Annotated in this window: 52 protein-coding genes (2 of these 52 cut by a window edge); 34 read left to right on the top strand and 18 right to left on the bottom strand. The window is 65.9% G+C overall.

Annotated features, from left to right (window positions below):
• The 3 genes from E3T35_RS10465 to glpK form a co-directional block, all read left to right on the top strand.
• Positions 1-1,013: the 3' portion of a glycerol-3-phosphate dehydrogenase/oxidase gene (locus E3T35_RS10465; protein WP_134378966.1), read on the top strand. Its footprint begins 730 nt before the window's first position; the window shows 1,013 of its 1,743 coding nt (coding positions 731-1,743); its start codon lies off the left edge, out of view; it ends in the stop codon at positions 1,011-1,013.
• A 189-nt stretch (positions 1,014-1,202) separates the two neighbouring features.
• Positions 1,203-1,937 carry an MIP/aquaporin family protein gene (locus E3T35_RS10460; protein ID WP_134346017.1) on the top strand — a complete coding sequence of 245 codons (735 nt, stop codon included), beginning with the start codon at positions 1,203-1,205 and terminating at the stop codon, positions 1,935-1,937.
• A gap of 71 nt (positions 1,938-2,008) precedes the next feature.
• Entirely contained in the window at positions 2,009-3,523 is a 1,515-nt protein-coding gene (gene glpK / locus E3T35_RS10455) for a glycerol kinase GlpK (protein WP_134378964.1), read from the top strand.
• A 158-nt stretch (positions 3,524-3,681) separates the two neighbouring features.
• Here the strand turns inward: glpK and E3T35_RS10450 are convergent, their stop codons facing one another.
• The 10 genes from E3T35_RS10450 to E3T35_RS10405 form a co-directional block, all read right to left on the bottom strand.
• Complete coding sequence (locus E3T35_RS10450; RefSeq protein ID WP_174776422.1) at positions 3,682-4,446, bottom strand: HAD family hydrolase; 765 nt, start codon at positions 4,444-4,446, stop codon at positions 3,682-3,684.
• Positions 4,446-5,051 (bottom strand): GNAT family N-acetyltransferase, encoded by a 606-nt coding sequence (locus E3T35_RS10445; RefSeq protein ID WP_134378962.1) that lies wholly within the window; start codon positions 5,049-5,051, stop codon positions 4,446-4,448. The genes E3T35_RS10450 and E3T35_RS10445 overlap by 1 nt, the downstream gene beginning before the upstream one ends.
• A complete protein-coding gene (gene trpS, locus E3T35_RS10440) occupies positions 5,051-6,055 on the bottom strand; it encodes a tryptophan--tRNA ligase (protein ID WP_134378960.1) in 1,005 nt (334 codons plus the stop codon). The genes E3T35_RS10445 and trpS overlap by 1 nt, the downstream gene beginning before the upstream one ends.
• Positions 6,052-6,909 carry an exodeoxyribonuclease III gene (locus tag E3T35_RS10435; RefSeq protein WP_134378958.1) on the bottom strand — a complete coding sequence of 286 codons (858 nt, stop codon included), beginning with the start codon at positions 6,907-6,909 and terminating at the stop codon, positions 6,052-6,054. Before E3T35_RS10435 ends, trpS begins: the two co-directional genes overlap by 4 nt.
• A 13-nt stretch (positions 6,910-6,922) precedes the next feature.
• Positions 6,923-7,993 carry a YihY/virulence factor BrkB family protein gene (locus tag E3T35_RS10430; protein WP_134378956.1) on the bottom strand — a complete coding sequence of 357 codons (1,071 nt, stop codon included), beginning with the start codon at positions 7,991-7,993 and terminating at the stop codon, positions 6,923-6,925.
• Between the two features lie 71 nt (positions 7,994-8,064).
• Positions 8,065-8,826, bottom strand: a complete 762-nt coding sequence (locus tag E3T35_RS10425) for a succinate dehydrogenase iron-sulfur subunit (RefSeq protein ID WP_134378954.1) — start codon at positions 8,824-8,826, stop codon at positions 8,065-8,067.
• A complete protein-coding gene (sdhA, locus tag E3T35_RS10420; protein ID WP_092339015.1) occupies positions 8,826-10,634 on the bottom strand; it encodes a succinate dehydrogenase flavoprotein subunit in 1,809 nt (602 codons plus the stop codon). Before sdhA ends, E3T35_RS10425 begins: the two co-directional genes overlap by 1 nt.
• Positions 10,635-10,651: 17 nt before the next feature.
• Positions 10,652-11,104 (bottom strand): succinate dehydrogenase hydrophobic membrane anchor subunit, encoded by a 453-nt coding sequence (locus tag E3T35_RS10415; RefSeq protein ID WP_092339013.1) that lies wholly within the window; start codon positions 11,102-11,104, stop codon positions 10,652-10,654.
• 11 nt (positions 11,105-11,115) lie between these two features.
• On the bottom strand, positions 11,116-11,529 hold the full coding sequence (gene sdhC / locus E3T35_RS10410; protein ID WP_092339487.1) for a succinate dehydrogenase, cytochrome b556 subunit: 414 nt from the start codon (positions 11,527-11,529) through the stop codon (positions 11,116-11,118).
• 110 nt (positions 11,530-11,639) lie between these two features.
• A complete protein-coding gene (locus E3T35_RS10405; protein ID WP_134345687.1) occupies positions 11,640-12,812 on the bottom strand; it encodes a glycosyltransferase family 1 protein in 1,173 nt (390 codons plus the stop codon).
• Positions 12,813-12,908: 96 nt separating this feature from the next.
• On the opposite strand from E3T35_RS10405, the gene E3T35_RS10400 reads away from it, so the two are divergent.
• The 11 genes from E3T35_RS10400 to E3T35_RS10350 all read left to right on the top strand — a co-directional run bounded on the left by E3T35_RS10400 (position 12,909) and on the right by E3T35_RS10350 (position 25,618).
• Positions 12,909-14,030 carry a mannose-1-phosphate guanylyltransferase gene (locus E3T35_RS10400; RefSeq protein ID WP_134345688.1) on the top strand — a complete coding sequence of 374 codons (1,122 nt, stop codon included), beginning with the start codon at positions 12,909-12,911 and terminating at the stop codon, positions 14,028-14,030.
• 43 nt (positions 14,031-14,073) lie between these two features.
• Complete coding sequence (locus tag E3T35_RS10395; protein WP_134378952.1) at positions 14,074-15,135, top strand: BMP family protein; 1,062 nt, start codon at positions 14,074-14,076, stop codon at positions 15,133-15,135.
• Between the two features lie 142 nt (positions 15,136-15,277).
• A complete protein-coding gene (locus E3T35_RS10390; RefSeq protein WP_134345690.1) occupies positions 15,278-16,384 on the top strand; it encodes a BMP family protein in 1,107 nt (368 codons plus the stop codon).
• Positions 16,385-16,478: 94 nt separating this feature from the next.
• Positions 16,479-17,999 (top strand): ABC transporter ATP-binding protein, encoded by a 1,521-nt coding sequence (locus E3T35_RS10385; protein ID WP_134345692.1) that lies wholly within the window; start codon positions 16,479-16,481, stop codon positions 17,997-17,999.
• Entirely contained in the window at positions 17,996-19,288 is a 1,293-nt protein-coding gene (locus E3T35_RS10380) for an ABC transporter permease (protein ID WP_370449324.1), read from the top strand. Before E3T35_RS10385 ends, E3T35_RS10380 begins: the two co-directional genes overlap by 4 nt.
• Before the next feature lie 5 nt (positions 19,289-19,293).
• Positions 19,294-20,574 (top strand): ABC transporter permease, encoded by a 1,281-nt coding sequence (locus E3T35_RS10375; RefSeq protein WP_370449171.1) that lies wholly within the window; start codon positions 19,294-19,296, stop codon positions 20,572-20,574.
• Entirely contained in the window at positions 20,571-20,996 is a 426-nt protein-coding gene (locus E3T35_RS10370) for a cytidine deaminase (protein WP_166789916.1), read from the top strand. The genes E3T35_RS10375 and E3T35_RS10370 overlap by 4 nt, the downstream gene beginning before the upstream one ends.
• Positions 20,993-22,297, top strand: a complete 1,305-nt coding sequence (locus E3T35_RS10365) for a thymidine phosphorylase (RefSeq protein WP_134345696.1) — start codon at positions 20,993-20,995, stop codon at positions 22,295-22,297. Before E3T35_RS10370 ends, E3T35_RS10365 begins: the two co-directional genes overlap by 4 nt.
• A 92-nt stretch (positions 22,298-22,389) precedes the next feature.
• Positions 22,390-23,301: a carbohydrate kinase family protein gene (locus E3T35_RS10360; protein ID WP_166789915.1), complete on the top strand. Its 912-nt coding sequence runs from the start codon at positions 22,390-22,392 to the stop codon at positions 23,299-23,301.
• Between the two features lie 65 nt (positions 23,302-23,366).
• Positions 23,367-24,353: an aldo/keto reductase gene (locus tag E3T35_RS10355; RefSeq protein WP_134378948.1), complete on the top strand. Its 987-nt coding sequence runs from the start codon at positions 23,367-23,369 to the stop codon at positions 24,351-24,353.
• The gene (locus E3T35_RS10350; protein ID WP_241988828.1) at positions 24,353-25,618 is read left to right on the top strand and encodes an MFS transporter; all 1,266 of its coding nucleotides are present in this window, start codon (positions 24,353-24,355) and stop codon (positions 25,616-25,618) included. Before E3T35_RS10355 ends, E3T35_RS10350 begins: the two co-directional genes overlap by 1 nt.
• A 3-nt stretch (positions 25,619-25,621) precedes the next feature.
• On the opposite strand, the gene E3T35_RS10345 is transcribed toward E3T35_RS10350, so the two are convergent.
• Together E3T35_RS10345 and E3T35_RS10340 are read right to left on the bottom strand one after the other, a co-directional pair.
• The gene (locus E3T35_RS10345; RefSeq protein ID WP_134378944.1) at positions 25,622-26,437 is read right to left on the bottom strand and encodes an aldo/keto reductase; all 816 of its coding nucleotides are present in this window, start codon (positions 26,435-26,437) and stop codon (positions 25,622-25,624) included.
• A 9-nt stretch (positions 26,438-26,446) separates the two neighbouring features.
• Complete coding sequence (locus E3T35_RS10340) at positions 26,447-27,655, bottom strand: MFS transporter (RefSeq protein WP_104089697.1); 1,209 nt, start codon at positions 27,653-27,655, stop codon at positions 26,447-26,449.
• A gap of 108 nt (positions 27,656-27,763) precedes the next feature.
• Between E3T35_RS10340 and E3T35_RS10335 the strand changes: the two genes are divergently transcribed.
• The 5 genes from E3T35_RS10335 to E3T35_RS10315 are packed head-to-tail and all read left to right on the top strand — an operon-like array spanning position 27,764 to position 32,757.
• Positions 27,764-28,741 carry a siderophore-interacting protein gene (locus E3T35_RS10335; protein WP_134378942.1) on the top strand — a complete coding sequence of 326 codons (978 nt, stop codon included), beginning with the start codon at positions 27,764-27,766 and terminating at the stop codon, positions 28,739-28,741.
• A 20-nt stretch (positions 28,742-28,761) separates the two neighbouring features.
• Complete coding sequence (locus tag E3T35_RS10330; protein ID WP_241988809.1) at positions 28,762-29,787, top strand: iron ABC transporter permease; 1,026 nt, start codon at positions 28,762-28,764, stop codon at positions 29,785-29,787.
• Complete coding sequence (locus tag E3T35_RS10325) at positions 29,787-30,836, top strand: iron chelate uptake ABC transporter family permease subunit (protein ID WP_134378938.1); 1,050 nt, start codon at positions 29,787-29,789, stop codon at positions 30,834-30,836. Before E3T35_RS10330 ends, E3T35_RS10325 begins: the two co-directional genes overlap by 1 nt.
• Positions 30,836-31,699 (top strand): ABC transporter ATP-binding protein, encoded by an 864-nt coding sequence (locus tag E3T35_RS10320; RefSeq protein WP_134345711.1) that lies wholly within the window; start codon positions 30,836-30,838, stop codon positions 31,697-31,699. The genes E3T35_RS10325 and E3T35_RS10320 overlap by 1 nt, the downstream gene beginning before the upstream one ends.
• A gap of 23 nt (positions 31,700-31,722) precedes the next feature.
• Positions 31,723-32,757, top strand: coding sequence for an iron-siderophore ABC transporter substrate-binding protein (locus E3T35_RS10315; protein ID WP_174777094.1), 1,035 nt, complete (start codon positions 31,723-31,725; stop codon positions 32,755-32,757).
• Positions 32,758-32,820: 63 nt separating this feature from the next.
• Here the strand turns inward: E3T35_RS10315 and E3T35_RS10310 are convergent, their stop codons facing one another.
• A complete protein-coding gene (locus tag E3T35_RS10310; protein WP_241988808.1) occupies positions 32,821-33,345 on the bottom strand; it encodes a GNAT family N-acetyltransferase in 525 nt (174 codons plus the stop codon).
• A gap of 165 nt (positions 33,346-33,510) precedes the next feature.
• Between E3T35_RS10310 and E3T35_RS10305 the strand changes: the two genes are divergently transcribed.
• Genes E3T35_RS10305 through E3T35_RS10295 form a run of 3 tightly spaced genes read left to right on the top strand, consistent with a single transcriptional unit; the run spans position 33,511 to position 36,240 of the window.
• On the top strand, positions 33,511-34,401 hold the full coding sequence (locus tag E3T35_RS10305) for an ABC transporter substrate-binding protein (protein WP_134345713.1): 891 nt from the start codon (positions 33,511-33,513) through the stop codon (positions 34,399-34,401).
• 19 nt (positions 34,402-34,420) lie between these two features.
• Complete coding sequence (locus tag E3T35_RS10300) at positions 34,421-35,449, top strand: amino acid ABC transporter permease (RefSeq protein ID WP_134345715.1); 1,029 nt, start codon at positions 34,421-34,423, stop codon at positions 35,447-35,449.
• A gap of 38 nt (positions 35,450-35,487) precedes the next feature.
• Entirely contained in the window at positions 35,488-36,240 is a 753-nt protein-coding gene (locus E3T35_RS10295; RefSeq protein WP_134346025.1) for an amino acid ABC transporter ATP-binding protein, read from the top strand.
• 82 nt (positions 36,241-36,322) lie between these two features.
• Here the strand turns inward: E3T35_RS10295 and hrpA are convergent, their stop codons facing one another.
• Positions 36,323-40,396 carry an ATP-dependent RNA helicase HrpA gene (gene hrpA, locus E3T35_RS10290; RefSeq protein WP_134378936.1) on the bottom strand — a complete coding sequence of 1,358 codons (4,074 nt, stop codon included), beginning with the start codon at positions 40,394-40,396 and terminating at the stop codon, positions 36,323-36,325.
• 103 nt (positions 40,397-40,499) lie between these two features.
• Here hrpA and E3T35_RS10285 point away from each other — a divergent pair, with 103 nt between their 5' ends.
• The 4 genes from E3T35_RS10285 to E3T35_RS10270 all read left to right on the top strand — a co-directional run bounded on the left by E3T35_RS10285 (position 40,500) and on the right by E3T35_RS10270 (position 46,251).
• Positions 40,500-41,333, top strand: coding sequence for an aldo/keto reductase (locus E3T35_RS10285; RefSeq protein WP_134345719.1), 834 nt, complete (start codon positions 40,500-40,502; stop codon positions 41,331-41,333).
• Positions 41,334-41,480: 147 nt separating this feature from the next.
• Positions 41,481-42,155: a nicotinamide riboside transporter PnuC gene (gene pnuC / locus E3T35_RS10280; RefSeq protein WP_104089706.1), complete on the top strand. Its 675-nt coding sequence runs from the start codon at positions 41,481-41,483 to the stop codon at positions 42,153-42,155.
• Positions 42,156-42,191: 36 nt separating this feature from the next.
• On the top strand, positions 42,192-44,171 hold the full coding sequence (locus tag E3T35_RS10275) for a thioredoxin domain-containing protein (RefSeq protein ID WP_134378934.1): 1,980 nt from the start codon (positions 42,192-42,194) through the stop codon (positions 44,169-44,171).
• 283 nt (positions 44,172-44,454) lie between these two features.
• Positions 44,455-46,251, top strand: a complete 1,797-nt coding sequence (locus E3T35_RS10270; RefSeq protein ID WP_134378932.1) for a stealth family protein — start codon at positions 44,455-44,457, stop codon at positions 46,249-46,251.
• Here the strand turns inward: E3T35_RS10270 and E3T35_RS10265 are convergent.
• A complete protein-coding gene (locus E3T35_RS10265; RefSeq protein WP_134345724.1) occupies positions 46,181-47,119 on the bottom strand; it encodes a phosphodiesterase in 939 nt (312 codons plus the stop codon). The genes E3T35_RS10270 and E3T35_RS10265 overlap by 71 nt on opposite strands.
• A gap of 247 nt (positions 47,120-47,366) precedes the next feature.
• Between E3T35_RS10265 and E3T35_RS10260 the strand changes: the two genes are divergently transcribed.
• The 6 genes from E3T35_RS10260 (at position 47,367) to E3T35_RS10230 (ending at position 53,272) form a co-directional block, all read left to right on the top strand.
• Positions 47,367-47,594, top strand: a complete 228-nt coding sequence (locus E3T35_RS10260; protein WP_134345725.1) for a zinc-binding dehydrogenase — start codon at positions 47,367-47,369, stop codon at positions 47,592-47,594.
• A gap of 112 nt (positions 47,595-47,706) precedes the next feature.
• Positions 47,707-48,612 carry a phosphatase PAP2 family protein gene (locus tag E3T35_RS10250; RefSeq protein WP_241988827.1) on the top strand — a complete coding sequence of 302 codons (906 nt, stop codon included), beginning with the start codon at positions 47,707-47,709 and terminating at the stop codon, positions 48,610-48,612.
• A 69-nt stretch (positions 48,613-48,681) separates the two neighbouring features.
• The gene (locus E3T35_RS10245) at positions 48,682-49,887 is read left to right on the top strand and encodes a type III polyketide synthase (protein WP_134345729.1); all 1,206 of its coding nucleotides are present in this window, start codon (positions 48,682-48,684) and stop codon (positions 49,885-49,887) included.
• Positions 49,888-50,586, top strand: a complete 699-nt coding sequence (locus tag E3T35_RS10240) for a class I SAM-dependent methyltransferase (RefSeq protein WP_134345731.1) — start codon at positions 49,888-49,890, stop codon at positions 50,584-50,586.
• Positions 50,586-51,710, top strand: a complete 1,125-nt coding sequence (locus E3T35_RS10235) for an NAD(P)/FAD-dependent oxidoreductase (RefSeq protein ID WP_134345733.1) — start codon at positions 50,586-50,588, stop codon at positions 51,708-51,710. Before E3T35_RS10240 ends, E3T35_RS10235 begins: the two co-directional genes overlap by 1 nt.
• A gap of 26 nt (positions 51,711-51,736) precedes the next feature.
• The gene (locus E3T35_RS10230; RefSeq protein WP_241988807.1) at positions 51,737-53,272 is read left to right on the top strand and encodes a methyltransferase; all 1,536 of its coding nucleotides are present in this window, start codon (positions 51,737-51,739) and stop codon (positions 53,270-53,272) included.
• Here the strand turns inward: E3T35_RS10230 and E3T35_RS10225 are convergent, their stop codons facing one another.
• Genes E3T35_RS10225 through E3T35_RS10215 form a run of 3 tightly spaced genes read right to left on the bottom strand, consistent with a single transcriptional unit; the run spans position 53,273 to position 55,349 of the window.
• Positions 53,273-54,055, bottom strand: a complete 783-nt coding sequence (locus tag E3T35_RS10225) for a hypothetical protein (protein WP_134378926.1) — start codon at positions 54,053-54,055, stop codon at positions 53,273-53,275.
• A complete protein-coding gene (locus tag E3T35_RS10220; protein ID WP_134378924.1) occupies positions 54,052-54,981 on the bottom strand; it encodes an ABC transporter ATP-binding protein in 930 nt (309 codons plus the stop codon). The genes E3T35_RS10225 and E3T35_RS10220 overlap by 4 nt, the downstream gene beginning before the upstream one ends.
• Positions 54,978-55,349: a GntR family transcriptional regulator gene (locus E3T35_RS10215; RefSeq protein ID WP_134378922.1), complete on the bottom strand. Its 372-nt coding sequence runs from the start codon at positions 55,347-55,349 to the stop codon at positions 54,978-54,980. Before E3T35_RS10215 ends, E3T35_RS10220 begins: the two co-directional genes overlap by 4 nt.
• A 145-nt stretch (positions 55,350-55,494) precedes the next feature.
• Here E3T35_RS10215 and E3T35_RS10210 point away from each other — a divergent pair, with 145 nt between their 5' ends.
• On the top strand, positions 55,495-56,292 hold the full coding sequence (locus E3T35_RS10210; protein WP_134378920.1) for an SDR family NAD(P)-dependent oxidoreductase: 798 nt from the start codon (positions 55,495-55,497) through the stop codon (positions 56,290-56,292).
• A 124-nt stretch (positions 56,293-56,416) separates the two neighbouring features.
• Positions 56,417-57,228, top strand: the 5' portion of a protein-coding gene (locus E3T35_RS10205) for an NAD(P)/FAD-dependent oxidoreductase (protein ID WP_134378918.1). The gene runs 598 nt beyond the window's last position; the window shows 812 of its 1,410 coding nt (coding positions 1-812); it begins with the start codon at positions 56,417-56,419; its stop codon lies off the right edge, out of view.

Below are 57,228 nucleotides of genomic sequence, written 5' to 3'. Positions count from 1 at the left end.
CCAGTGGCCCCTGGACCGACCTCATCAACTCTGCCCTCGGCCAGCCGAGCACCTTCATGGGCGGCACCAAAGGGTCCCACGTGGTGCTCGACAACCCGGAGCTGCTCGCGGCAACCGGTGGACGCGAGATCTTCTTCGAGCATGAAGACGGTCGCATCGTGTTGATCTACCCGCTCAAGGGCCGCGTTCTGGTCGGTACCACCGACCTCGAGCACGATATGACCAAGCCGGTTCGGTGCACCGAACCTGAGATCGACTACTTCTTCGACCTGGTCGCGCACGTTTTCCCAACGGTAAAGGTCGATCGTTCGCACATCGTGTTTCGCTTTGCCGGTGTGCGCCCGCTGCCCCGCCACGACGATGAGGCCCCCGGTTTCGTCTCCCGCGACTACCGCATCGAGTCGCGTCCGCTGCCCCGTGCCGGCGCCGCCGACGGCACCCTGCTCAGCCTGGTCGGAGGCAAGTGGACAACGTTTCGTGCCCTGGCCGAAAACCTGAGCACCGACATTCTGAAGCTGCTTGGCCTGCCGCGCACCGTCTCGACCGAGGGCTTGGCCATCGGTGGCGGGCGCAACTTCCCGGCAACGGATGCCGCCCACCAGGTTTGGGTCACCGCCCACGGCGACGAGGTCGGCACTGACCGCGCCGCAGCCCTGCTCGCCCGGTACGGAACGCGGGCCAGCGAGGTCATCGAGTTCTTGACCGACCCAAGCGGTCCGGCGGATGCCCCGCTCCAGCACAACGCGGCCTACAGCCGGCGTGAGATCGAGTTTCTGGCATCGACCGAGAGCGTCGTGCGCCTGATCGACGTGCTCCTGCGCCGCACCAGCATGGCCTTCGTTGGCGCGGTCACCACCCCGCTGATCAAAGAGCTCGCGCTCGTCGTCGCCCCCGTGCTCGGCTGGGACGCCGAACGCCGGGCCGAAGAAATCGAGCTGGCACGCGGCATCCTGATCGACGCGCACGGGGTCGACCTCGCTGCCGTCAGCGAGGCCGCCGTCTTCGGCGCCTGACCCCCCGTCCGGGGCTGACGATTGCCGACAATCTGCACGAATGTGCAGGCGAAACCGGCTCACTCCGCCTTGGGCGCCGATACGTTTTAGACACAACGCACGACAGCCGCACTCGACAACTAGGTCGAGCGCGGTGAACAGCAGCACCCCATCTGAAAGGTCAATGTGGACAATCTCGGTGTCGTCTTTATGTCAGAGGTCGTGGGAACGGCCATCCTCGTGCTACTCGGCTGTGGCGTGGTCGCCAACGTCGCCCTCGCCAAGAACAAGGGTTTCGGCGGCGGCTTTCTCATGGTCACCATCGGCTGGGGCCTCGCGGTCTACGCCGGTGTGATCGCCGCCTACAACTCCGGTGCCCACCTGAACCCGGCCGTCACCCTCGGTCTCGTCGCGAGTGGGGCCGACACCTTCGGTTCGGGCGTGCCGGTCAATGTCGTATCGACGCTGACCTATATCGGCGCCCAGATGATCGGTGCCTTCCTCGGCGCCGTCGTGGTGTGGCTCGCCTACAAGCAGCACTTCGACCAGGAGCCGGAAGCCGCCAACAAGCTCGGCGTCTTCTCCACCGGGCCAGCCATCCGCTCCTACGGCTGGAACCTCGTCACCGAGATCATCGGCACCTTCGTGCTCGTCTTCGTCGTCATCGGTTTCGGCCGCAACGGCGACGGCGGCGGCCTGGCAGCCCTCGGCGCCCTGCCGGTGGCCCTGCTCGTGATCGCGATCGGTGCCTCTCTCGGTGGGCCCACCGGTTACGCCATCAACCCCGCCCGTGACCTCGGACCCCGCATCGCGCACTTCCTGCTGCCGATCAAGGGCAAAGGGTCGAGCGACTGGTCCTATTCCTGGGTGCCGGTCGTGGGCCCCATCATCGGTGGCGTCCTTGCCGGCGCCTCGTCGGGAGTGCTGCTACCCATCCTGGGCTAAGCCATTCGACGTATTCTGCAGCATCCGCTTTAAACTTAGAAATTCCACCTGGAACAACAAAGGAGTTACACATGGCCAAGTACGTTCTCGCCATCGACCAGGGAACCACGAGCTCCCGCGCGATCGTGTTCGACAAGGCGGGGTCGATCATTTCGACCGGCCAGCTCGAGCACGAACAGATTCTGCCGCAGGCCGGCTGGGTCGAGCATGACCCGAAGGAAATCTGGGACAACAGCCGTGAGGCCATCGGCCAGGCGCTGTCAAAGGCGAACATCACGCGCCACGACATCGAAGCCATCGGCATCACCAACCAGCGCGAGACCGCTGTCGTCTGGGACAAGAACACCGGCGTGCCCGTCTACAACGCCATCGTCTGGCAGGACACGCGAACCCAGCCGATCGTCGATCGTCTCGCAGCGGATGGCGGTGTCGAGCGGTTCAAGGGCAAGGTCGGCCTGCCGCTGGCCACCTACTTCTCCGGCACCAAGATCGTCTGGATCCTCGAAAACGTCGAGGGTGCCCGCGCCAAAGCGGATGCCGGCGACCTCCTGTTCGGCACCACCGACTCCTGGGTCCTCTGGAACCTGACCGGTGGTATCGAGGGCGGCGTGCACGCGACCGACGTCACCAACGCGAGCCGCACCATGTTCATGGACCTCGAAACCCTTCAGTGGGACGACGAGATCCTCGCCATCTTCGACGTGCCGAAGTCGATGCTGCCCGAGATCAAGTCTTCCTCCGAGGTCTACGGCATCGCGAGCGGGCACAGCCTGCTGCGCGAGGTGCCGATCGCCGGCATCCTCGGCGACCAGCAGGCCGCAACCTTCGGCCAGGCCGCCTTCGACCAGGGCGAAGCAAAGAACACCTATGGCACCGGTAACTTTCTGATCTTCAACACCGGCACCGAGATCATCCACTCGAAGAACGGCCTGCTTACCACGGTCGGCTACAAGCTCGGCGACGCCCCCGTGCACTACGCGCTCGAAGGATCGATCGCCGTGACCGGGTCGCTCGTGCAGTGGATGCGCGACCAGCTCGGCATCATTAAGAACGCCTCTGAGATCGAAGACCTCGCCAAGACGGTCAAGGACAACGGCGGAGCCTACTTCGTACCGGCCTTCTCCGGCCTGTTCGCGCCGTACTGGCGGTCCGACGCCCGCGGTGCCCTGGTCGGCCTTACCCGCTACGTCAACAAGGGTCACATCGCGCGCGCAGCGCTCGAGGCCATTGCGTACCAGACCCGCGAGGTGCTCGACGCGGTCAACGCCGACTCCGGCGTGCCGCTGACTGAGCTCAAGGTCGACGGCGGCGCCACGGCGAACGACCTGCTCATGCAGTTCCAAGCCGACATCATCGGCGTGCCGGTCGTGCGCCCGGTCGTCGCCGAGACCACCGCCCTCGGTGCCGCGTATGCGGCCGGCCTAGCGGTCGGATTCTGGAGCGGCCTCGACGACCTCCGCGCCAACTGGCAGGAAGACTCCCGCTGGGAGCCCTCCATGGACAAGGACGAGGCCGACCGCCTCCTGCGCAACTGGAAGAAGGCCGTAACGAAGACCCTCGACTGGGTAGACGAAGACGTGCGCTAGCCTCCGCCCGTGTGACCCAAAGCCCGGCCCCGCCAACGCGGAGCCGGGCTTTCGGCATCTCGCCTCGACGAGCAGCTGGCCATCCGGCCTCCGCTCTGTCTCCCCTTTCCGCCTGGCCCAGCCGCATAACTCCTGCAATTTGCGGCCGCGAATTGGAGTTAGGCCGGGCGCCATTCCACTGACTGCCCGCTGAGCGCACTGGTGAGTTCGGCCAAGGTCTCGATCCGAAGAATACGAAGGCGCGCGGCGGCTATTTTGTCGGCAGGCGTCAGTGGGACAGCGGATGCGGTGGCGCGGTCGAGCCAGACCCCCGTCAGTCCCGCAGCAGCCGCGCCCAGAGCATCCGTGCGGAGCCGGTCCCCGACATACACCGCCTCTGACACGGGCACGCCGAACAGGGCGCAGGCGTGCTCGAAGATGCGCACGTCGGGCTTGGCGACGCCGAGTGCACCCGAGGTGACGACGTGCTCGAACCGGTCGTGCAATCCGACCCGCCAAATTTTCTCGCCCTGAAAGACCGGGTCGCCGTTCGTGATGAGGCCAAAACGCACTCCGGGCAGAAGCTCCACCAGCGCATCGAGGCAGGGGAGGGCGTCGTCGTGCAGCCGCCAACTGGCCCGGTACCTCAGGAAGTAGTCGTCGAACCAGGCGTCAGCCTCGGCGTCAGTCAACGAAACGCGGAATGACGCCGCGAAGTCCTGGGCGCGGGCGCGGCGTTGGCCGGCGAAATCCAGAGTGCCGGCGAGGTAGGAGTGGTAGTGCTCCTCCTCGAGTGCATCCCAGAGCGCGGTGGCCGCCGTCCGGTCGCCGGTAGCGAATTCGCCGCCGATCCGGTCGAGGTGCAGCAGAATGCCCGCTGCAACCGCTCCCCGGTGCTCGAAGAGGGTGTCGTCGAGGTCGAACAGCACAACCCTCGGCATCATCACGAGCCCAGGGCCTCTGCGGGCCAGCCGGGCTGTGGCCCACGGTCGTCTCCGGCGGCGAGGTGGCCCTGCCACGAGTCAGGGTAGCTTCCGTCCCGGTAGGCGGCGACGGATGGCCCCACCCCGGAATATCGAAACCCCGACTTCCACGCCGCTCGGGCTGACGCGACGTTTCCGAGCAGGCACTCCCAGTGCAGAACATCGATGAGTCTGGATGAGAACGCCCAATCGGCGACCAGTCGTTGCGCTTCGGGGATGAGCCCGCGGCCACGGTGCGGGGCGCCCAACCAGAAGCCGATGGACCCCACCCGGTGGACGGAAGCGTCGGCCGCGACGGATTCTCCGTTCAAGCGCAGCGCGATCACGCCCAGAAGCTCCGCCCCGGGCGTATCGCGCAGCGCCCAGGTATATTCCCGATCCGACATCCATCCGGCGGGAACATACTCGTTGAGGAATCCTTCGGCGTGCTCCCGGCAATACGGCCACGGAACGGTCAGAAAACGCTCGAAGATCGGGTCCTGGCAGTACTCGAAGACCCGATCGGCGTCGCCGGACACCGGCTCATCGAGCAATACCAGGGGCGACGACAAAGCGAACGGACGCATCAGCGGCGGGGGAGGAAGCCTACGCGGTCGTAGACGGTCGCGAGGGTCTCGTCCGCGACAGCGTCGGCCCGGGCGGCGTTCGACGCCAGCACCCGGTCGAGCTCGGCCGGATCGCCGAGCAGTTCGGCGACGCGCTCGCGAATCGGGTCGAAGGTGCCCAGAACAACCTCGACCAGCCCCTTCTTGAGATCGCCGTAGCCGCGCCCGGCATACTCGGTTTCGAGCGACTCGATCGTGCGCGAGGCCAGCACGGCGTAGATCGTGAGCAGGTTCGCCACACCCGGCTTGTTCTCGCGGTCGAACACCACGCCGCCATCGGCATCCGTCACCGCGCGCATGATCTTCTTGCGAGTCACACCGGGCTCGTCCAGCAACCAGATGACCCCGGCGTGCGATTCGGCCGACTTGCTCATCTTCGACACGGGGTTCTGCAGGTCGTAGATCTTCGCGGTTTCCTTCACGATCGCCACCTCGGGAATCGTGAAGGTGTCGCCGAAGCGCGAGTTGAAGCGCAGCGCGAGGTCTCGGGTGAGCTCGACGTGCTGTCGCTGGTCTTCCCCGACCGGCACCACCTCGGTCTGGTACAGCAGAATGTCCGCGGCCATCAGCGTCGGGTAGGCGAACAGGCCCACGGTGGTCGCGTCGGCTCCGTGCCGCGCGGACTTGTCCTTGAACTGCGTCATGCGGCTGGCCTCACCGAACCCGGTGATGGTGTTCAGAACCCAGGCCAGCTGGGCATGCGCGGCGACGTGCGACTGCACGTACAGCGTCGACGCCGACGGGTCGATGCCGGCCGCAATATATTGCGCCGCAGTGCCGCGGGTGTTCTCCCGCAGCTTTGAAGGCTCCTGCGCCACGGTGATGGCGTGCAGGTCGACGATGGAGAAGAACGCGTCGTGCGTCTGCTGCAGCGACTTCCAGTTAAGCAGCGCGCCAATGTAGTTGCCGATCTGCAGGGACTCGGCGGAGGGCTGCATGCCCGAATACAGGCGGGGTTTGGTCATGAGTTCAGCGCTCCAGAAAGGTCATAGTCAACAACGACGGGGGAGTGGTCGCTCCAGCGCTGGTCGTACGCCGCGGCCCGATCGACCGCGTAGGAACCAACGGATGCCGCCAACAGCGGGCTGGCCAGATGGTAGTCCAGCCGCCACCCGGTGTCATTGTCGAAAGCCTGGCCGCGCTGGGACCACCAGGTGTACGGTCCCTCGACCTCGCCGGCCCATTTGCGCCCGATATCGACCCAGCCGAGTCCGGCACCCGCGTTGTACAGGGGGTCGCCTTCCGCTCCGAGGATACGGTCGAAATACTCCCGCTCTTCCGGCAGGAAGCCGGCGTGCTTCTTGTTTCCGCGCCAGTTCTTGATATCCAGCGTGCGGTGCCCCACGTTCAGGTCGCCGAGTACGAGCGCGAGCGGGCTGTGCGCGGTGAGCTCAGGCAGCCGGGCGAGCATGGCGTCCAGAAACTTGTACTTCTCGACCTGCTTGGGGGTGTCGGTCTCGCCGGAGTGCACGTAGGTGCTCACGACGGTGATGACCTGCCCGTTGACCTCGTAGTCGGCTTCGAGCCAGCGGCCGGCGCTGTCGAATTCTTCGGTGCCGAGAGCTACCCGGTGAATGGATGCCCCGGCGCGGCTCGCCAAGGCGACCCCGGCCCGCCCCTTCGCGGTGGCGGCATCGTGCAGAATGTTCCAGTGCGGCCCGAGCAGTCCCTCGAGGTCCTCGGTGGAGGCACGCACTTCCTGAATCGCGAGAATGTCAACGTCTCGGGCATTCAGCCAGTCGCCCATCCCCTTGCGGTACGCGGCTCGTACCCCGTTCGTGTTGATGCTGGCAATACGAAGGGGTTTGGCAGAAGACATGGGTCAAGTCTAGTTAGGGCACCGGAGCCTCATCGGCCAGGGCGTATTCTGCTACCCGTGCCTCGGCGGCGGTGAGCCGACGCCGGGCGCTCCACCGGGCGTACCAGGGCGACGCATCGAGGTCTGCCCGCGCGGCGGTCAGCTCGAACTGCGCGGTCAGCCGCAGGGCGTCCTGCATCTGCTGCTGCTGGTTGTCGGCGGCCTCGTCAGCGTTGAGGGTGTGTGGGGGGATGCCGGCGTCAACCATGCCCACGGCGATCCACGCGGCGGCGATCAGGGTGACGGTACTCACCAGATTGAACCAGATGAGCAGACCGATGATCACGGCGAAGGTCGCGAGCAACGGATTGTTGCTGGCGCCCCCGAGCAGGGTGCCGCCGAGAATTTTCAGCGCGCCGAGGCCAGCGCCGCCGAGCAGGGCGCCGGCCAACAGTCGCCGAGGTGGAATGCGCACGCGGGACAGCACGCGGAACAGGCCGGCCAGGGTGATCGTGTCGATCACGAGCACGACGACCAATCCGATCACCCGCGCCGATGCCTCGTAGTAGAAGGAGTCCTGGGGAAGCTGGAACAGCGCGAACAGGCCGCCGAGCAGCGCCGTGCTGGCCAGGGAAACGGCCGCCGATACGACCAGGGCAAGCCCGAACAGCAGGCCAAGGCCAAGCTCGCGCAGCTTGACCAGCAGAAAGAACGTGGTCTGCGGCGGCATCCCGAACACGGTGCGCACGGCCTGGGCGGTAGTGGAGAGCCAGCTCAGTGCGGTGATCAGCAAGCCGCCGAGGGCGATCGCACCGGTCCAGGTGAAAACCTTTCCCGTGGCGAGCAGGCTCGGATCGATGACACCGTCGGTGCCGATCAGGCCGGGGACCGATTGGTTGATTAGCGCGTACACCGCATTCAACAGGCCCTGGTTTTCGGTGAGCACCAGACCGGCGATGGAGAACCCCACCCAGATCGCCGCGAAGATGGCGAAGATAGCCTGGTAGCTCATCCCGGCCGCGAGCACGCCTCCGCCCACCTGGGCGAAGTGTGCGTACACCCGCACGGGGCGCCAGGCCTGGATGCGCGCCAGAAGCTCTTTCACTGGTTCAGCCTAACCGGATGCACGAACACCCCCGTCGAATCGACGGGGGTGTTCTTCATGCAATCGGGCAGTTACGCCTTGCCTCGCATGATGGCCTGCTTGACCTCGGCGATGGCCTGGGTCACCTGGATGCCGCGGGGGCAGGCATCCGTGCAGTTGAAGGTCGTGCGGCAACGCCACACGCCCTCTTTGTCGTTGAGAATGTCGAGGCGCACTTGGGCGCCATCGTCGCGCGAATCGAAGATGAAACGGTGCGCGTTGACGATGGCGGCCGGGCCGAAGTACTGGCCGTCGGTCCAGAACACCGGGCAGCTCGACGTGCATGCCGCGCAGAGAATACATTTTGTGGTGTCGTCGAAGCGCGCGCGCTGGGCGACCGTCTGGATGCGCTCCTTGCCCTTTTCCGGCTTGACGCTGTTCATCATGAACGGCTGTATTGCCTTGAAGGAGGCGAAGAACGGCTCCATGTCAACGATGAGGTCCTTCTCCAGCGGCAAGCCCTTGATGGCCTCCACATAAATGGGCTTCGTAACGTCGAGGTCCTTCATGAGCGTCTTGCAGGCCAGACGGTTGCGGCCGTTGATGCGCATGGCATCCGAGCCGCAGATGCCGTGAGCGCAGGAGCGACGGAAGGTCAGCGAGCCGTCCTGCTCCCACTTGATCTTGTGCAGCGCGTCGAGCACGCGGTCGGTCGGGTAGAGCTGCACGTCGAAATCCTGCCAGTGCGGCTCGTCGTCGACCTCCGGGTTGAAGCGACGAATAATGAGCGTGACCGTGAAGGATTGGATCTCTTCGGGCACGACGGGCTTGTTATCGATTGTGGCGGTACTCACTAGTACTTCCTCTCCATCGGCTGGTAGCGGGTGATGACAACCGGTTTCCAGTCAAGCTTGATGTGGTCGGCGGCATCAGCCGACATGGCGTCACCCTTGAGGTACGCCATGGTGTGCTTGAGGTAGTTCTCGTCATCACGAACGAGGTAGTCCTCGCGCTGGTGGCCGCCGCGGCTTTCCTTGCGGTTGCGGGCGGAGTAGACGACGACCTCGGCGAGGTCGAGCAAAAAGCCCAGTTCGACGGCTTCGAGCAGGTCGGTGTTGAATCGACGACCCTTGTCCTGCACACCGATGTTCTTGTAGCGCTGACGCAGCAGGTGGATGGTCTCTGTGACCTCGGCGAGGGACTCATCGGTGCGGAACACCTGAGCCTTCTTGTCCATTTCTTCCTGCAGAATCTTGCGCAGCACGGCGATGCGTTCGGTTCCGGTCGACGAGCGGATGCCTTCCAGCAGCTCGCGCACCTCCTTGGCCGGGTCTTCCGGCAGCGGAACGAACTCGGCCGTCTTGACGTACTCAACGGCGTTGTTGCCGGCGCGCTTGCCGAACACGTTGATGTCGAGCAGCGAGTTGGTGCCGAGACGGTTCGAGCCGTGCACCGAGACGCAGGCGCACTCGCCGGCGGCGTACAGCCCGGGAACGACGACCTCATTGTTGCGCCAGACTTCGGCCTTCACGTTGGTCGGGATGCCGCCCATCGCGTAGTGCGCGGTCGGCATGACCGGAACCGGCTCGGTGACCGGGTCGACGCCGAGGTAGGTGCGCGCGAATTCGGTGATGTCGGGCAGCTTGGTCTCGAGCAGTTCCTTACCGAGGTGGGTGCAGTCCAGGTACAGGTAGTCCTTGTCGGGCCCGGCGCCGCGACCCTCCGCGACCTCCTTGAGCATGCAGCGCGAGACGATGTCACGCGGGGCGAGGTCCTTGATGGTCGGTGCGTAACGTTCCATGAAACGCTCACCTGAAGCGTTCCGAAGGATTGCTCCCTCGCCGCGAGCTCCCTCGGTCAAGAGGATGCCCAATCCGGCCAGCCCGGTCGGGTGGAACTGGAAGAACTCCATGTCCTCGAGCGGCAGACCCTTGCGCCAGACGATGCCGACGCCGTCACCCGTGAGGGTGTGGGCGTTGGAGGTGGTCTTGTAGATCTTGCCGAAACCACCGGTGGCGAAGATGAACGCCTTGCCCTGGAACACGTGCAGTTCGCCGCTCGACAGGTCGAGGGCCACCACGGCCGACGGCTGGTCGACACCGTCGACGTTGGTCATGACCAGGTCAAGTACGTAGTACTCGTTGAAGAAGTTGATGCCGCGCTTGACGCAGTTCTGATAGAGCGTCTGGAGGATCATGTGGCCGGTGCGGTCAGCGGCGTAGCAGGCGCGACGCACCGGGCTCTTACCGTGGTCGCGAGTGTGGCCACCGAAACGGCGCTGGTCGATCTTGCCCTCAGGCGTGCGGTTGAACGGCAGGCCCATGTTCTCAAGGTCGATGACCGCGTCGATGGCTTCCTTGGCCAGGATCTCGGCGGCGTCCTGGTCAACCAGGTAGTCGCCGCCCTTGATCGTGTCGAAGGTGTGCCATTCCCAGTTGTCTTCCTCGACGTTGGCGAGGGCCGCAGCCATCCCGCCCTGCGCCGCACCGGTGTGCGAACGCGTCGGGTAGAGCTTGGAAATGACCGCTGTGCTGGCGTGGGGGCCGGCTTCGATGGCGGCACGCATGCCGGCTCCACCCGCTCCCACAATGACGATGTCGTGCTGGTGGTAGTGCACGCCGTCTACGACGGTGGACTCCGGGGACGCTGTGGAAGAAGTCATATTTGTTAGTGCAGCTCCTAGAGGGACTTACAGAACGAGGCCACGAGGTCGGCGGGCGCACCGGCGGGGCAAGGATCGAAGGTGAACACCACGAGGGTGCCGAGCGTGATCAGCGCGACGACGCTGACCAGAATCGCGACCTTCAGGATGCCGCGGCTGATCCGCGAGGTGGCGTAGTCGTTGACCAGGGTGCGCATGCCGTTGCCGCCGTGAATCAAGGCGAGCCAGAGCATGATGACGTCCCAGACCATCCAGAACGGGTTGGTCAGCTTGCCGGCGACGAACGCGAAGTTCAGGGCGCTGACGCCCTCACCGATCATGAGGTTGACGAACAGGTGGCCGAAGATGAGCACAACCAGCACGACGCCGGAGACGCGCATGTAGATCCAGCCCCACTTTTCCCAGTTGACCCCGCTCTTCTTCGTGCTGCGGGTGTACGGGCTGCGGGGAGCTTCGATTGTTGAAGTCATATTGTCGCCCCCTAGTGGCTGAACACGTTGATGAGGTGGCGCGGCGCGAAGCCCAGCATGGTGACGACCCAGAGGCCGATGACGACGTAGAACAGCACCCGCTGGTACTTGGCGTTCCAGAAGTCGATCAGAATGATGCGCAGACCGTTGAAGGCGTGGAACACGATGGCGCCGACGAGTGCGACCTCACCGAGACCCATGATCGGTGTCTGGTACTGCCCGATAACCGCGTTGTACGCTTCGGGGCTGACCCGCACGAGCGCCGTATCGAGAATATGGACGAGCAGAAAGAAGAAAATTGCTACGCCGGTGATGCGGTGCAATACCCACGACCACATGCCCGTGTTACCCCGATACAGGGTGCCGGCGGGGCGACGTGACGTCGTCTTCTGCTGAGAATCTAGGGTTCCTGCCGTCTGTGGCATGAACAACCCTCCCTGGCTGAATTATGGCTCTTAAATGAGACCGAGAATGCGCTATTAGCACATGTGGTTAGTCTACAAGTGCTCCGCCTTCTCGTGTCAGTTAGGGTGCCCTAACGTTGCATCGAGGGTGGCACGTGAGTGTCGGCGCGCACGGCGAGGCGCTCGTCGATGGCCTGCTCGTAGTAGTCGACCAGCTCGGCGCAGACCGTGGGCCAGGAGCGCCCGAGCACTGCGCGACGCCCGGCTTCGCCCATGCGCGCACGCAGCATGGGGTCGAGTGCGAGCTGGCACACCCAGTGCTTGAGATCACGGTCGTCATTCGGTCGAAACAGATACCCGTTCTCGCCGTGCGCCACCAGATCGATCGGCCCTCCGGCGTGCGGGGCCACCACCGGCAGCCCGGCCGCGTGCGCCTCCTGCAGCGTCTGGCCGAACGTCTCCTCGGTACCGGCGTGCACGAACACGTCAAAGCTCGCGTAGGCGACGGCGAGTTCGCGGCCCGACAGCCGCCCCAGCCAGGTGACCGGCATGCCCGCGAGGGCCCGCCGTATAAAAGGTACGCTCGGTCCGTCTCCGACGAGAGCCAAACGGATGCCCGGCACCCCGCGCAGCGCACGAAGCCGCTCCACCTGCTTCTCCGGGGCCATGCGACCGACGTAGCCCACGATCACATCGCGTTGGCCATCCGTCTTGAGCGCGGGCGCAATCCGTTCCCGGAGCGCGGCGACCGCCGGATCGTTCTTCAGATTGGGGTGAAAACCGGTCAGGTCGACACCGCGGGTCCACATGGCCAGGCGGGGCACGCCGAGGCGCAGCAGGGCGGCCATCGACGACGACGATGGAACGAGGGTGCGGGTGGCACCGTCGTGTACCCACTTCACGAATCGCCAGGCCAGGGCCGTTGCGGGGCCGAGGTGGTTTCGGTGAGCGTAGCCGGCGACATCCGTTTGAAAGATCGCGACCGAGGGGATGTCGAGCCGGTTGGCGGCGCTGATGCCCTGGGCGCCGAGCAGGAACGGCGAGGCGGCGTGCAGCACGTCCGGGCGAAAGTCGGCGAGCAACTTCTGCACCTGCGGGCTGGGCATTCCCACCGGAAATTCGCGATAGTTGACGGCGGAGACGGTGTGCACCGGAAAACCCGCATACTCGGCTGGGGCACCGGAGGGGGCGATGACCATGGCCTCGTGTCCGTTGGCGGCCAGGTGTTCGAGCACCTTGCAGACACTCGTGGTCACCCCGCTCACGGTGGGGAGAAAACTTTCGCTGATGACTGCGATCCGCATGGTTCGAGGTTAAGTCGCGACGATTGCCGCCGGGTGACGGGCGCATGAACAGTGGTGTCAGGCGCTCGCATCGGGGCCGCCCGATAGTCTGATCCAATGATTACGTTCAGTGAGCCCATCGACCGCCTGTACAGCGTGATTCCCGCCGGCGGCATCGGCTCCCGGCTGTGGCCGCTGTCGCGAGCGGATGCCCCCAAATTTCTGCACGACCTCACCGGCTCTGGCCACACCCTGCTGCGCGATACCTGGGATCGCCTCGTTCCGCTCTCGACCGAGCAACGCATCATGGTCGTCACCGGGCGTGCCCACCGTGCCGCCGTCGAGCAGCAGCTGCCCGAACTGGCCGATCCGAACGTCGTTCTCGAAAGCGAACCGCGCGACTCGACCGCCGCGATCGGCCTCGCCGCGGCCATTCTGCAGCTGCGCGAACCCGGCGTGATCATCGGATCGTTCCCGGCCGACCAGGTCATCAAGGGCGACGCCCTCTTCCGCTCGGCGGTGACCGAGGCGGTTGCGGCAGCGGATGCCGGCTACATCGTCACGATCGGCATCCAGCCGACCGAGCCCGCGATCGGCTTTGGCTACATCAAGAGCGCGGCGTCCCTGCCCATCGACGGCGCCCCGACCGCCCTGGCCGTCGACTCCTTCGTCGAGAAGCCGAGCCCCGAGGTCGCTGAGCAATACCTCGCCGACGGCAACTACCTGTGGAACGCCGGCATCTTCATCGCGCGCGCTGACCGCTTGCTGGCCGAGATTGCCTCGGCCGAGCCCGAGCTGCACGCCGGACTGATGAAACTTGCCGAAGCCTGGGACACCCCGGCCCGCGGCGCTGTCGTCGACCAGGTCTGGCCGAGCCTGAAGAAGATCGCCATCGACTATTCGATCGCCGAGCCCGCCGCGGCTGCCGGAAAGCTCGTCGTGATTCCCGGCCAGTTCGACTGGGACGACGTGGGCGACTTCGCCTCGATCGCCAAGCTGCACTCCGGCGGCCGCAAATCCAACCTCGCCATCCTCGGCGAGGGCGCGCGAGTGCTCGCCGACTCGTCGAGCGGCATCGTGGTCAGCCACACCGGTCGCATGATCGCACTGATCGGGGTGGAGGACATCGTCGTGATCGACACTCCCGACGCCCTGCTGGTCACGACCAGCGCGAACGCCCAGAAGGTCAAGGCTGTCGTCGACGCGCTAAAGCTCTCCGGCTCCAGCGATGTGCTGTAGGCCATTCCTGACTAGAATTCCAATTCATGCTTAAGGAGTGTCCATGCGTCGTGTGATTGCTGTTTCTGCCCTCGCGGCATCCGCTCTGCTGCTGGCCGGGTGCGCGCAGGCACCGGCACCCACCACGACAGCGGATGCGACGGCGCCCGACTACTGCGCCCGCATGGTCACGAACTCGGGCGGCCTCGAAGACCGGTCCTTCAACCAGTCCAGCTGGGAAGGCCTGCAGGAAGCGGCGACGACCTACAACATCAATACCGACGCTATCGTTTCGACCTCGGAGACCGATCTGGCGCCCAATGTGAGCCAGGCCGTCGCCACCGGCTGTGATTTCATTCTCACCGTCGGCTACGAACTCGCCGACGCCACGCTGGCCGAAGCCACCGCGAACCCCGAGGTGCACTTTGCAATCGTCGACGAGGTCGTCGATGCCCCCAACGTGAAACCGATCGTCTTCGACACCGCCCAGGCGTCGTTTCTGGCCGGCTATCTGGCCGCTGGCGTGACCAAAACCGGCATTGTGGCAACTTTCGGCGGCGGCAACCAGCCGCCCGTCACCCTGTTCATGGACGGTTTCGTCGACGGCGTCGCCATGTACAACGACAAGCACAAGGCTGCCGTGCAGGTTCTCGGCTGGAACAAAGAGGCCCAGGACGGCAGTTTCACGGGCGACTTCGAAGACGTCAACAAGGGTAAGGCCCTCGCCCAGTCCTTCATCGACCAGGGCGCCGACATCATTCTGCCGGTGGCCGGCCAGGTCGGGCAGGGCGCGGCGGCCGCCGCGATCGAAACCCCGGGCGTCTCGATCATCTGGGTCGACAACGACGGCTATGTGACCCTGCCGGAGCAGTTTCAGTCGGTCGTGCTCACGAGCGTGCTGAAGAACACTTCGGACGCCGTGGTGGAGACCATCGGGGCTGACCTCGACGGCACCTTCGACAACACGGCTTTCGTGGGAACCCTCAAGAACGGGGGCGTCGAGATCTCCAACTTCCACGACCTGGCCGCGCTGGTGACGCCCGAGCTAAGCGACGAACTCGACCAGATCAGGGCCGCGATTATAGCCGGGATCATCAAGGTAGAGGGCCCCAGTTCACCCCAATAAGGGGAGAATCGTTTCGGTAATGTCGCGGCTTGGTAACGACTCGCCCGCGCACGCACAATGCTCATCTGCGCAGCGTCACATTCGGTAACGTGGATCGCACCACGCCCGAGCGATCTCGCTGGGCAGCATCCTGGAGGTCCTCTTGACAATTTCGACCCGTAAGACCGTACTCACCGGTCTTGCAATGTTCGGCTCAGTGGCGATGCTCGCGGCCTGTGCTCAGGCGCCCGCCACCACCGATAACACCAACTCCGCCGCCGCCAGCGACTTCGTTCCCTGCATGGTTTCTGACGCGGGTGGATTCGACGACAAGTCGTTCAACCAGCTCGGTTTCGAAGGACTCAACGAAGCGGCCAAGTCCTTGGGCGTCACGCCGATCACGGTCGAGTCTGCGACCGAGACTGACTACCAGTCGAACGTGCAGAACCTCGTCGACCAGGGCTGCTCTCTCATCGTCACCGTCGGCTTCAACCTCGCCGCCGCAACGGTCGAGTCGGCTCTGGCCAACCCCGAAGTCAACTACGCCATCATCGACGACACCGCCGACCTCGACTTCAACGGTGAGGTAGACGCGCCGAACATCAAGCCGATCGTGTTCGACACCGCCCCCGCCGGCTTCATGGCCGGCTACGCGGCAGCCGGCTACAGCAAGACCGGCGTCGTGGGAACCTATGGCGGACTTCAGATTCCCCCGGTCACCATCTTCATGGATGGTTTCGCTGACGGTGTCACCTACTTCAACGACCAGAACGGTACGTCCGTTAAGACCGTCGGCTGGGACGTCGCCTCGCAGACCGGCTCCTTCACCGGTGGCTTCGCTGCAGGCGTCGACTCGCTCGCCAAGGCCCAGGGCCTCATCGACCAGAACGCCGACGTGCTGCTTCCCGTTGGTGGACCGATCTTCCTGAGCGCGATTGAAGCGATCAAGAGCTCGGGCAAGGACATCGCCATGATCGGTGTCGACGCCGACCTATACGAGACCTACCCGGATGGCGCTGACCTGTTCCTGACCAGCATCCTCAAGGGCATCAAGGTCGGCGTGTCCGACGTCGTCACCGGTGCCGGCACCGGTGCCTTCGATGCCACCGCATTCGTCGGTACCCTGGCCAACGACGGCGTGGGAGTTGCGCCGTTCCACGACTTCGAATCCAAGGTCCCCGCGACCATGACCGACGAGCTGGACGCGATCAAGGCTGGTATCATCGACGGTTCGATCACGGTGGAATCGCCCGCTTCGCCCAAGCAGTAATACGCTGACAGCAATGGGGAGGCCGATTTTTCGGCCTCCCCATTTCATTACCCTCGTGCACTCCCGCCATGCTCGACTCAAGAATTCAGGATGAATGAAGCTCGAACTTCGCGGCATCACCAAGCGCTTTGGTGCGTTGGTCGCCAACAACAACATCTCCCTCACCGTCGAGTCGGGTGAAATTCACGCCCTCCTGGGTGAGAACGGCGCTGGCAAGTCCACCCTGATGAACGTGCTGTACGGCCTGTACATTGCCGAAGAGGGCGAGATTCTGCTCGACGACGTGGTGCAGAAATTCGCCGGTCCCGGCGACGCCATGAACGCGGGAATCGGCATGGTGCACCAGCACTTCATGCTCGTTCCGGTGTTCACCGTCGCCGAGAACGTCGTGCTCGGCCACGAACAGACCACCTTCGGCGGCCGGCTGGATCTCAGTGCGGCCCGCGCCAAGGTTCGCGAGATCTCCGACCGCTTCGGCTTCGATATCGATCCGGACGCCCTGATCGAAGACCTTCCGGTCGGTGTGCAGCAGCGGGTGGAAATCATCAAGGCGCTGTCCCAAGATGCGAAGGTGCTGGTGTTCGACGAACCCACCGCCGTGCTCACCCCGCAAGAGACCGACGAGCTCATGATCATCATGCGCCAGCTCGCCGAGTCCGGCACCTCAATCGTGTTCATCACGCACAAATTGCGGGAGGTGCGCGCCGTCGCCGACCGCATCACCGTCATCCGCTTGGGAACCGTTGTCGGTGAAGCCTCGCCGACCGCGACGAACGCCGAGCTGGCATCACTCATGGTGGGTCGTGCCGTCGAACTGACCGTGCACAAGAACGCGCCGGAGCTGCGCGGTACCGCACTGTCGATAAAGAATCTCACGGTCATCGACGCCCGCAACCAGATCGTCGTCAACAACGTGAGCTTCGACGTGCAGGCCGGTGAGGTGCTCGCCATTGCCGGGGTGCAGGGCAACGGCCAAACCGAACTGACCGAAGCCCTGATCGGGCTGCAGCACCACGTGACCGGGTCGATCGAACTCGACGGAAAACCATTGCGCGGCTACAGCGTGCGGCACATCCTCGATTCCGGCGTTGGGTTCGTTCCCGAGGACCGCACCGAAGACGGCCTCATCGCCGACTTCAGCATCGCCGAGAATCTCATGCTGGACCGCAGCTCCGGGGCGCCGTTCGTGAAGGGCGGAAACCTCCAGCTGGGATTTCGAGCCAAATTCGCCGCCGAGAAGATTCACGAGTTCGATATTCGTTCGCAGGGCAGTGCCATGGAGGCTGGCCGGCTCTCCGGTGGCAACCAACAGAAAGTGGTGCTCGCCCGTGAGCTGAGTCGGGAGCTGCGATTGTTCGTGGCAGCCCAGCCCACCCGCGGGCTCGATGTCGGTTCGATCGAGTTCGTGCACACCCGCATTATCGAAACGCGGGATTCGGGTATTCCCGTGATCGTGGTGTCCACCGAGCTCGACGAGGTCGTCGCGCTCGCAGACCGCATCGCGGTGATGTATCGAGGAGAAATCGTTGGAATCGTTCCTGGCAACACCCCCCGCGCCACGCTGGGCCTTATGATGGCCGGCGAACACGCCCCCGAAACCGAGGCTGCACTGTGAGTGACCTGACGGCACCGGCAGCGCCGGCTCCCGCCGCTCCGGCTGCCGGACCTGGCCGGAAGGACGGGTCTGAGCGCTGGACCCAAAGCCTGCGCGACATCACCGGCGGCAGCACCATGATCTCCATTCTCGCCGTCGTGTTCGCGCTCGTGGTCGGCGCCATTTTGATCGCATTCACCAACGAACGCGTGCAGGAGACGGCCGGGTACTTCTTCTCCCGTCCGGCCGACCTGCTGCAGGCCGTTTGGGACGCCGTCGCGGGCGCGTATTCCGCCCTGTTCCAGGGGTCGATCTATAACTTTCGGGCCCAGAACTTTCTCACCGCGATACGCCCGCTGACCGAAACCCTCACCTTCGCCACGCCGCTGATCGCGGCCGGCCTCGGCGTCGGGCTCGCCTTTCGGGTGGGGATGTTCAACATCGGTGGTCGTGGGCAGATGCTCATCGCCGCCGGGGCCGCTGGCTATGTCGCTTTTGCGGTCGAGCTGCCGGCTGGCATCCACTTGATTGTCGCTATTCTGGCCGGTCTGCTCGGCGGCGCTATCTGGGGCGGAATTGTGGGCCTGCTCAAGGCTCGCACCGGAGCCCACGAGGTGATCGTCACGATCATGCTCAACTTCGTGGCGCTCTACCTCATCCAGTTCTTGCTGCGCACGCCGGGTGCCCTCCAGGCTCCGGGCAGCAATAACCCGAAGACCCCGCCGATGTTGTCCACCGCGGTGTTCCCCGACCTGTTTGGACCCCGATACAACCTCCACGCCGGTTTTCTCACGGTCATCGCCGCCACAATCTTCGTCTGGTGGCTGCTCAGCCGCTCCAACCTCGGGTTTCAGTTTCGCGCCGTCGGTCAAAACCCCAGCGCGGCCCGGGTAGCAGGCATCAACGTGAAGAACGTCTACCTGTATGCCATGGCCATCTCGGGTGCGCTCGTGGGGCTGGCCGGTATCAACCAGGTGCTCGGTACGGTGACGACTGGTTTCGGCTCCGGTATCGACGCGGGTATCGGTTTCGACGCCATCACGGTGGCACTTTTGGGCCGGTCTAAGCCCTGGGGAATCTTCGCCGCCGGCATTCTCTTCGGTGCTTTCAAAGCCGGAGGGTTTTCCATGCAGGCGGCAGAGGGTGTGCCCATCGATATCGTCGTGGTCGTACAGGCTCTGATCGTGCTGTTCATCGCTGCCCCGCCGCTGGTGCGGGCCATGTTCCACCTTCCGACGCCAGGCACCACGAGAACACCCAAGATCAGCGCCGTCAAGGCAAGCAAGAGCAACGAGGTGGTGGCAAAGTGAGCACGATCGCAGAGAGCACAGCTCCCGTTTCCGCCCCGATCGCGACGACGGCACAAATTCGCAGCTGGAAGATTCCGATCACCTTCGGCGGCTTTGCCGTGCTGTCCCTGATCCTGTTCGTGGTGCTCGGACGAGGCCAGCGCGGCGAGCTCAGCACCTTCCGTCTGTCCGAAGCGCGCGACCTGATTCAGCTGCCCGAGATGGCGCTTCCGACTTTCGCCACCGGGGTGATCATCGCCATCGTGCTCGTGCTGCTGGCCGCGGCGTCTGTCTGGCTGGTCTACCGCCACCGCAAGATTCCGATCGTGCTGACCATTCTGTTCGCCCTGCTGTTTCTGGTCGGCTTTCTGGCCTGGGCTGCATCGGGATCGACCATTCCGGTGCCCGGACTGCTGATCGGAACGGTCACCCTGAGCGCCCCGCTCATCTTCGGTGCCCTCGGCGGTGTGCTGTCCGAGCGCGCCGGCGTCGTGAACGTTGCCATCGAGGCGCAGCTTCTGGCCGGTGCCTTCAGCTCAGCGGTCGTCGCCTCCGCCACGGGCAACCCCTACATCGGCTTGCTCGCCGCGATGGTCGCCGGAGCGCTCGTCTCCATGGTGCTGGCCGCATTCGCGCTCAAGTATCTCGTCGACCAGGTCATCGTCGGCGTCGTGCTCAACGTGCTTGTGATCGGGCTCACCAGCTTTCTCTACTCGCAGGTTCTCGCCCCGAGCGCCAACCTCAACTCACCGGATGTCTTTCCCCGACTCAACATTCCGCTGCTCAGCGAAATCCCCATTATCGGCCCGGTGCTTTTTCGCCAGACCATCATCGTCTACGTCATGTACGTAGCCGTTGCCGTGGTGTATTTTGGCCTGTTTCGCACCAAGTGGGGCCTGCGCGTGCGGGCCGTGGGTGAGCATCCGCAGGCCGCCGACACCGTCGGCATCAACGTCAACCGCACCCGTTTCGTTGCCGTCACCCTCGGCGGCGTCATCTCGGGCTTCGGCGGAGCGTACTTCACCCTCGGCGCTGTCGGCGCGTTCAACAAGGAGATGACAAACGGCATGGGCTTCATCGCCCTCGCCGCGGTGATCTTCGGCCAGTGGCATCCGATCAAGGCCACCCTCGCGGCGCTTCTGTTCGGCTTCGCCACCAACCTGCAAAACGTGCTGGGCATCATTGGCTCGCCGGTGCCGAGTGAATTCATGCTCATGCTGCCCTACGTCGTCACGATCTTCGCCGTGGCCGGGTTCGTCGGCCGCTCGCGGGCCCCCGCCGCCGACGGAAAGCCGTACATCAAGTGAGCACGGTGACCGTCGACTGGGCCGCGCTGCGGGAGGTCGCCCTCGCCGCCATGAAGACCGCCTACGTGCCGTACTCCAAGTTTCCGGTGGGCGTCGCGGCGTTGGTCGATGACGGACGAGTGATCAGCGGATGCAACGTGGAGAACGCCTCCTACGGCCTCACCCTCTGCGCCGAGTGCGGTCTGGTTTCCGCGCTGCACCGGAGCGGCGGCGGCCACCTCGTGGCCTTCACCTGCGTCGACGGCAACGGTGGCATTCTCATGCCGTGCGGTCGCTGCCGGCAGCTTCTGTATGAACACTCCGCGCCGGGCATGCTGCTCGAAACCGTCTCCGGCGTGAAGACCATCGACGAGGTGCTGCCGGATGCCTTCGGGCCACGCCAGCTCGCCGAGTATCACGCTGTAAAGGAACACACGGAATGACCACCATCGAAGCGTTTGACGCCGTCGACCTCATCCACACCAAGCGCGACCGCGGCGAACTCAGCGAAGCGCAGATCAACTGGCTGATCGACGCCTACACGCGTGGTTACGTCGGCGACGAGCAGATGGCCGCCATGACCATGGCCATATTTCTGAACGGCATGAGCCGTAACGAGATTCGGGCGCTGACCATGGCGATGCTCGCGAGCGGCGAACGCATGAGCTTCGACGGGCTCGGCAAGCCGACCACCGACAAGCACTCCACCGGCGGTGTCGGCGACAAGATCACCCTGCCGCTGATGCCGCTCGTCGCGGTGTTCGGCGCGGCCGTGCCGCAGCTCTCGGGTCGTGGCCTCGGCCACACCGGCGGCACCCTCGACAAACTCGAATCGATTCCGGGCTGGCGCGCCAACCTCAGCAACGCCGAGATGCTTAAACAGTTGCAGGAGATCGGCGGCGTGGTCTGCGCGGCCGGCAGCGGTCTGGCTCCGGCCGACGGCAAGCTCTACGCCCTGCGCGACATCACCGGAACGGTCGAGGCGATTCCGCTGATCGCGTCGTCGATCATGTCGAAGAAGATTGCCGAGGGCACTCAGGCCCTCGTGCTCGACGTGAAGTTCGGCTCCGGTGCTTTTCTGAAAGATATCGAGCGCTCACGCGAGCTCGCCCGCACTATGGTGGAACTCGGCGAGGATGCCGGGGTGGCGACATCCGCCCTGCTGACCAACATGAACGTGCCGCTCGGTTTTGCCATCGGCAATGCCAATGAGGTGCGCGAATCGGTCGAGGTGCTCGCCGGTGGCGGGCCGAAAGATGTGGTCGAACTCACCGTGGCCCTGGCCGAGGAGATGCTCTCGCTCGCTGGAATCACCGGCGTCGACGTGGGTGCCGCCCTGCACGATGGTCGGGCTATGGACAAATGGCGCGCCGTGATTCGCGCGCAGGGCGGCGACCCGGATGCCGCGTTGCCGGTCGCCCGCGAAACCCACGTCGTACTCGCTGAGCGGAGCGGCGTGCTGGTGGAACAGCAGGCGCTGCCGTTCGGGATCGGTGCCTGGCGGCTCGGCGCTGGCCGGGCACGCAAGCAGGATCCGGTGCAGCACGCCGCCGGAATCGACCTGCACGCCAAGCCCGGCGACACCGTGGTCAAGGGGCAGCCCCTGTTCACGCTCAGCGCCGACGAGCCAGCACGGTTCGCCCGTGCGCTCGAGGCCGTCGCGGGTGCCTGGCGCATCGGCGACCCGGGGGAGCCCGTGCAGGATGGCGGTCCGCTGATCGCGGAGCGCATCGGGGGCCACTAGGCTCAGAGAATGTTCGGTCATTCGGGGGTATGTGCGGCTTGGCCAGGCCGACCACTATGAATTCCGGTCGGCACTAATTCAAAGGGGATATCTTGAGCGATGGTGGACGCCCACGCGTTGTGGTGTTCGGCGACGTGATCGACGACATTGTCGTTCGACCGCATCGGGAGCCGCTTGTCGACACCGATACGCAGTCATCGATTCGTCAGGTTCCGGGCGGTGCGGCGGCCAACGTGTCGGCCTGGCTCGGAAGCACCGGGGTGGCTGTGGACTTCATCGGCCGGGTCGGTGCCATCGACTGTGACTACCATGCCGCCTTTCTCGCTGATTTTGGTGTGCGGGCTCACCTCACTCCCGACGCGACCCGTCCTACGGGCACGATCATCGTCATTGTCGATGAGAACGAGGGCCGCACCGTGCTGATCGAACGCGGGGCCAACCGGGTTCTGACTCCGAACGACGTGCCCGATTCCCTGCTCGACGGTGCTGCGGCGCTGTATTTCACCGGGTATACGGTGTTCTCCGGCCAGCACGACCCGGAGGGGACGGTTGATTCCTTCCAACACCTCCTGGGGCGATGCCGCGAGCGTGGGGTGCCCGTCGTCGTGGACCCGGGTTCGGGCGGTCAACTGGCGGATTTCGGGGTGGCGCATTTCTTGCGGGCGGTGGCGGGGGCATCCGTTCTGTTGCCCAACCTTCCCGAGGGGCGTGCCCTCACCGGGCTGGAGGATCCGTTCGACGTTGCGACGCGTCTCGCTGAGAGTTTTGGGCTGGTCGCACTCACCATGGGGGCCGAGGGCGCGGTCGTCGCAGTCGACGGACAGCCTCCGGTGATGGTTCCAGCCGCAGGCGGTGACCGGACCGACGCGTCCGGGGCCGGCGATGCCTTCGGTGCCGGTTTCGTCGCAGCGTGGCTCGAGGGTGCGTCGATGACGTCAGCAGCGGATGCCGGTAGTCGTCTCGCCGCCCGCGCCATCGCGATCGTCGGCGGTCGCCCGGTCTGAGCGTCTTCCCCGCCACACCAGAAATTCTTGCGGCGCTGAAACCGCCCCCTACCTAAGCTGGAGCTATGCACAAACGCACCCTCGGACGAACCGGCCGCACTGTTTCCGTGATCGGCCTCGGAACCTGGCAGCTTGGCGCCGACTGGGGTGCCGTGTCTGACGTTGACGCGACCGCTGTGCTGGCGGCATCCGCTGATGCCGGAATCACCTTTTTTGACACAGCGGATGTCTACGGTGACGGCCGCAGCGAACGCCTGATCGGGCATTTTCTCGCGCACGACGCCCCGGGCGCTGAAATCACCGTAGCGACCAAGATGGGGCGGCGGGCCGAGCAGCTGCCCGAGAATTTCGTGCTTGCCAATTTTCGGGCCTGGACCGACCGCTCGCGCATGAACCTCGGCACGGACACCCTCGACCTCGTACAACTGCACTGCCCGCCGAGCGCGGTCTTCGACTCGGGCGAGGTCTACCACGCGCTCGACACCCTCGTCGACGAGGGCGTCATCAGCAACTACGGCGTGAGCGTGGAGACCTGCGCCCAGGCCCTCGCCGCGATCAGCCACCCCGGCGTCGCCACCGTGCAGATCATCCTGAACGCGTTTCGACTGAAGCCGCTCGATGAGGTGCTGCCCGCCGCGCGGGAGGCCGGGGTCGGCATTATCGCGCGGGTGCCGCTGGCCAGCGGACTGCTGACCGGCAAATACTCCCGCGAGACGGTGTTCGCCGAGAGCGACCACCGCAACTTCAACCGTGACGGCAGCCACTTCGACGTTGGCGAGACCTTCTCCGGCGTCGACTTCGAGGTAGGCCTGCAGGCCGCGACTGAATTCGCCGCTCTGGCCCCGGCCGGCCTCACTCCCGCGCAGGCTGCGCTGGCCTGGGTTGCTCAGATCGACGGCGTGAGCGCCGTCATTCCCGGCGCTCGCTCGGTCGCGCAGGCGCTGGGCAATGCCACGGCGGGCGTTGCCGAACCACTTGACCTCGCCTTTAACGAGGGCGTGCAGGATATCTACGATCGGCTCCTGCGGGAGCAGATTCACCCCCGCTGGTGATGCGGCGTCGGCTGTCGGGCGGCCTCGGGCCGGCCTTCAACAACCTGTTTACGGCGAGCCTCGCGAGCAATCTCGGTGACGGTATCGCGCGCACCGCGCTGCCCCTGCTCGCGGCGCGGCTCACCGACGACCCCCTGCTGATCGCCGGTATCGCGGCCATGGCGATGCTGCCGTGGCTGCTCTGCGCCATCCCGGCCGGTATCCTGGTCGACCGCATCGACCGTCGCATCGCCCTCGCACTCGCCAACACCGTGCGCATGATCCTCGCCGTCGCCCTGTGTGTGCTCACCGCAACGGATGCCCTCACCATCGTCTGGCTGTACGCCCTTATTTTCATCTATGGTGCGTTCGAGACCGTGTACGACGGGGCGACCCGCGCGGTCGTTCCGAGCATCATCGGCCGCGCCGACCTGCCCCGCGCCAATTCCCGCATCGAGGCCGGCGAGCTCGTGGTGCAGAATTTTTTGGCCGGGCCGCTCACCAGCCTGCTGTTCGCCGTTTCGGTGCTGATCCCGCTCGGTGCGAACGCGGTAGCTTTTCTGGTCGCCGCAGCGCTCGCGCTGTTCCTGCCGAAGATCGCGTCGGGACGGCAGCACGCTCTGATCGGCGACCAGACGGAAGCCGCCTGGTATCGCCAGTTCGTCGACGGCTACCGTTTCATCGTGAAGAGCCGCATGCTGGTCACGCTCTGGCTGCTGCGCACTACCGTCGGACTCGCGTTCTCCTTCGCCACGGCCAGCTTCGTGCTGTTCGTGCTCGGACCGCTCGCGGTACCGGAGGCTTGGTTCGGAGTCTTCATGCTGAGCGGCGCGATCGGCGGCATCGTTGGATCGGTTTTTACGGCACCGCTCAAGAACCGCCTGAATGCCGGGCCGACCATGGCGATCATGCTGGTCTTGAGCGGCCTGGCGTTCCTGATTGTTGGCCTCTGGCCCAACCTGTGGGTGACCGTGATCTTTTTCGCGGTGAGCAGCGGCGCGGTGACAGTCTGGAACATTCTGGTGATGTCCCTGCGGCAGAGCATCATTCCGGGGCATCTGCTCGGGCGAGTGCACGGCACCTGGCGCACCCTGCTCTGGGGAGCGACACCGATCGGGAGCGTGCTCGGCGGTCTGGTCGGGCGCATCGATCTTGCCCTGCCCTTCATCATTGGCGGCGTGGTCGCGACGGTGCTCGGCATCGTGTTCTACCGGTTCATCAGCACCCTGCCGAACGCCGAAGACGTGCCAGACCCGCTCGGGCCGGACGCCCTCGTTCCCCTATAGGGCTCAGTCGAGGTCGTCTGGGTCCTTGCCGGTGCGCTCGCCGCTCTCCAGACCGGCAATCGCCGCGAGGTCGTCGGCGTCGAGGGAAATGTCGAACACGTCGATGTTGGCGCGGATGCGCGCCGGCGTGACCGACTTGGGAATGACCACGTTGCCGAGCGCGAGGTGCCAGGCGATCACGATCTGCGCGGCCGACTTGCCGTGCCTGGCGCCGATCGCATCGAGGGCCCGGTTGCCGATCGCACGCCCGCGAGCCAGCGGCGACCACGCTTCGGTCAGGATGCCGTGGGCCGCGTCATACGCGCGCACCTCGGCTTGCGGCAGCCACGGGTGCAACTCCACCTGGTTGAGCACCGGAACGACCTCGGTCTCGTTCAGCAGCCGGTCGAGGTGGTGCGGATGAAAGTTGGAGACGCCGATCGAGCGGGCACGACCTGAGGCCCGGATCGCCTCGAGCGCCCGATAGGTCTCGACGTAGCGATTCTGGGTCGGGGCCGGCCAGTGGATCAGGTAGAGGTCGACGTAGTCGAGGTCGAGTTTGGCCAGGCTCTCGTCGAACGCTTTCAGCGTTTCGTCGTAGCCGTGGCGGTCGTTCCACACCTTGGTGGTCACGAACACGTCCTCGCGGGGCACGTTCGAGCGCGCGAGACCCTGCCCGACGCCGACCTCGTTCTCGTAGAGGGCGGCGGTGTCGACGTGACGGTACCCGGCGGCGAGGGCGACCTCGACGGTGTCGGCGGCGAGGGCATCCGCTACTTTATAGACCCCGAGACCGAGCTGGGGGATCACGTGGCCGTCATTGAGCGTGAGGGAGGTCATCCCATAATGCTACGAGACCTGAATCTGAATGGGCTCGGTGTCGGGGATGGGGCTGATGTCGCGGCCGCGCAGGTCGGGGTGCCAGCGGCGGCCGAGCGCGGGAATGATGCAGCCCAGGGCGGCGAAGCCGGCGGCGACGTAGATGGCCGAGACCGGTCCGGAGTGGTCGATCGAGAACCCGGCAATGGCGGAGCCCATGGCGGCGCCGATCAGCTGGCCGGTGCCGACCCAGCCGTAGGCTTCGGCGGTGTCGCTGAACTTGACGCTGGCCGAGACGATGCCGAACAGAACGGCGAAGGCGGGGGCGATGCCGACACCGGCCAGAAGCAGGGCAAAGGACAGCCACCAGAAGGTGAGCCACAGGCTGGCCAGGGCGAGGCCGATCGTGACGATGAGCATGCGGGCAGCGAGCGCCCAGGGGCCGATCGGGGCGTGGCCGAGGGCGAGCCCACCGATGAGCGAGCCGATGGCGAAGATGCCGAGCACCCAGCCGGCATCGGCGCTGCCGTGGCCGAACACCGCGACCACCCCGGCTTCCACGGCGGCGCAGGCCGCGACCAGCGTGAACCCGACGATGGTGCTGAGCAGTACCTCGGGCTTTTTGAGCACGACGCCGAGCTTGCGCCGGCTGCGGGGGATGCGCACCCGGCCGACCTCGGGCAGCGAGACGAACCAGATTCCGCCGGCCACCAGAAAGAACGCGGCGAGCAGGATGCCCGCGGTCGTCGATACCTGCAAAGCCACGAAGGTCGCGATCACCGGTCCGAGCACCCAGATGATCTCCTGCGCCGAGGCGTCGAGCGAGAACAGCGGGGTGAGCTGGCGGGAGTTGACGATCTTGGGGTAGATGGTGCGCACGGCCGGCTGGATCGGCGGGGTCGACAGTCCGGCGACGAATCCGATGAGCATCAGGCTCAGCACCGACAGCGGAACCAGTGCCATGACCACGATCGACACGGCGCAGATGAACATTGTCGCGATGATGACCGGGCGCATGCCGAGCCGGCCCATCAGCCGGCTGGTCAGGGGACCGGCGATGGCCTGGCCGATACTCATCGCGCCCAGAACGAGCCCCGCCGCACCGTACGAATCGAAGATGCGCTCGATGTGAATGAGAAAGGCGAGGGAGAGCATTCCAAAGGGAAACCTCGCCGTCAACTGCGCGCCGATCAGGCGGGATACGCCCGGCGTGCGCAGAAGGGTCCAGTAACTTTTCACAATGATTTCAGTCTAGGGTCGGTTGAATCGAAAACTGGGGAGTCAGCGCGCCAGGACGGTTTCAGACCGTACAGCCTGATCTGAGGCAAGGCATGCCATACTAAGGTAATGCTTACCTTACCGAGCGTGACCGGCCCCGGCGCTACGACGGTCGCTGACCGCCCGGCCTACCGGCCCTATCGCGCGACGGTCGTCGGCATCCGCTTATTGAGTGAACTTTTCACCCGGGTGACCTTCTTCGGTGAACAGTTCGACACCTTCGGCACGGCCGGGCTGGACCAGCGCGTCAAGATCGTGTTTTCGCTGCCCGGCCGGGGACTCTCCGATATCGGCGCCGACCACGAGGAAACCATTGCCACGGGCCGCTGGTATGACCGCTGGCGTGCACTGCCCGACGCCGATCGCAACCCCTTTCGCACCTACACGATTCGCGCCGTGCGCCCCGAACAGCGGGAACTCGACGTGGATTTCGTCACCCACGCCGGTCACGGCGCACTCGGCCCGGCTGCGCGCTGGCTGCAGGCCGTTTCCATCGGCAGTGACGTCGTCATCGTCGGCCCCGACGAGCGCAGCCCGGGCCGGGCGATCGGCCTCGACTGGCACCCCGGCCAGGCGACCGACCTGCTGCTGGCCGGCGACGAGACCGCCGCCCCCGCCATCTGCAGCATCCTCGAAAGCCTGCCGGCCGGCCGCCGCGCCCAGGCCTTCATCGAGATACCCACTGGGGCGGATGCCCTGCCTCTCGTTCTGCCCGCAGGGTGCGAGATCACCTGGCTGGCTCGCGATCGGGCGCCGCACGGAGAGCGCCTCGAGGCCGCAGTGCGTGGCTGGGTTGTGAGCAATCGCGCCCTGGTCGAGGCCGCGGTCGCGGCGGCTGCGCAGCCGCTCGCCGAGGTCGACGTGGACTGTGACCTGCTCTGGGAATCGCCCGCCGAAGAGAACGGAGCCGGCTTCTACGCCTGGCTCGCCGGAGAATCCTGCACGATCAAACTCCTGCGACGGTTTCTGGTGAGTCAGACCGGCATCGACCGCTCAAGGGTGGCTTTCATGGGCTACTGGCGGCTCGGCCGGTCCGAAGCTCAATGACCCTGGCTCCGGATCGACCCGTGGCTGTGCCCGTGTCACCGCGCGCCCACCCGCGCCGGGTCGTCATCGGCTTCGCGCTCGCCGTCGGGCTGCTCGGGCTCAGCGTGGCCGCATCGCTCCTGGTCGGCACCCGCGAGATCGCCCCCGGCACCGTGTGGAACGCCCTGTTCAGCCCGCACCGCACCCTGACCGACCACACCGTCATTCTCGACCTGCGGTTGCCGCGCACCGCCGTTGGCCTGCTCGCCGGCCTCGCCCTCGGCCTGGCCGGCGCTCTCATGCAGGGCGTCACGCGCAACCCGATCGCCGACCCCGGCCTGCTCGGCGTCAACGCCGGCGCCTCGCTGTTCGTCGTCGCCGGGATCGCCTCGTTCGGGGTGACGTCCTCGCTTGGCTATGTCTGGTTCGCCTTCGCGGGCGCCGCCGTCGCGGCCACCATCGTGTACCTCATCGGTTCTCTCGGCCGTGAGGGTGCGACGCCGGTCAAGCTCGCCCTCGCCGGAACCGCGCTGACCGCCGCGTTCACCTCGCTCATCACCATCGTGCTGCTCGCCGACACCGAAGCCTTCGATCGCTACCGGTTCTGGGCGGCCGGGTCGCTCGTGGCACGCGGCCTCGAGGCCGCCCTGCCGCTGGCCCCGTTCATCCTGGTTGGTCTGGTGCTGGCGATCGTGGCCGCCCGCATGCTCAACGCCCTCGCGCTGGGCGACGACCTCGCCCGCGGCCTCGGCCAAAACCTGATTACCGCCCGCATCGTCTGCGCCGTCGCCATCGTGCTGCTCTGCGGCTCGGCGACGGCGATGGCCGGCCCGATCGTGTTCGTCGGCCTCGCCGTGCCGCACGTGGCCCGGTGGATCACCGGTCCCGACTACCGCCTGATCATCGGGTTCTCGGCGCTGTTCGGCCCGACCCTGCTCGTGCTCGCCGACGTGCTCGGTCGCCTCATCGCCCAGCCCGGCGAAATCGAGGCCGGTCTCGTCGTCGCGTTTCTCGGCGCGCCGGTGCTGATCGCCCTGGTGCGTCGCGTGAAACTGGCAGGCCTGTGATGACAACTTTACAGAGAGCGGATGCCACCCCCCTGGCGCACGCGCGCGCCCAGCGCGGCCGGCGCAACCGGAGCGTCGTGCTCGTACTCCTGGCTGCCCTCGTCGTCGTCGCGGCGTTCAGCCTCGCCGTCGGCGCGTACTCGCTCAGCGTTCCGGACCTGCTTCGCACCCTCACCGGCCAGGGTAGCCAGGGCGAGAACTTCATCGTGCTCTCGCTGCGCCTGCCCCGACTGACCCTCGCCGTGCTCGTCGGCGTGGCGTTCGCGCTGTCCGGCGCCCTGTTCCAGACCGTGCTGCGCAACCCGCTCGCCAGCCCGGACATCATCGGAGTCACCGGGGGAGCGAGCGCCGCCGCCGTCTTCAGCATGCTCATTCTCGGCTTCGGAAGTGTCGCCACCTCCCTCGCCGCCTTCGTGGGAGCCATCATTGTCGCCTGCGCCATCTACCTGCTGGCCTGGCGCGGCGGTGTGGTCGGCTATCGCTTCGTGCTGATCGGCGTGGGCGTCGCCTTCATGGTGCAGGGCGTGCTCGGCTACCTGCTGTCCCGCGCCGACCTGAACGACGCGCAGGGCGCGCTGCTCTGGCTGGTCGGCAGCGTGAGCGGCGCCCGCTGGCAGGACATCGCCGTCGTGGCCCTCGTTCTGTTCATGCTGCTGCCGGTAATTCGCTTGGCTGACGGGCGACTGCAAGCCCTGCAACTCGGCGATGACCTCGCAGCGAGCCTCGGCGTCGGGGCCGAACGCACTCGACTCCTGCTGCTCGTAGTCGCGGTTGCCCTCGCCGCGACGGCGACCGCGGCGGTCGGTCCGCTCGCCTTCGTGGCTTTTGTGGCGGCACCGATCGCCCGGCGCGTGCTCGGCACCGGCGGCCTCGCACTCGTGCCCGCGGCACTCGTTGGCGCCCTCATCACTGCCGTGGCCGATTTCACGGCACAGCATCTGCTGCCCGGGCAGCTCGAACTCCCCGCCGGAATCATCACGGGCGCGATCGGCGCCCCCTATCTGCTCTGGCTGCTCGCCACCAGCAACAAAACCGGAAAGGGTGCCTGATGACCCACCAACTGCGCGCCGAAGGCATCACCCTCGGCTACGACCACACGCCCATCATCGACGGCCTCGACCTCGAGGTTATCCCCGGTGCGATCACGGTCATCGTCGGCGCCAACGCCTCCGGCAAATCCACCCTGCTCAAGGGGCTCTCCCGACTGATCAAACCGGATGCCGGCCAGGTCACCCTGGGTGGCCGCAACATCGCCGCGCTGCCAGGAAAGAAGGTCGCGACCGTCGTCGGACTGCTGCCGCAGCAGCCCATCGCTCCCGACGGCATCACCGTGGCCGACCTCGTCGGGCGAGGCCGCTACCCGCACCAGGGCTGGTTTCGGCAGTGGTCGAGTACCGACGACGAGATCGTCGCCGCGGCGATGGCCGCCACGAACACCGAGCAGCTTGCAGCCCGCCACCTCGAAGACCTTTCCGGCGGGCAGCGGCAGCGGGTCTGGATTGCCATGGCCCTCGCCCAGGACCCCGAGATTCTGCTGCTCGACGAACCCACGACATTTCTCGACGTGACCCACCAAATCGAAGTGCTCGACCTGCTGCTCGAGTGCAACCGCCAACACGGAACGACCGTCGTGATGGTGCTGCACGACCTCAACCTCGCCGCCCGCTACGCCGACCACCTCGTCGTCATGCGCGCCGGCAAAATCATCGCGACTGGCGCGCCCGCCGACACGCTCACCGCCGAGATCGTGCGCTCTGCCTTCGACCTCGAGGCACGGATCGTGCCAGATCCGGTCTGTGGTGCGCCCATGGTCGTTCCGATCGGCCGGTTCCACGGGCGAGCGGCCGACCCTGATCCGGCGCCCGCCGATCCTGCGCCCGCGACTCGTTCCCGGCTACACCAGCAGGTCTAAAGTTAGGGTAGGCTACCCTAAGTATGAAAGCCAACGAACTGGAGAACTTCGTGTCCCGACGCCTGACCATCACGCTCGCTGCCGCAGCGAGCATCCTCGCCCTGGGGATGAGCGGATGCACCGCCGCCGATAACGCGACGGCCCCCGCCGGCGATGCCGCGGCATCCGGCAGCTTTCCCGTCACCATCGAGCACGCGTTCGGCGAAACCACCATCGAGAAGCAGCCGACCCGCGTCGTGGCCTGGGGCTGGGGCAGCGCGGACGACGCGATTGCGCTCGGCGTGACTCCGGTCGCGATTCCGTTCCAGAGCTACGGCGGCGACAAGGACGGCGTACTGCCGTGGATCGCTGAGGCGCTCGAGGGCCAGGAAATGCCCGTCGTGCTGCCCGACAGCCAAGAGCCGCCCTACGAGGACATCGCCGCCGCCGCCCCCGACGTGATCCTCGCCGCCTACTCCGGCATCACCGAGCAGGAGTATGACCTGCTCAACAAGATCGCGCCGGTCGTCGCCTACCCCGGTGACGCGTGGGCCACACCGTGGCGCGATCTCATCTCGATCACCGGCACCGCGCTCGGCAAGACCGGTGAGGCAACCGCCCTGCTCGCCTCGATCGACTCCGAGATCGCCGACCAGGCCGCCGCGCATCCCGAATTCGCCGGCAAGAGCATCGCTCTCACGAGCGACAGTGCCGGAACCTTCTACGTCTATAAGAAGGAAGACCCCCGCGTCGCCTTCACGCTCGACCTCGGTTTCGTCAGCGCGCCCGCCGTCGAAGCGCTCGCGACCGACGAGGCGAGTTTCTATTACACGCTCAGCTACGAGCAACTCGACCAACTCGACAGCGACCTGCTGGTGAACTTCGGCTCCACCCAGGAAGAATCCGACGCGTTCCTGGACGCGAGCTACTCGCAGGCGATGCCGCAGGTGCAGGCCGGCACGGTTGCAAGCCCGGTCGGCGCCGCGTTCATCAGCTCGGTCTCGCCGCCCACCGGACTCTCGCTGAGCTGGGGCCTCGACGGCTACGTCACCCTGCTCGCCGCCGCCGTCAACGAGTAGCACGCTTCAAAAACGGATGCCGCTGGCCCAGCTGGACGCGCGGCATCCGTTGTGTGCGTGCCGTCAGAGCGGCGTCTGGCCCGACTCGTCGACGACCGTAGGCTGCTTGCGAAACTCCAAATACCCGATCGACTCCCAGTCCTCGTCCAGGTCGAACTGCGGTTCGTAGCCGAGCGCGAGGTAGAGCGCCACTGCCTCCGGCTGGCGGGCTCCCGTGGTCAGCACGATCGAGCGAATGCCGCGCCGTGCAGCTTCCGCTTCGAGCTCGGCCATCACCTGACGGGCCAGCCCGCGGCGACGATGCGCCGAGTGCGTCCACACCCGTTTGACCTCGACGGTGGTGTCGTCGTCGGCCCGCATGAAAGCTCCGCCGGCCACCGCCTGCCCGTTTTCGACCAGGAGCAGAAAAGTACCGCCGTCGACCGGCTGAAAGCGCCGCGCCGGGTACCGGCTGAGTTCGACCGAAGATGGAATGCCGTCGTTCAGGCCATAGCGCTCGTCGTATTCCCGCGAGAGTTCGGCCACCAGGGGAGCGGCGAGCGGATCGTTGGGGGAGGTGTACAGGATGTTCGGTCTGAGGGTGGGCACCTCTCGACGATAGATCCGCAGCATCCGCTCGTCAAAAAACGGCGGATGGGGGGTGCCGTCTCGACTCCAGCGCGCGCCGGTGTGCATTAGGCTCGATAGGTCTTACCCGCGTGTGGGATTCACTGTCGAATCCCGCACTTTCGACCAAATCAAGAAGGAAGTGCCATGCGCGCACGCTATTTCGTTCCGGCTTTTGCCGCCGCCGCCGTTTTGCTGCTCACCGGCTGTGTCGACAACTCGGCTCCGGCCGTCACGACGCCCGGCGCCGCTGCCACCATTGAAGCGGATGCCGCAGCCGTCGCGCTGCTCCCCGCCAGTATCAAGAGCGCCGGCGTGCTCATCATCGGAACCGATGCGGCCTACCCGCCGAACGAGTTCAAGGACGATGCCGGCGCACCGATCGGCTGGGGCATCGAACTTTCCAACGGCATCGCCGCCAAGCTCGGCCTCACCACCAAGTATCAGATCGCCGACTTCGACAACATCATTCCGAGCATTACCGGTGGCACCGTCGACATCGGCGAGTCGTCGTTCACCGACAACCTGGAGCGTGAGAAGCAGGTCGACTTCGTCAACTACTTCAACGCCGGAATTCTCTGGGCCGCCAAGACCGGCAGCACGATCGACCCCAACGATGCGTGTGGCCTCACCGTGGCCGTGCAGTCCAACACGGTTCAGGACACCGACGAGCTTCCCGCCAAGAACGCGGCCTGCGCCGCGGCCGGCAAGCCCGCCATCGAGGTCTTGCCCTATACCTCGCAGGACGAAGCGACCAACGCCGTCGTGCTCGGCAAAGCGGATGCGCTCAGCGCCGACTCCCCGGTGGCCCTGTACGCCATCTCGAAGACGGAGGGCAAGCTTGAGGCCGCTGGCGAGAGCTTTGACGTCGCCCCCTACGGAATCGTCGTGAACAAGGATTCCGAACTCACCAAGGCCGTGCAGGCTGCGCTGCAGTCCATGGTTGACGACGGTTCCTACGGCAAGATCCTCGACAAGTGGGGTGTCACCGACGGTGGCATCGACACGATCACCATCAACGCCGCCTCCAACGGCTAGAGCGTAAGCGAGCAACATCATGGCCGAAACAGTTGTGAACCGTTCGGCGGGGTCAACCCCGCCCAACGGCTCTGACCGCTCTCCCGCAATCAAGGCGATTCGCCTTCGTCACCCGTGGCGGAATGTTTTCGCCGTCGTGTTGCTGCTCGTTCTGGCACTCTTTGTGCTCGACGCCGCACAGCGTCCCGCCTACGACTGGCCGTCCGTCGGCAAGTTTCTCTTCGACCAGCGCATCTCGCAGGCCGCGTTCGTCACCCTGCAACTCACGATTTACAGCATGGTTATCGCGATCATTCTCGGCGTGACGCTCGCCGTAATGCGGCTGTCTCCCAACCCGGTTGTGAGCAGCATCGCCTGGGTGTACCTCTGGATCTTTCGCGGTACTCCGGTTTATGTGCAACTGGCATTCTGGGGCCTAGTGGCAACCATCTACCAGACGATCGACATCGGCCTTCCGTTCACCGAGCCCTGGGCGTCATTCCCCACCAAGGTGGCGGTCAGTGCGTTCATGCTCGCCGTGATTGGGCTGGCACTGAATGAGGCCGCGTATATGGCGGAGATCGTGCGCGCCGGATTGCTGTCGGTGGACGGCGGTCAGGAGGAGGCAGCCACCGCGCTGGGCATGAGCTGGGCACAGACGATGATGCGCGTTATTATTCCGCAGTCGATGCGTGTGATCATTCCCCCCGCCGGCAACGAAGTCATTTCGATGCTCAAGACGACCTCGCTTGTGACGGCAATTCCTTTTACTCTTGAGCTTTACACCCGGTCTCGGGACATTTCGGCCGCGATTTTCAACCCGGTTCCTCTCCTCATTGTGGCCTCGATCTGGTACCTGTTCTTCACCTCCATTTTGATGGTTGGCCAGTACTTTCTCGAGAAGCGTTTTGCGCGCGGCATCGGCGACCGACGTCCCGATCGCAAAGCAGACGACGCCACCGGTGCCCTGACCGGTGTACTGCCGGTGATCGGTGGTGGCCAGCCCACGGTCGTGCAGCCGCCGAAGGGCCAGAACCCGCCCACCACGAACAACGGAGACACCCGATGACTGCCACGGCAGGGCCACGCGCTACCGCAGACGTTCCCATGGTGCTCGCCGAGGCCGTCTCCAAGAGCTTCGGCTCAAACGAGGTGCTCAAGAGCATTTCCCTCGAGGTGAAGCGTGGAGAGGTGATGTGCCTTGTTGGACCCAGTGGGTCGGGCAAGTCAACGTTCCTGCGCTGCATCAACCACCTCGAGGTGGTGTCGGCGGGCCGACTGAGTGTCGATGGTGAACTCATCGGGTATACGGAGAGCAAGGGAAAGCTCTTCGAGATGCACCCGAAAGCCGCTGCCATGCAGCGCCGAAACATCGGCATGGTTTTTCAGCGCTTCAACCTGTTTCCGCACATGACGGCGCTGCAGAACGTGATGGAAGCACCGATCCGGGTCAAGGGTCTCTCCAAAGCGGCCGTGGAGGCCAGCGCGCGTGCACTGCTGGCACGGGTGGGCCTCGCCAACCGCGCCGACTACTACCCGGCGCACCTGTCGGGCGGCCAGCAGCAGCGGGTCGCGATCGCCCGGGCCCTTGCCATGGAACCCAAGCTCATGCTGTTCGACGAGCCCACCAGTGCGCTCGACCCCGAGCTCGTCGGCGAGGTGCTCGACGTGATGCAGGGCCTCGCTCGCGATGGCATGACCATGATCGTGGTCACCCACGAGATGGGATTCGCCCGCGAGGTCGCCGACTCCCTGGTCTTCATGGACGGCGGCGTCGTCGTCGAGAGCGGCGTGCCCACCGAGGTGCTCGCCAACCCCCAGCACCACCGCACCCAGGCCTTCCTCTCCAAGGTGCTCTAGCCCCGCACCACTACCCGGGAACGGGGCCCGGGCCCAGTTTATAGACTGGGCCTGGGTTCATAAGGTGGGCCTGGGGCGTGAACTATCCGGCGAGCGCCTTCTGGATGCGCTGCAGCGAGACGGGCTCTGCCGCCCTGAGCTCCTGCGCAAACAAGCTGATGCGCAGCTCCTCGATCATCCAGCGGGCGCGCAGAACGGATGCCGCGGCATCTGCTTTCAGGGGCATGGTACCGCCGGCGTTCTCGAACCGGGTGGTTGCGGCCTGGGTCTCGTTCATCCAGACCCGGTCGCGGCTCGGATTGTCGACCAGTTTCGGCACCCGCGCGCTGATTCCGCCGAGGTAGCGCGGCAGGTGGCGCAGCCGGGCCAGGCCGGTATCGCTGACGAACCCGGGGTAGACCAGGGCCGTGAGCTGCTGGCGGGCATCGCTGATTCCGGGCAGCAGCGCCATGCTGGTCGCGGCCTTGAGCGCCTTATCGGCCAGGCGCTGGGCGGTGAGGATTCGCGCGACCAGGCCGACAGTTTCAAACATGGAATCCATCACGACCCCCGACACCCGGTCGCGAATGGTGTCGAATTCCGCCTTCATGAACACCTGGCCGCCTGGACGCACCCGAAACAATACGTCGTCGACCGCAGCGGCGAGGCAATCCTCGAACAGGGCCTGCGTGCTCTTGTAGGGGCTGGTCGCGAGCGAAAGCTTCTCGGCCGCGGTCAGGTGCTGCTGTACGTACGCGGCCGGCGACGGCGTCGCGAGCAGCAGCAGCCGCCGCACCCCGCGGGGCAGCGCACGGGCCTGCTCCAGCTCGGTGCTCATCATGCGAATAGAAACGGATGCCCCGTCATCGACCAGCGTCGGATACCCGCGAATCGTGTTGTCACCCTGCTTCGTGTCGAGGAAGCGGGGGAGTTCACCGAGGTCCCACGTGGTGATGCCGCCGCGTTCGATGGCATTGCTGGGGGCGGCGGCGCTGGTCGCCTTCGCGACGCTCTCCCGCACCCGGGTGACCAGGCGGCGCTGCAGGTCGGCGAGGTCCTTGTCGGAGGCGACCGTGCGGCCGCGCTCGTCGGTGACGACGAAGGTCATGCGCAGGTGGGAGGGAACGCGGCCGAGCTCGAAGTCGCCTGCGGTGACCGGCACATAGGTGAGCTTCTGAATCAGCGCGGCGAGGGTTTCAGCGAACGAAACCTCGGGCACAGGCGTCGGCAGGGTCTCCACAATTCCGGGTTCGCCAGGCAGCTCGCCGAGCAGGCGCGCGGCCCAGTCGGCGGCCGGAACGACATTGCGCCGGATGCTTTTCGGCAGCGACTTAATCATGGCGGTCACGAGTTCGGCGCGGAGGCCGGGCACCTGCCAGTCGAATCCGTTCGGCGACAGTCGGGCGAGCAGGGCGAGCGGGATGCGTACGGTTACGCCGTCGTCCTCCTCACCGGGCTCGAAGCGGTACCCGAGGGTCAGGCGCTGGTCACCCTGCTGCCAGCTCGGCGGAAACAGCCCCTCGTCGATCTCGGGGGAGTCTTCGGCCACGAGCGCGTCGGCGGTCATCGTGAGCAGGTCGGGGGTGTCGAAGCGGGCACTGCGCCACCAGCCCTCGAAGCTCTTGGTCGACGAGACATCAGCCGGAATACGCCGTTGGTAGAAGTCGAAGACAGCCTCGTCGTCAAAGAGGATGTCCCGGCGCCGGGTACGCTCCTCCAGCTCGGCCAGTTCCTCCCGCAGCCGGGCATTGGCCCGTTCGAACGCCCACATGCCGGGGTCGCCGGTCTGCCCGGGCCTTCCGCCGCGGCTCGCGCTGGAACCTACCGCGGGCGCGCCGCCGGACCCGCGCCCGCCCGAGGCAGCGCCCCCGTCCACGGAGATGCTGACGCGCTCGCTGCGCGAAGGCCCGCGACCGCCGCGGTCGGCTTCCTTCTCGGCGGCGACAGACTGCGGCCCCGACGCGCGGTCCCACTCGCCCTCGACCAGAGCGTGCCGAATGAACAGCTCGCGGGCATAGGCCGGGTCGATGCGGGAGAACTGCACCCGGCGCCGCGCCACGATCGGCACGCCGTACAGCGTCACGCGTTCGTACACGACGGCGGCGCCCTGCTTCATCTCCCAGTGCGGTTCGGAGTAGCTGCGCTTGCACAGGTCGCCGGCGAGCGGCTCGGCCCAGGCCGGGTCGACGACAGCGTTCATGCGGGCGAACAGTCGGCTGGTCTCGACCAGTTCGGCGCTCATGACGGCGTTCGGTTGCTTCTTCGCGAGGGTCGAGCCGGGAAACAGCACGAAGCGCTGCTGCCTCGCCCCGACATAGTCCTTCTTGGCGACGTCCTTCAGCCCGATGTGGGAGAGCAGCCCGGCCAGCAGCGAGCGGTGCACGCCGTCGGGGTTCGCGCTCGGCTCACCGAGGTGCAGGCCGAGCGGTTTGGCCAGCTGGCGCAACTGGCGCAGCACGTCCTGCCATTCGCGCACCCGCAGGTAGTTGAGGTACTCGTTCTTGCACAGCCGCCGAAAGGCGCTCGAGCCCAGTTCGGACTGCTGCTTCTCGAGGTAGTTCCAGAGATTGAGCAGGCTGAGGAAGTCACTCGTGGGGTCAGCAAATCGCGCGTGGAACTGGTCGGCCTGCGCACGCCGCTCGAGCGGGCGCTCCCGCGGGTCCTGAATGGTGAGCCCGGCCACGATCGCCATGACTTCGCGGCTGGTGCCCTGGGTTTTCGACTCGATCACCATGCGGCCAAACCGCGGGTCGATCGGCAGCTGCGCGAGTTGCTGGCCGATTCGGGTGAGGCGCGGGGTGGCCGGGCCGGCCGGGGCCGCGGCATCCGTTGCAACGCGGCCGCGGCCGCTCTTGGTGCGGCCGGCTCCCTCTGCCTCGATCGCGCCGAGTTCGGCGAGCAGGTCGAGGCCGTCCTTGATATTGCGGGAATCCGGCGGGGTCAAAAACGGGAACGAGGCGATATCGCCGAGCCCGAGCGAGATCATCTGCAGAATGACGGCGGCGAGGTTGGTGCGCAGAATCTCCGGCTCGGTGTATTCCGGGCGCCGCAGATAGTCTTCCTCGGAATACAGGCGGATGGCGATGCCGTCGCTGGTGCGCCCGCTCCGGCCGCTGCGCTGGTTGCCCGAGGCCTGCGAGATGGCTTCGATCGGCAGCCGCTGCACCTTCGAGCGCACGCTGTACCGGCTGATCCGCGCAGTTCCGGCGTCGATCACGTAGCGGATGCCCGGCACCGTCAGGCTGGTCTCGGCGACGTTGGTCGCCAGCACGATGCGCCGCTTCACCCCCGCCACGGTCGATGGTTGGAACACGCGATGCTGGTCGGCAGACGACAGCCGGCCGTAAAGCGGCAGCACCTCGGTCGGGTTGCGACTGGCCGAGGAGGCGTATTTACCCTGCAGGGCGTCGGCCGCGTCGCGAATCTCGGTCTCGCCCGAGAGAAAGACCAGTACGTCACCGTTCGACTCGCGTTCGAGTTCGTCGAGGGCGGCGGTGATCCCCTCGATGTAGTCGCGGTCGACCGGGGGAGCGGCATCCGTCGTGTCGTCATCGTCGTCGATGCCGGGCTCGGCCACCAGCGGCCGGTAGCGAATCTCCACCGGAAAGGTGCGCCCGGACACCTCGACCACCGGCGCCGGGGTGCCGTCGGCGGCGGCAAAGTGCTTTGCGAAGCTGGCCGGATCGATGGTGGCCGAGGTAATGATCAACTTCAGATCAGGGCGCTTGGGCAGCAGCTGGCGCAGGTAGCCGAGCAGAAAGTCAATGTTGAGGCTGCGCTCGTGCGCTTCGTCGATGATGATCGTGTCGTACTTCTGCAGCATGCGGTCGCGGTGAATCTCATTCAAGAGGATGCCGTCGGTCATCAACTTGATCCGGGTATCGGCGCCGACCTTGTCGGTGAACCGCACCTGGTAGCCGACCAGCTGGCCGACCTCCTGGCCGACCTCCTCGGCAATGCGCTCGGCGATCGTGCGGGCGGCGAGCCGGCGGGGCTGCGTGTGGCCGATGTTCTGGCGGCCGAGTTCGAGGCAGATCTTGGGCAGCTGGGTGGTCTTGCCCGACCCGGTCGAGCCGGCGACGATGACGACCTGGTTGTCGCGGATGGCTGCGGCGATGTCTTCGCGGCGCTGGCTGACCGGCAGTTCGGGCGGGAAGGTGATGTTGAGCGTTTCCATGAAGCTCCAATAATACTTCGTCGCACTCCGAGGGCGTTTTCGCGGTCAGTGAACACTGGGTATTCGGGGGGTGCACGGCTTTCGGGGCGCATAGGGTGAGGGGATGACGAAATCTGTTCCCACCATCACCCTCAACGACGGCCACACGATTCCGCAGCTCGGTTTCGGCGTGTTCAAGGTCGAACCTGACGAGACCACCCGCATCGTGGCCGACGCTCTGTCGGTCGGTTATCGCCACATCGATACCGCCGCCATCTACGGCAACGAGGCGGGCGTGGGCAAGGCTCTGGCCGCCTCCGGCATCGACCGCTCCGATTTGTTCATCACGACCAAGCTGTGGAACGACCGTCAGGGTACCGAGTCGGCCTTTGACTCGTTCGAGGAGAGCCTCGAGAAGCTTGGCCTCGACTACGTCGACCTCTATCTGATTCACTGGCCGGCTCCGGCGAACGACAAGTTCGTAGAGAGCTGGCGCGCCCTGGAGAAGATCCAGGAATCGGGCCGCGCCCGATCCATCGGTGTCTCGAACTTTCTGGTGCCGCACCTGGACCGCCTGCTGCACGAGACCAGCATTGTGCCCGCGGTCAACCAGATCGAGCTGCACCCAGCGCACCAGCAGCCGGAAGTCACCGCGTTCGCTCGCGAAAACGGCATCAACATTGAGGCCTGGGGCCCGCTCGGCCAGGGCAAGTACCCCCTGTTCGACGAGCAGGTCATAACGGATGCTGCCGACGCGCACGGCAAGTCGCCCGCGCAGATCGTCATTCGCTGGCACCTGCAGGTGGGCAACATCCTGTTCCCCAAGTCGAACCGGCTGGAGCGCATGATTGAGAACTTCAACGTGTTCGACTTCGAACTCACCCACACCGAGGTCACCATGATCTCCGCGCTCGAGCGCGCCGGCCGCGTCTCGGCGCACCCCAACGAGGTGAACTAGCCCGAAGCATCCGTTTGAGTGGCCCCGCAGACTCTGCGGGGCCACCGCTCTGTCATCGGGCGGCAGAGGGCCGGGCAGCAGCGGCGTAGATTGGACGCGCCGCGCTTCGTCAGGCGCGGCACATGCCGCGCGCGCAGAAAGATCCCCATGAACCCGATTGAATGGCTGTTCGACGCCCAGTTGCAGATCGGCACCCAGACCATTCTCTGGCGCGAGGTCGTCGGCAACGCCTTCGGCATCGCGAGCGCCGTCGGCGGCATGCGCCGCAAGATCTGGGCCTGGCCGGTCGGCATCATCGGTAACGCCCTGCTGTTCACCGTGTTTCTTGGCGCTGTGTTCGGCACTCCCAACCCGGTCAATCTGCTCGGGCAGGCCGGCCGGCAGATCATGTTCATCATCGTGTCGATCTTCGGCTGGGTACAGTGGCAGCGCAGCCGCAACTCGGCGGTGCACGTTGCCGTCGCCCCGCACTGGGCCGGTAACCGCACCCGCATCCTGCTGGGGCTCGGGCTCGTCGCCGGCACCCTGGTGCTCACCCCCATCTTTCGCGCCCTCGGCTCGTTCGAACCGGTCTGGGCGGATGCCTGGATCTTCACAGGATCGCTGCTGGCGACCTACGGAATGGCCAAGGGCTGGACCGAATTCTGGCTGATCTGGGTAGCCGTCGACGTGGTCGGCGTGCCGCTGCTGATCAGCGCCGGCTACTACGCCTCGGCCGTGCTGTACCTGTTCTACGGCGCCTTCACCCTCGTGGGTTTCGTGGTCTGGGTGCGGGTTCAACGCCGCCGCAACGCCCTGCTCGGGGCTGCCCTGCTGCCCTGACCTCGCCCGCCCGGGCAACGGGGCGCACAATAGAGCATGCCCAACAGCCTCGCCGACGCCATCAGCCCCTACCTGCGCAGCCATGCCGACAACCCGGTCGACTGGTTCGGCTGGGGCGAGGAAGCCTTTGCCGAAGCCCGCGAGCGCGATGTGCCCGTGCTGGTGTCGATCGGCTACTCCACCTGCCACTGGTGCCACGTCATGGCGCGGGAGAGTTTCAGCGACCCGGCGATTGCCGAGTACCTCAACACCCACTTCGTCAGCATCAAGGTCGACCGGGAGGAGCACCCCGATGTCGACGCGAGCTATCTCTCTGCCGCGAGTGCCTTCATCGAGGGACTCGGCTGGCCGCTCAACGTGTTCGTCACCCCCGACGGGCAGGCGTTTCACGCGGGAACGTACTTTCCGCCGGTGGCCCTTGCGGGGCATCCGTCGTTTCGCGACGTTCTGACCGCGGTGACGACGGCCTGGCACACCCGGCGGGCCGAGGTCAGCGCCGGCGCCGCCAAGGTGGCCGAGTTGCTCGCCGAATCGGCGCGCGAGCTCGCCGAGGGTGCCGCGGCGGCGGGTGGTGCCGCGGTGCCCCTGCATCCCAGCACCGCAGTGCTCGACCGGGCGGTCACCGAGCTGGTCGGTTATGAAGACGCCCGCTTTGGTGGCTTCGGCGGTGCACCAAAGTTTCCGGTGGCCCCTGCCCTCTCCTTTCTGCTCGGGCACGGCGACGCGAACGGCGACGGGCCAATGCTCGCGCTGCGCACACTCAAGCTCATGGGCGCGTCACCGCTTCGCGACCCGATCGAGGGCGGCTTCTTTCGCTACGCGGTCAACCGTGATTGGAGCGATCCACATTACGAACGGATGCTCTACGACAACGCCCAGCTGCTCAGCCTCTACACCCGCGCCTGGATGCTCACCGGCGCACCGTGGGCACGTCACGTCGCCGAGGGAATCGCCCGCTTTCTCTGTGACGTGATGCAGCTTCCGGGAGGCGGGTTTGCCAGCGCCCAAGACTCGGAAAGCACCGTCGACGGCCATCGGGTCGAGGGCGGCTACTACGCACTCGAACCGGGCGACCGCCTGCGGCAGACCCCGCCGGCCCTCGATACGAAAGTACTCACCGGCTGGAACGGACTCGCGATTCAGGCTCTCGCCCGGGCCGGCTTCGCCTTCGACCAGCCCCGTCTCATTGACGCCGCCCGCCGCGCGGCCGACTACCTGCGCGAACACCACGTGCGCGCCGACGGCACCCTCGTTCGTGCCTCCGTTGCCGCACGCACCTCCACCGCGAACGCCACGCTGGAGGACTACGGCATGTACGCACGGGGACTCCTCGAACTCGCACTCGTCACCGGTAACGTTTGCTACGCCACCCAGGCTCGTCACCTGCTCGACAGCACGCTACCGGCAGCCACCGACGCGCCTGCCTTCCGCTCTCCGAACGGCGCGGATCCAGTGCTCAGCGGGCAGGGCCTGGTTAGCGCCATCGACCCTTCCGAGGGCGCCTACCCCTCCGGACTCTCCGCCACAGCGGATGCCGCACTGCTGTTGCACAGCCTCACCGGCGACGACCGCTATCGTTTGGCCGCGCAGGCCGGCCTCGGCCTCGTCGCAACTCTGGCACCGAGCCGGCCACTTGCCTACGGCGCCGCCCTGCGCCTGTTCGACGAACTCAACGGCCCGATCGAGCAGCTCGTGATCGTCTCGCCCGACCGGTTTGGTGCCGCCGCGGCAAACCGCCCGGCCATCACCCTGCACGACCTCGCCCGACGCCACGCGGCGGGAGTGGTCGCATCCGTTTCAGAGTCACAGGCCCAAGCATTTGCGGCGGCTGGCTTCGATTTGTTCCTGGCGCGGACGGCCAAGGCCGGCCAACCCACCGCGTACTTCTGCCGCGACTTCGTCTGTCAGCTGCCGATCACTGACCCGGCGCAGCTGCCACCGATCGCGGGCACGGCCAGACTCCTGAGCGAAATTGCCGCCGAAGCGCAACAATCGGTGCGGTCGCACAAGCGCTAACATCGGCGTATAACCTCGCCCCACTTCCTCATTTCACATTTCCTGGGCTCATCTCCCTGGCTGCTAGACGCCGCAGTAAACTACCGACATCGCGACGTACACTAAATACAAATGCCCCCGCGTTTCACCAAACGCCAGTCGCTCATCGAGAACCTCGTCACTTCTCGACAAGATCGTCGCTGCGAAACACTCTGAACCATTCACGCCGGCACTTTCGGCCGCACTCCTCGGTTTCAGCCCCCGGCTGGTCGCGCTGGAGTGCTCCACTTTCTCAAGGAGGACCATGGCGACACGCAATATTCCGGACGCACAACCGGAGACTGGCGAGCAGGGGTACCCCGACTCGTTCGGCGGTGACATCTTCGACACCGACGCCTTTCGCCCCGACTCCGTGGGCTACGACTCCAGTGAACCCGAACCACCCACCAACACCGGCCTGATCCCGACGCTGTCGCTCAGCAGCGAGCCGGAGCTGGTGCTGATCACACCGGATGCCCGTACGCGCCGGTTCGACCGCGACGACCTCGTCGTGCGCAAGGGTGAGATCGCCCTCATCAACGGTCACTACACTCCGCACGAGTCCATGGTCAAGGACCTCGTGGCCGTGTACGACGCCCTCACCAACGCCGGCATCGACTTTCTACTCGTGCGCGGCGACCACAACCGTCCGGTCGTCGCCGTCGACCGCAAACGGCGCAAGGAAATCACCAAGGTCCTGACTGCGGCATTCGCCAACGAGCCGTTCTACGCCAAGCCGCTCGATGGCAACGTCAGCCAGCAGTTTCTGCTCGCCGATGGCGCCCTCATGACGCTGCGCAAGTCCTCCGTCTTTCGCGTCTACCGGCCGCGCATCGAACCGATCGGCCGCCTGCGCTACGGCGCCCAGACCGCGTTCCAGTTCGAGCTGTGGCGTTTCGGCGAAGATGAAATCATCGCCCCGGTCGAGAACGCGCTCATGCGCACCCGGCTGCCACGCTCCGAAGCCCGCGAAACCACGATCGACCTGTATGGACGCACCTGGCTGACCCTGCAGAACATGTTCGACGACCTGGCCAGCGACGTGTCCTTCGACATCGACCTGGTGTTCAGCTGGGTCGACGGTTCTAGCGACGAGTTTCAGCGGGAACGTGCCAAACGTATGAAGGCCTATGTCATCGGGGAGGGTGACGATTCCGACGCCCGTTTTCGCCAGATTGACGAGCTCAAGTACGCCCTGCGCAGCGTATACATGTTCGCACCCTGGATTCGCCGCATCTTCATCGCCACCGACTCACCGGTGCCGGAGTGGCTCTCCGAGCATCCTCGCGTCACCATCATGCGCAGCGAGGACTTCTTCGTCGACACGAGCGTGCTGCCCATTCACAACTCGCACGCCGTGGAAAGCCAGCTGCACCACATTCCCGGGCTGGCCGAGCACTTTCTCTACTCCAACGACGACATGTTCTTCGGTCGCCCGGTCGGTCCGGAGCTGTTCTTCTCACCCGGTGGGGTGACCAAGTTTGTGGAGGCAGCCACTCGGATCGGCCTCGGCGAGAACGATCCGACCCGCAGCGGGTTCGAGAACGCCGCTCGCGTGAACCGGGCGCTGCTGCGTGGGCGCTTCGGCAAGGTCACCACCCGGCACCTCGAGCACACGCCAGCTCCCATGCGCAAGAGTGTGCTGCTCGAGTTGGAACAGGAATTTCCCGAGGACTTCAGCCGCACCGCGGCGAGTCGTTTTCGTTCGGCGACCGACATCTCGGTCACCAACTCGCTGTACCACTATTACGCCTTGATGACCGGTCGTGCGGTCGCCCAAACTCAGGTGCGTTCGCTCTACATCGAGACGACACTGCGCATCGCCCTGCGCCAGATGAATCACCTGCGCAAGCGTCGCGATCAGGACATGTTCTGCCTGAACGACGGCAGTCACCCAGAGATTTCCACCGAGGTGCGCCGCGCTGCGGTCACCGAATTTCTGGAGCTGTACTTTCCGATCGTGGCACCGTGGGAACGGGCCAGTGTTGCCACTATCGCAGAACTGGGATCGGTCGGGTCATTGGCGGCTCACGCAATGCAGGCAGAGTCTCCGACGGCGTGATCTCGACGCCGGAAGCGCGCAGACGACGTGCGCTTTCGGCGGCGTCGACGTAGTCGAGCGTTGGATAGTGGCCGAGCGGCACCACAGAGTGCAGCACGGTGCCCGGGTAGACGTGCACGAGGTTGAAGGCTCGTGCGCCGTCGCGACCCAGGGTGCCGCCCACCGGAACGTTCAGATCCTGGGTGTAGCAGGTGGCCGACGACACCGACACGGGGATACCGGCGAACATGGCCATGGACGAGTAGTGCAGGTGTCCGGCGATGATGCTGCGCACGTCAGTGCCGCGGAGCACGCTGGCGAGGCGATCCTGGTCGCGCAGCTCCACCGCGTTGGCCAGGTCGAGCACGCTCGGGATCGGCGGGTGGTGCATGGCCAGAATCGTGCCGTCGGGCGCCGGTACCCGCAGCTCGTCGGCGAGCCAGAGCAGCTGCTGGTCGCTCACCGCGCCGTGGTGGTGACCGGGGACCGAGGTGTCGAGGGTGATCAGGCGCAGGCCGTTGAGGTCATAGGACCGGTCGATCGGGGCCTCGCTCGCGGCCTGGTCGAGCAACTCGGTGCGAAAAACCGAACGATTGTCGTGATTGCCCATCACCCAGATGACGCGTGCACCGAGCCTGGCAGCGGCCGGCTCGACGATCTCGCGCAGCAGCTCGTAGGCGCCCGGTTCGCCCTTGTCGGCGAGATCACCGGTGAAGACGATGGCCTCGGGGCGGGCCCTGGATGCCTCGACCTCGGCGAACAGTTCGGCCAGATGGGCTTCAGCGTTGACGCTGCCATAGAGCTTTGAGCCTCCCGCCAGCAGGTGGGTGTCGCTCAGGTGTAACAGGAAGTGGTCCGGCCGGGGGTACTCAGCCGTTCGAATGCTCACAGAGCGTCCATTCGTTTGTCGGGTGCACGCTCTTTCGGCATGCCCTCTCGGTGGTAGACACTATTCGATCAGAAGTTCTTGAACAACCGGTGTACGCCACGCATCAATCGTGCAGCAATTGGGGTAAATGGGCGAGACAGGTCGTGGTCGGTCGGTGACATTCGAGCGGGCCTCTAGGCTGGCGGCGTGGCTCGATACGTACGCATTGACGAATTTGGTGAGCCAGAGGTGTTGAGCATCGTGCACGATGAGCAGCCGCAGGCCGGGCGCGGTGAGGTACGGGTGCGCGGGCGTAACCGAGGTGGGCGGACAGTTCGCGGACATCAACGACCTCGAGGCGCTGGCCACCCTGATTGCGAACGGTGAGATCGTGCTGCTGATCGACCGGGTGTTCCCGCTCGACCAGGTGCAGGACGCCTACCGCTACCTCATGGCCGGCCACCTGCGCGGCAAAGTCGTTCTCGCCACCCGGTAGCAGGCCCCAGAAACCGCGTCTCCCAGAAACCGCGTCTCCCAGAAACCGCGTCTCCCAGAAACCGCGTCTCCCAGAAACCGCGTCTCCCAGAAACACTGTGGCATGCTTGACCGTGCGCAATTGGTCCCCTCGAAACTCCCTGAAACAGGGTTCGCTCGGGTACGTCGCCGGGGCCGCGCTTACCACCGTGGCCTTCATCGGTCTCTACCTGTTCTTCGTGCGCAGCCACGCCGGCCAGGAAGCCGACCAGCTTGCCTATGACGGCGCCGAATTCGGCCGTCGCAGCATTACCTCGTTCACCGGTCGGATGCTGGACTCTGTTCCGGACATCGCCGTGGCATTCGGCGTGGTGCTGACCGCCGTCATCGCGCTCGTGCGCCGCAACTGGCGCACCCTCGTGGTTGCCCTGGTCGCCGCAGCGGCGGCGACTGCCTCGGCCCAACTGCTGAAGTATGGCATTCTGGCCCGTCCCGACCTCGCGGTCGAGGGTTACGCCGGAAACTCATTCCCGTCGGGGCATACGACGGTGGCGGCGGCATCCGCACTGGTGGTCTTTCTGGTCTCGAGCCCGCGCATGCGCCCGATGGTCGCCGGGTGGGGCACCGCTTTCGCCGTGCTGGCCGGTGTGGCCACGCTTGCCAACCAGTGGCATCGGCCGAGCGACGTGATTGCAGCCCTGCTCTGGGTCGCATTCTGGGGGTGCCTCGCCGGGGCGGTGCTGGCCTGGCCGCGGGTAGGTGTCGTGCCGCAAACGGATGCTGCCGTCCCCAGCTCACGATGGCCAGCCTTTACCGGGCTGCGACAGTCGACGATTGGCGTGGTGCGCTGGCTGTCGATCGGGTGCGGGGCGATCTCCGTCGTGGCCTTCATCGTGACCCTCGTACTGGACAGCAGCCTGTTCGAGCGCGTCGGTACGCTCGGCACCATCGTGGCCTACCTGGGCGGGGTTGCGGCCATCGTGACCGCCGGCCTGCTGCTCGCGCTGAGTGGAACTCGGCTGTTCGCTCGACTGCCCTAGATTCGCCAAAGCCCCCAGATTCGGCCTCGGAGGGGTGTACTCAGTCGAAACCACGTGCGAGACTAACTCATGGCCGTCACGCTGAGAGCGCTCCAGACCGTAGTTCCCCCGACGATTCTGATCCAAGAGCAGGTGCGCGACATTTTCGCCGCCCAGCCCGGACTCAGCCGACTGGCGCAACGGCTGGTCAGCACCAGTTTCAACGTGTCGGGTATTGAAACCCGACATACCGTGATTGCCGAGCTCACTCTCGACAACGATTCGGCCGATCCGCAGTTCTTCGATGCGCGGCAGCAACTTCTGCTGGTGCCGAGTACCCGGGTGCGTAACGAGCTCTACATCACGGAAGCCACCAAACTCTTCGTCGAGGCTGGCCGCCGGGCGCTCGCCGCCTGCCCCGACATTCGCCCGGAAGATGTGACCCACGTCGTCACAGTCTCCTGCACCGGGTTCTACGCCCCCGGCCCCGACTACATGCTCGTGCGTGAACTCGGCCTGAATGCCAGCACCCAGCGCTACCACCTCGGATTCATGGGCTGCTACGCCTCCATGCCTGCCCTCCGCACCGCGAAGCAGTTCGTCGAGGCCGACCCGAATGCGGTCGTACTCGTGGTCAGCGCCGAACTCTGCTCGCTGCACCTGCGCACCTCGAGCGACCCGGACACCATCGTCGCCTCCTCGCTGTTCTCCGACGGCGCGGCCGCCGGTATCGTCAGCTCCCGGGCACCGCTGCCCGGCGAGAAAGCCCTCGGTCTCGACCTGTTCGAAACGGTCATCACCCCGGTCGGTGAGGGCGACATGGCCTGGAAAATCGGCGATGAGGGCTTCGAAATGATTCTGAGCACCTACGTTCCGCACATCATCGACGAACACATCGAGAGTGCCCTCGCGCCCCTGTTTGCCCGCGATGCGTCGATCACCCGGCAGCTCGTGGCCGTCCCTTGTGAAACGGATGCAGCGGCCAGCGCGGCCCCGGTCCTCACCCTCGCGCCGCCGGCCACGCTGAGCTCGGTGATCGAGCACTGGGCGATCCACCCCGGTGGTCGGAGCATTCTCGACAAGACCGAGGCCAAACTCGGACTCCGCCCCGACCAGCTGCTGCCTTCGCGCGAGACGCTGCGCACCAACGGCAATATGAGCAGCGCGACCATTCTCTTCGTCATGAAGGCCATTCTCGACGGCCCAGCCACCGCCGACGGTGAACGGGTCTGCGCCATGGCGTTCGGCCCCGGTCTCACCGTGGAGTCCGGCCTGATGACCGTGATCGAGGGCTGAATGGCCCTTCCGTCACTGCGCGTGCGGGCGCATGGGGCCGTGGAGATCATGGATTCCCCGCTGTGCGACCCGGCCATGCTCACCCGCACGTACCAGGATTTTCAGGTGGTCAATGCGGTCGTGTCGGGCTGGCCGGGGATCTATCGCCGCAGCATCCGCCCGACCCTGTCCACCACGACCGAAACGACGCTGCTCGACGTCGGCTCTGGCGGCGGCGATGTCTCGCGATCGCTGGCCCGCTGGGCAGTGCGCGACGGACTGCGGCTCACCGTGACCGGCATCGATCCGGATGCCCGTGCGCACGTCTTCGCGACCAGCCAGCCGAAGATCGCCGGCCTCTCGTTTCGCCGGGCGCTCAGCTCCGACCTCGTCGCAGAGGGCGCGCGCTTCGACTTCGTGGTGTCCAATCACGTGCTGCACCATCTGAGCGTGGACGAGCTGAAGGGGCTGCTCGTGGACTCGGAGGATCTCGCTCGCGTGCGCGTGCTGCACGCCGATCTGGAGCGTTCCAACTACGCGTACCTCGGGTTCGCGGCGGCGACCTGGCCGTTCTTTCGGCATTCCTATATTCGCCCGGACGGGCTCACTTCGATTCAACGCAGCTACACGGCCGTCGAGCTGCGGGCGGCGGTGCCCGCTGGGTGGACGGTGTCGCGCGGCCTGCCGTCGCGGCTCGTGCTGGGCTGGGACGCGGCCTGATGCGTGACGTCGTCATCGTGGGTGGCGGCCCGGTCGGCACCATGCTCGCCTGCGTGCTCGCCGTCGGCGGGCTCGACGTTGAGGTGCTGGAGCAGCGCGAGACGCCGTCCCTCCGGTCGCGGGCGATCGGCATTCACCCGCCGTCGCTGGCCGCCCTCGCCGCCATTGGCATCACCGACGCCCTGCTCGAGCGGGCCGTGCGCATTCGCACGGGAGAGGTGCGCTGCGATTCGCGCCGGCTCGGGCAGATGTCGTTCGAGAAGGCCGCGCCGGCGTATCCGTTCGTGGTCGCCCTGCCGCAATACGAGACGGAGGCCCTACTGCGCGATCGGTTCGAGCAACTCCGCCCAGGCCTGTATCGCAGCGGCGTGACCGTGTCCGGGGTGCAAGACCGCGGTGACGCCTTGAAACTCACGACCGACGCCGGCCCGATCGATGCCCGCTACGTGATCGGCGCGGACGGCGCGCGCAGCCGCGTGCGTCAGGCGGCAGGCATCGCCTGGCGGCAGCTTGGCCGCGGTGAAACGTATCTCATGGGTGACTTCGCCGATCCTGACCCGAGAGATACCGGCGCGGTGCTCTACTTCGAGCGCGGCGGCGTGGTCGAGTCGTTTCCGCTGCCCGGCGATCGGCGTCGGTGGGTGGCGATGACCGATTTTCTCGCAACGGATGCCGACAGCGCCGACTTCGCCGCGCTCATCCGTCACCGAACAGGAGTCAGCGTTGCCCAGCCGCTCGGGGCTGTCAGCGCCTTCGCCGTGCAGCAGCGGCTCGCGGGGAGCATGTGCACGGGCCGCGTGGTGCTGATCGGTGATGCGGCGCACCAGATCAGCCCCATCGGTGGGCAGGGCATGAACCTCGGCTGGCTCGACGCCGTGGCCCTCGCGCCGGCGCTGCAGCGGGCGCTTCTCGAACCGTCAGCGGCGGCATCCGTTTTGGCCCGCTACGACCGCACGCGCCGCCGCGCCGCCCGGCGAGCGGCCCTGCAAGCCGGATTCAACATGCAGATGGGCCGGCCGGCCCACGGTCTGCGACTCGGCGTTCGCAACGCCGTCGTGCGCGGTCTCACGCTGCCGCCGGCCAATGAACTGGTGGCCCGGGCGTTCACCATGCGTTGGTTGTGACCGCGCGCATCGAGTTGAATAGAACCGTGACTCCTGCAACTCTCGTTCCCCGCCTCCGCACCGACCTCGCGGCCGCTCATTTCTCGGTTCCTGGCCTGACCGGACTGTGGGGCATGGAAGCGGATGCCGCCCTCCGCCGCAATCAGCGGGTTCCGGCCCAGCGGGCGCTCGCCACGCTCGCCGTCAAACTGGCGCGGAATGAGCCCGCCGCGACGCTGGCCCGGCTGTTTCTGTTCGGAGACGCGGTGCCGCGTGCCGATCTCGATGCCGCGCTGCCGACACTCGGGGCAGCCGGGGCTGAACGACTCGGGCTCGTGGCCGCCGTCGATGCGCTCGTGCGCCCGCTCGTCGACCTCCGTCCGTACAGCTTCATCGACGCGCACGGGGCCGGCAGCTGGTGGATCGTGAGCGATCTGGGGGAGCTGGCGCTCGGGCATCCGCTCGGCGAAACGCACGTTCTCGGCATCGGCGGCGCCTCGCGCACCCTGAGCGGGCTCATGATGCCGCGCGCGGTTGAGCGGGCGCTCGACATCGGCACCGGCTGCGGAATCCAGGCCATGCACGCCTCCCGGCACGCCGAGCACGTCGTCGCGACCGACATCTCGGTGCGTGCGCTCGAGCTCGCGGCGCTGAACGCCGAGCTCAACCAGATCGACAACATCGAGTTTCGGTTCGGCAGCCTGTTCGAGCCGGTGGCGGGGGAGCGGTTCGACCACATCATCTCGAACCCGCCGTTCGTGATCACCCCGCGGGCCGAGGGGGTGCCGAGCTACGAGTACCGCGACGGCGGAATGGTCGGTGATGCCCTGGTCGAGGCTGTCGTGCGCGGCGCCGCCAACCACCTCACGCCCGGCGGAGTTGTTCAGCTGCTCGGAAACTGGGAATACCACGGTGAAACGGATGCCTTCGAGCGCCTTGAGCGCTGGCTCACGCCGGGTGCCCTCGACGCGTGGATCATCGAGCGCGAGGTGCAGGCGCCGGGCGAGTATGCCGAGACCTGGATCCGCGACGGCGGCACCCGCCCCGGTCCCGATTTCGACCGGCTGTACAATGCCTGGCTGAACGACTTCGAGGCGCGCGGAGTGGGCCGGGTCGGCTTCGGCTACCTGCTGCTGCGCCTGCCGGATGCCGCATCCACCCGGGGCACCGCTCCCGGCCTGCGTCGCCTCGAGCGCCTGCCCGATGCCCTGGGCCACAACCCGGCCGGGCTCGGCGCGCACCTCGCCGAGTGTCTCGCCGCGCACGACTGGCAGGCGGCAACGGATGATGCGCGCCTGTTGCGCACAAAACTCACCGTGGCCTCCGACGTCACCGAAGAGCGCCACTACTGGCCCGGACAGCAGGATCCGACACTCATGACCCTGCACCAGGGCGGCGGATTCGGCCGCTCGTTGCCGCTTGACACCGCCCTGGCCGGGCTGGTCGGTGCCTGCGACGGTGAGCTCGCCGTCGGCGCCATCATCGGAGCCCTCGCCCAGCTGCTCGACGCCGACGAGCCAGCGCTGACCGCCGAGCTGCTGCCCAAGGTGCGCGCCCTGTTCGTCGACGGCTTCCTGAAGTAGCTAGTTCTTGGGGGTCGCGCGGCGCAGAGCCAGGAAGCCGCCGAATTCGGCGACCGCTGCGGGCAGAAGCAGCCAGGCGAAGATGCCGCCGATTCCCTGGACGCCGAACCAGATAACAACTGCCGGCCAGCTGCTCGTGAAGGTGATGATCGTGACCGCGCCGACGATGGCCAGGGCCAGCGAGCTCCAGAACACGAGCATGCCGGGCATGCGCCAGCGCATATAGATGGTCGCGATCGACGCCCCGATGAAGAACACGAGCAGCTGCATCACGAAGAACGAGAAAAGGTCAACCCAGAACCCGTCGATGCCGAGCCAGAGCGCGTTGAACATATAGGTGTCGATGAACCACCCCTCGGTCAGCTGTTCGAGCTGGGTCAGCAGGGCGAACGCGAGGGCGTTGGCGGCCGAGATCAGTACGAACAGCAGCGCTGTCCCGAGGTAGAAGTCCCGGCGGGTGACGCCGAAACCGAGCGCGAACGGAAACCCGAAGGAGATGGCCTGCACGCCCACGACAACCAGGTACCACTGCGGTGAGAGCACGGCCCAGCTGTAGCGCTGGCCCTCGATGGCGTCGGGGGTGCCGAGTCCGCCGGTCGTGAAACCGACGATCTGGGCGATGAAGATGGTGATCACGAAGGCCATGCCCACAATGAGCCACGGGATACCGATGTAGGTTCGGCGGTCGACGAGGTGCAACCGCACCACGTTCCAGATGCGGGCCGGCGCGCTCCGCGGGTGAACGGATGCCGCGGTGCCGGTCAGCGAATCGGTGACGGTCATGAGTGTGTGCTCCAGGCGTCGGTCTTGCTCTCGGTTTCATCAAGGGTTGCGCTGCCGGTGGTGCTCGTGGTGCGCTGCACGATCAGCTGCTGCAGCGACACGGGCGAGAGCTCGAGTCCGGCGGCGCGCGCGGCGGCCCGTTCGGCCTCGCCGAGGCCGGCCACGGTCACCGAGGCGAGCCCGCCGATACCATCTCGGGAAATAATGTCGCGGCCGGCAACGAAAGCCTCGACATCCGTTTTCTTGCCGACCACGGTGCTGGCTGAGCCGCGCAGCTGCTCGGCGTCCTGGTCCATGAGGATACGGCCCTCGTCGATCACAAGAACGTGCTCGAGCAGGTTGCTGACCTCGTCAATGAGGTGTGTCGAGAGCATGATGGTGCGCGGATACTCGGCGTAGTCCTCGAGCAGGCGATCGTAGAAGATCTGCCGCGCGACCGCATCGAGTCCAAGGTAGGGCTCATCGAAGAAGGTGAGCGGCGCGCGCGAGGCGAGCCCCACAATCACGCCGACCGCCGAGAGCTGACCACGGGAGAGTTTCTTGATCGGACGGTTCAGCGGCAGCCGAAAATCGTCCACCAGACGGGCGGCGAAGGCGGCGTCCCAGTTCGCGAAAAACCACGGAGCGCTCGCGAAGACGTGTTGGGGCCGAAAACTGTCCGGATACTTCTGGCTTTCCTTGATGAAACACAGCGACTGCAACACCCGCGCGTTCTCAACAGGGGAGGCGCCGAACACCTCGAGGGTGCCGCTGGTGGCGAACTGCTGTCCGGTGAGCAGCTGCATCAGGGTAGTCTTGCCGGCACCGTTGCGGCCGAGCAGACCATAGATCTTGTTGCGTTCGACCGTGAAACTCACGTCGTCGATAGCGCTGAAGGCGCCGAACTTCTTGGTGAGGCCGGCGACGCGCACAGCGGTATCAGTCATGAGTTACTGCCCTTTCTCGATTCAATGTTGATCATTCCGGCCACCTGTTCCGGGGTGATGCCGAGCTTGGCGGCTTCACTGAGCAGGGGGCCGACGAAGTTGGCCCGAAACTGTTCGGTGCGGGCGACGACCAGTCGTTGCCGAGCACCGGTTGCTACAAACATTCCTATTCCTCGCCTCTTGTAGAGAATGCCGTCTTCGACCAGACGGTTGACGCCCTTGCCAGCGGTCGCCGGATTGATGCGGTGAAAGGCCGCGAATTCGTTGGTCGACGGAACGGATTTTTCTTCCTCAATGACGCCATCGATGATGTCGTTCTCGATCTGCTCCGCGATCTGCACGAAGATCGGTTTGCCCGCTTCGATCAAGGACTGCCTGCTTTCAGTGGATGCTGCTGCCCGATTCCCAGCCCCCGCCGGTTCACTGGTTAGTTGGTCATGTGACTAACTAACTACCTTAAGGAGAAAATGTCAACCGGCACGGTCTGCGGTGAGAGAGCACTAACCTGACGCCATGACTCCCGCACCCGCGCTCCCGGCCGCCTTCGACCTCGGCGGGCACACCGCACTCATCACCGGGGCGGGCAGCGCCACCGGTATCGGCTTCGCCGCAGCACGGATGCTGGGTGAACTCGGTTGCCGGGTGATCCTCACCGGCACGACGGCGCGGGTGCACGACCGGGCGCGCGAACTGACGGCACACGGACTCGATGCGAGCGGAATCGTCTGTGCCCTCGACTCGGTCGACGGTGCCGAGGGACTGCGGGTGGCGCTCGCCGCGACCGGGAGCGAGCCGACGATTCTCGTGAACAACGCGGGCATGGTCGCTGTCGGCGACGCCGAGATGGGCCACGGAGATATCCTGACCAGTCCGGCCGAGTGGGAACACGGCCTCGCCATCAACCTGTCCACAGCATTTCATGCCACTCGCACGGTGATCCGGTTCATGCGCGCGGCCGGATGGGGTCGCATCGTGATGGTGTCGAGCGTGAGCGGGTCGATCATGGCCAGCCGCAATGATGTCGCCTACGCCGCAGCGAAGGCCGGGCTGGTCGGGCTGGTGCGGGCGCTCGCAGTGGACGAGGCCGAAGTGGGCATCACGGCGAACGCCGTCGCGCCCGGCTGGATCTCGACCGGTTCCCAGCTCACCAGCGAGGCCCTGGAGGGTGCGCTGGTTCCGGCCGGCCGAAGCGGCACGCCGGGGGAGGTCGCATCCGTCATCGCGTTTCTTGCCTCGCCTGGAGCCGCCTACGTCACCGGGCAGGTGATCGTCGTCGACGGCGGTAACTCCGTGGCCGAGGAGCGCCGGTAACCAGCGGCTCTCGAGAAGAAAATGTCAAGCGGCACGGTCTGCGGTAGTTTGGTCTCATGACTGGCGCCGTACTGAAGCACTGCGGGCGCGCGCCCGGGATCCGCCGTTCTAAAGCAGACCGATCGTGAAGCGGCGCACTTTTCTGCTCGGCACAGCGTCGGGTTTTTCCGTGTTGGCTCTCGCCGCGTGCGTGTCCCCGGCGCCGGTTCCGACGACATCCCCGGCGCCAACCACGCTCACCCCCTCGCTGGTTCCGCAGCCGCTCACGGTCTCCAGAACCAACTGGTCGGCCGACCCTTTCTCCCGCGGATCCTTCAGCTACGCCAGCGTCGGTGCCACCCCAGAGCACCGAGCAGCCCTCGGCCAGGCCGTCGATGCCCGAGTGTTCTTCGCTGGCGAAGCGACCGCGGCCGATGAGCCCGGCACTGTGCAGGGTGCCCGCGCTTCTGGTCTGCTGGCGGCCAGCCAGGTGCGGGATGTCGCGGCTCCGGGGGAACGCATCACGATTGTCGGTGCCGGAATTGCGGGGATAACGGCGGCCCGTCAACTCGTCAACGGTGGCTTCAACGTGGTCGTGATTGAGGCGCGCGACCGCATCGGTGGGCGCATCGACACAGTCAGCGACGAGTGGCCCTTTCCGATCGAACGGGGTCCCTCGTTCGTACACAACACCTCGGACAATTTTTTGGACGACGAGCTCACGGCGCTCGGGGTGAAGCTGCTGCCGTTCGTGCGCACGCCCGAGGTGCGAACCCGAGCCGGGGCGATCGTCGAGGTGTCACCACTCGGCACTCAGGCCGTGGCCGGAGCCCTCAGCTGGGCAGCCAATCAGCAGCAGGATGTCTCGGTTGAACGTGCCCTGGTCGATTCGGGCGAAGCAAGCCTGTCGAAGACCCCGAACGCCGAAGGCCTCTCGGATGCCGACTGGCTCCAGTA

Origin of the sequence: Cryobacterium sp. TMT1-2-2 (genome assembly GCF_004403505.1) — a bacterium.
GTDB classification, from domain to species: Bacteria; Actinomycetota; Actinomycetes; order Actinomycetales; family Microbacteriaceae; genus Cryobacterium; species Cryobacterium flavum.
Note: the sequence above shows the minus strand (reverse complement) of the source record. Positions and strands in the feature narration are given on the sequence as shown.

Excerpts from the sequence above, each read along its gene's own strand:
- E3T35_RS10385 (WP_134345692.1), top strand. The coding sequence starts at position 16,479 with ATGAAGCTCGAACTTCGCGGCATCACCAAGCGCTTTGGTGCGTTGGTC.
- pnuC (WP_104089706.1), top strand. The coding sequence starts at position 41,481 with ATGAACCCGATTGAATGGCTGTTCGACGCCCAGTTGCAGATCGGCACC.
- E3T35_RS10285 (WP_134345719.1), top strand. The coding sequence starts at position 40,500 with ATGACGAAATCTGTTCCCACCATCACCCTCAACGACGGCCACACGATT.
- E3T35_RS10305 (WP_134345713.1), top strand. The coding sequence starts at position 33,511 with ATGCGCGCACGCTATTTCGTTCCGGCTTTTGCCGCCGCCGCCGTTTTG.
- E3T35_RS10210 (WP_134378920.1), top strand. The coding sequence starts at position 55,495 with ATGACTCCCGCACCCGCGCTCCCGGCCGCCTTCGACCTCGGCGGGCAC.
- E3T35_RS10400 (WP_134345688.1), top strand. The coding sequence starts at position 12,909 with ATGATTACGTTCAGTGAGCCCATCGACCGCCTGTACAGCGTGATTCCC.
- E3T35_RS10275 (WP_134378934.1), top strand. The coding sequence starts at position 42,192 with ATGCCCAACAGCCTCGCCGACGCCATCAGCCCCTACCTGCGCAGCCAT.
- E3T35_RS10460 (WP_134346017.1), top strand. The coding sequence starts at position 1,203 with ATGTCAGAGGTCGTGGGAACGGCCATCCTCGTGCTACTCGGCTGTGGC.
- sdhA (WP_092339015.1), bottom strand. The coding sequence starts at position 10,634 with ATGACTTCTTCCACAGCGTCCCCGGAGTCCACCGTCGTAGACGGCGTG.
- E3T35_RS10415 (WP_092339013.1), bottom strand. The coding sequence starts at position 11,104 with ATGACTTCAACAATCGAAGCTCCCCGCAGCCCGTACACCCGCAGCACG.
- E3T35_RS10240 (WP_134345731.1), top strand. The coding sequence starts at position 49,888 with ATGGCCCTTCCGTCACTGCGCGTGCGGGCGCATGGGGCCGTGGAGATC.
- E3T35_RS10295 (WP_134346025.1), top strand. The coding sequence starts at position 35,488 with ATGGTGCTCGCCGAGGCCGTCTCCAAGAGCTTCGGCTCAAACGAGGTG.
- E3T35_RS10355 (WP_134378948.1), top strand. The coding sequence starts at position 23,367 with ATGCACAAACGCACCCTCGGACGAACCGGCCGCACTGTTTCCGTGATC.
- hrpA (WP_134378936.1), bottom strand. The coding sequence starts at position 40,396 with ATGGAAACGCTCAACATCACCTTCCCGCCCGAACTGCCGGTCAGCCAG.
- E3T35_RS10235 (WP_134345733.1), top strand. The coding sequence starts at position 50,586 with ATGCGTGACGTCGTCATCGTGGGTGGCGGCCCGGTCGGCACCATGCTC.
- E3T35_RS10345 (WP_134378944.1), bottom strand. The coding sequence starts at position 26,437 with ATGACCTCCCTCACGCTCAATGACGGCCACGTGATCCCCCAGCTCGGT.
- E3T35_RS10245 (WP_134345729.1), top strand. The coding sequence starts at position 48,682 with ATGGCCGTCACGCTGAGAGCGCTCCAGACCGTAGTTCCCCCGACGATT.
- trpS (WP_134378960.1), bottom strand. The coding sequence starts at position 6,055 with ATGACCAAACCCCGCCTGTATTCGGGCATGCAGCCCTCCGCCGAGTCC.
- E3T35_RS10445 (WP_134378962.1), bottom strand. The coding sequence starts at position 5,051 with ATGCGTCCGTTCGCTTTGTCGTCGCCCCTGGTATTGCTCGATGAGCCG.
- E3T35_RS10315 (WP_174777094.1), top strand. The coding sequence starts at position 31,723 with ATGAAAGCCAACGAACTGGAGAACTTCGTGTCCCGACGCCTGACCATC.
- E3T35_RS10395 (WP_134378952.1), top strand. The coding sequence starts at position 14,074 with ATGCGTCGTGTGATTGCTGTTTCTGCCCTCGCGGCATCCGCTCTGCTG.
- E3T35_RS10220 (WP_134378924.1), bottom strand. The coding sequence starts at position 54,981 with ATGACTGATACCGCTGTGCGCGTCGCCGGCCTCACCAAGAAGTTCGGC.
- E3T35_RS10325 (WP_134378938.1), top strand. The coding sequence starts at position 29,787 with ATGACAACTTTACAGAGAGCGGATGCCACCCCCCTGGCGCACGCGCGC.
- E3T35_RS10335 (WP_134378942.1), top strand. The coding sequence starts at position 27,764 with ATGCTTACCTTACCGAGCGTGACCGGCCCCGGCGCTACGACGGTCGCT.
- sdhC (WP_092339487.1), bottom strand. The coding sequence starts at position 11,529 with ATGCCACAGACGGCAGGAACCCTAGATTCTCAGCAGAAGACGACGTCA.
- E3T35_RS10300 (WP_134345715.1), top strand. The coding sequence starts at position 34,421 with ATGGCCGAAACAGTTGTGAACCGTTCGGCGGGGTCAACCCCGCCCAAC.
- E3T35_RS10350 (WP_241988828.1), top strand. The coding sequence starts at position 24,353 with ATGCGGCGTCGGCTGTCGGGCGGCCTCGGGCCGGCCTTCAACAACCTG.
- E3T35_RS10405 (WP_134345687.1), bottom strand. The coding sequence starts at position 12,812 with ATGCGGATCGCAGTCATCAGCGAAAGTTTTCTCCCCACCGTGAGCGGG.
- E3T35_RS10365 (WP_134345696.1), top strand. The coding sequence starts at position 20,993 with ATGACCACCATCGAAGCGTTTGACGCCGTCGACCTCATCCACACCAAG.
- glpK (WP_134378964.1), top strand. The coding sequence starts at position 2,009 with ATGGCCAAGTACGTTCTCGCCATCGACCAGGGAACCACGAGCTCCCGC.
- E3T35_RS10260 (WP_134345725.1), top strand. The coding sequence starts at position 47,367 with ATGAGCAGCCGCAGGCCGGGCGCGGTGAGGTACGGGTGCGCGGGCGTA.
- E3T35_RS10225 (WP_134378926.1), bottom strand. The coding sequence starts at position 54,055 with ATGACCGTCACCGATTCGCTGACCGGCACCGCGGCATCCGTTCACCCG.
- E3T35_RS10270 (WP_134378932.1), top strand. The coding sequence starts at position 44,455 with ATGGCGACACGCAATATTCCGGACGCACAACCGGAGACTGGCGAGCAG.
- E3T35_RS10435 (WP_134378958.1), bottom strand. The coding sequence starts at position 6,909 with ATGTCTTCTGCCAAACCCCTTCGTATTGCCAGCATCAACACGAACGGG.
- E3T35_RS10450 (WP_174776422.1), bottom strand. The coding sequence starts at position 4,446 with ATGATGCCGAGGGTTGTGCTGTTCGACCTCGACGACACCCTCTTCGAG.
- E3T35_RS10320 (WP_134345711.1), top strand. The coding sequence starts at position 30,836 with ATGACCCACCAACTGCGCGCCGAAGGCATCACCCTCGGCTACGACCAC.